Consider the following 50403-nt stretch of genomic DNA (forward strand, 5'->3'; position numbering starts at 1 on the left):
GCAGGGAGGGTTGAACTGATTAGAAAGGGCCAATCTAAATCGGCCTATCGAGACCAGGACTGAATGAGGCTTGACTGAAAGTAAATCCAAGATGTCTGCAGAGATCAAAAGACAGACAAGATATCAATGCTGATCACTCAAAACCCCGGAAGAGTCGAACTCATGGAAGAGCGTGTTAGAAACAAGTCTGCTGGCTCTAAATTATCAGGACGAAAGCAATCTAGAACTCGACATTCAATCATTTGTTAAATGCCATTGCATCATTAGAGCAAATTATTCGGCAGAGAGGAGCTAAAGTTAACTATGAAGAGTCTCGTTGGCCTCGATCTCTTCTACCCAATGGTTAGATCTCTAGCCTTTGGGCGCTTATGACTGAATGATTCCTCTCTTAACCCATGGGGAGTTTGAACAGTTGGATCTCACCGGTGAGGAACTGACTCTCATTCAAATGATGGGGTCAGGCTTCTCTTATCTCACCGGTGGGGAACAGCGCACTGAGTTTCAGGAAACCCCAAGATGAGTGTGGTCAACAAGGGAGTCTTGTGATAAACCTACGCTTGGGAAATTTCTTTTACTACGCCGCCAGCAAAAACGCGAATATTCTGTCATTCGGTTGTTGTTCGGATACCTCCATCACAGCGAGAACCGAACGTAGCGAGATTAGTGGTGTCAATGATTCTCAAAAAGATGACAACTGAAATTCACAACTGGGCTGTTATCGCAGCAGCTATGGAAGCAACAGGAGCAACGAACAGCGAAATGTATCGCAGAGCCAAAGCGCTTGCTGAAGGCAATGCTGATCCCATGCCTACAAGTTATCCCGCAGCACCTTTCAGCATCTCAGCTGCCTGATCAATCAACTCTTTTCAAGGCCTCAGCTCGTTCTGGGGCTTCATACCCATTTCTTCTGATGACAAATCATCATCTATCAGTGGAACAACGATTCCATCTTGAGGCAGCGTTCCGCGAGATCGATGCCTGTGAGGATATTGAGAAACTCCGCGCTCTCACCAAGCAAATCATTACGGCGCAAGAGAATGAAAAAGCTTTTGCGCGTGAAGCGATGGCACAGGTCCGCAAGGAAATGGAAGCTTCCGCAAGAGAGCGCTTCGGCTTTCAATGGGGGCAGAAGTAAGCATTTTGATCAACTTGACAAGGTGAGTACTGAACGACATTTGTTCTGGTGGACATTGTGATTGATCCGATCTAAAAGGACTGGTTATCAACTCACAACTCTCAAACCCAAAGAGTTCTTCTGGAATAGCAGGTTAATCAATAGTTTAAAACTTATTTTAAGCATCCATTCCTGCTGAAATCAGCTCATGGAAGCTGATCTGAAGCACGTTCTTCTTCTGTGAGATACTCTTCAATCAATGGTGAGGACTCACCACGTTCAACAGCTGCGATTTCACGCTCAATATTGTCGATAAACAGCTGATTTCCATTGCGCTTCGCAATATCAAGTACGATGTACAAGCGTTTCAGCTCTGCCAGTTGATCGTCTTTCATCGCCGCATCAAGGATGACATTTGTTTGATAATACATAGCCAAAGGCCAAGCAACGGCAGTGTCATTGAAACCGCTGCACTGATTAGTCTCCGACCAACGTGATTCGTTCAGTCGAAGCACACCGCTAAAACGCATAAAAATCTGACCCTCAGAGAGGACCAGCTGATAGAACATTCATTGCCGAAATCAGAGTTCAGCAAGCTCTTGCCATTGGGATGGAAGAATCTTGGCAATGAGTTCAAATTTCCCATCACCCATTGGCTTCACGACATAAGCAACTCCCATTGGTTCTGGGTAAATCCCATTAGGAGGCTCAACGCTCATCGTCACGCCCTGGAAGGGATCATCGTGACCAACAAGGAACGTGTTGGTGCCCTGCTCCGGTGTTTCAGAAAGCAGTGGAGAAACCCGGTCAGCATATTTTTTGTAATCTTCAGGGGTACATTCAACGCACGGCAAAAAGTTTAGATCTTGATTTTTTGTATGTTTTCCAAATGCCAATTCGGCAGTATTGAATGCACGACAATATTCACTTGAAATCACCTCACCAACTGGGATCCCAGCCGTTTTAATTCCCTCACCGATCATTTTTGCATCTGCTTTACCATCAGCACTCAATTGTCGCTGAGTACTGCAATCCGTGAGATTCAGATCGGGGCTGACCTGATCGCCCCAGTCTTTGTCGGTTTTGGCATGTCTTACGTAAATCACATAGCCACCGTCACGCAAATCACCGGCCAGCTGCTCGTCTTCGAGTTTGTTGACAAAGTCTGCATTTCTCTGTTCGCCTGAAATGGTAGTTTCATTCACTTCATAATCTTCAACACCTGATGATTGAGCAGCAGGTTGTTCCTGCGTTGCAGAGTCGTTGCCAGTTTGGTCACTCACCGACTCGGAAGAACATGCAGCCATCAGCGCAAGAGCAGCAATGCATGCAGCTTTCTTAAGCATTGATTCAAAAAAATTGATTCAATTTATTAAAGCCATATCAATGAAATTCCGTTATCTACTAATACACGCACAGCCGTTACTGTTGATACAAAACCACTGTTGGTGCGTTCCGTCGACAACGGGTCTCCAGCCGTGGAGCTGCAGGAGCTCGGCAGACATCTGCAGGCATGACTACGTTGCCATTGAGAACGACACAGATGTAGGGACATGGGAACTGACGAGCTCACAGAATTTCTGATGGCCAACAGCGTTCTTCCAGAGAACTTTTCCAAGGAGGAGATCGCTGCATTTGCCGAGCAACTCAACGTGGAGGAATATCCGGCTGGTGAGACGTTGATGCGAGAGGGCACACCTGCCTGCAGCCTGATGCTGCTGATTTCTGGAGAGGTGCGTCGCATGCTTGGCGATGTGGAACTTGATCTGCTCCATGCCGGTGAGTTCATCGGCAAAAGCATGCTTACCGATGAAGGCAGCCACTACGCCAATGTTGTGGCCACGGAACCAGTAGTGGTTGGACATCTGACGATCGAGCATTACGGATTACTGGTGGAAGCGGCGCCGGTAGCTTCGCGAAAATTCAAGCAATATTTCTCAGACATTCATATCCAGGAGATGCACGAAAAACAGGGACTCAGTTTTGTCGATCAGCGCAGCTACCTCGGCCTTGTGGCACACAACGAGATGAAAGAGAGCCTGATGCTGTTCGCGCGCACCCACGCCGAGAAACTCAAACGCTTTCATCTCGTAGCCACTGGTACCACTGGAATCAAGTTGTATCAGGAAGTGGGACTGATGATCTCCAAGAAACTGGCATCTGGACCACTTGGAGGGGATCAAGCGATTGGCAAGATGATTTCGGAAAACAACATCAAAGGCCTGATCTTCTTTCGTGATCCTCTCTCCCCCCATCCCCACCATGCAGATATCGAGGCATTAGGTCGCCTCTGTGATGTCTATCAGGTGCCGATGGCCACCAACCCCGGGGGAGCAGCTGCTCTGCTCAATTTCCTGCTCATCGACCACCCGGAGGAGCCTGCCATCCCTAACCGCGTGCTGGAGAAGTACAGGAATGCTCAGAAAAAGGTGGTGGCGCAGCCGGCTCAGTGATTCAAATCGTTCGCAGTTGCTGATCTTCGTCCAAACGACTAGACAGCTGTTCCATGGGAGAGCTACCGCTAGAAGGTTCCCCAAAGAAACGAACCACCATGGGTTACAACTGGCAGCAACACGTCCCAGACGAACATCAAAAATTCATTCCTGATCAAAAATGCAAATCAAAATCCTGTAAAGGGACAGACAAGGGTGAATTCATTGTTGGCAACAGCAAAGCCAATAAAATCGATGGCCTTGGTGGCAATGATGCCATCGCTGGAGATGACGGAAACGATACCCTCATTGGAGGATCCGGCAATGATCACCTGGCCGGAGATCATGGCAAAAACATCCTGACAGGTGGCGCTGGAAAGGATAAATTCTTTTTCCAGCTCGACGACGGAAACCCCGGTCACAGCGTGATCACTGACTATGAGAAAGGCGACAAAATCGTCGTCAAAGAGAAAATCTACAAAAACCTCAAGGTGACAACCAACAATGGCGTCACCATCCTTAAATACAAAGGGAAGGAGATGGCGATCGTCGAAGGTGTTTCTCTAAGCAAAGGAGATATTGTTAACCAAGGCAAGAAAAATGTTGTTTTTCCAACCCCTCGCCTGCCAGAAGAATCCAGCAGTGAGTGGCAGAGCGAGCCACTCTCATTCCTGTCGGTCGTTGATACTTTTTAAGTCAACAAACGCTGATGCCATCATTCTGATCTCTGACGACGCTCCATGAGCTCTTCAGCGATCAGCACCTGGCCGGCATTTGTCGGCCTTTTTCTCCGCATCGGGGCCCTCGGTTTCGGAGGGCCCCAGGCGCATATTGCGCTGCTGCGCAACGAGATTGTTGATAACAGGCGATGGGTGGATCGAGAGCAGTTCGATGAAGGGCTTGGTCTTTGTGAAGCCCTTCCAGGGCCGGCATCCAGCCAGATGGCGATCTACACCGGCTGGATGCTGCATGGCTGGGTCGGCGGCATGGTTGGCGGCACCTGCTTTCTGCTGCCGGGGCTCCTGACTGTGCTGGCACTGAGTGAGCTGTGGCGCAGGGGACAAAACATCCCAAGCTTCACCACGACCCTGCAGACCCTGCAACCGGTCATCGCCGCCATCATCTGGTCGTTTGCCTGGAAAGTGCTCAGCAAACGCAGGGCTCGCTGGCAGATCGCGACGGCTGGGCTTGTGATGGCAGGAATGCTGCTGAAAGTGTTCGCTGCCGTGCCGTTGCCGGTTGGTCTGCTGCTGCTGCTCGCCGGCCTCAGTCGTTTGATCTCGAATCACCCCACGCGTACAAAAGGTTCTATCCATGGAGCCGGGTTGATCCTGCCGGCCTTGTCACAGCAACTTCCATTGCCGCTGGGACTGGCCGCTGGAGCCAGTGCCGGAGCGACCGGCCTGCTGGCCAGCCTGTTCAGTGTTTTTTTCAAAGCCGGGCTGCTGGTGTTTGGCGGCGGGCTGGTGATCATTCCGCTCCTGGAGCAGCAGGTGGTGGACCTGGGCTGGCTGGACCCCTCGGGATTTCTGGATGGGGTGGCGATTGGTCAGATTTCACCGGGACCCGTCGTGCTGACCAGCAGCTTTGTGGGATATCAAGCCGGCTGGGCAGAGGCTGGGCTGTCCACAGCGTTCCTCGGTGCAGCTGCTGCAACGCTCGGGATCTTCCTGCCGAGCTTTCTGTTCATCCTGGTTGGCACACCCATCCTCCAACGATTGCGACGGCAGCCCCAGGTTCAGACCTTCCTTTCCGGGTTAACGGCTGGCGTTCCTGGAGCAGTGGGAGGTGCTGCCCTGCCGTTAACGCTCACCGCCCTGCAGACCGGAGAAGCTCTGATTCAGGTTCCGCTCTTCTGCGCGGCGTTGAGTCTGAGTGTCAGCAACAGGATGCAACCACTACCGCTGATCGGAATCACACTGCTGATTGGCGTTCTGTTCGGATGGCTGACGTAATTGGACTTGTTTCTCGTTGTTCTGGGGGGGCGGATCAAAGGGTGCCATGTGGAGTTGCATGACGTGCGCTGGGTCGTTGGCGACAACATTGAGGACACCATCCCGGAGCTCAAGCGCCAATGGTTTGGCACCCGTCGCGGCCTGCACATCGACAGCTATCGCAGGGTCCGAGCGGTTGACGGATATCAGGTGTCGATCAGCAGGGTCAGCTCGGCATCGGCGGACCAGACCATGAAACTGTGGTTCGTCAATCTCGGTGGATACAGCCCCGGCGAGATGGCGGAGCAACACCGCTTCGGGCTTGTGGTGGCCCGATCAACCCAGGCCGCGAAAGCCAGAGCAAAAAAGCACTGGCTGGATGGAATGGAGCAGATTCACAAAGATGATCTCCACCCGCTCGAGCCGGATGCGGCGATCGACGATTTGTTGCCCATCGACGGCAACGGTGCCTGGCAGGTGGTGCTGACGCCGGACAAAGCAGAGCGTCCCAGCCCTGAGACACCGGACTGGTATGGGTACTGGGTGATCTGAGCTGCCGAGGATTGAGGCAATGTTCTGGACCCCCTATGCCGACTGGATTTACACGGTGGTGAGCCTGAGCGGCCTGGCCTTGATCTGCTGGCTGGTCCTCGGACGCAGCAAACCACGCTGACTCAATCCGCGATGGCCTCCATCTCGGGCTCCAGCAGGGCATCGCGGGCGTTATTAAACCGCGTCATCGCTTCAGGATCACCGCCTTTGTCCGGATGGTGTTTCACAGCCAGCTGCTTGTGGGCATGTTTCACCTGCTGTTCGCTCAAACGCCCGGTGAGCTGCAGGCCAAGGGCCTGACGAGCCTTGATCGCCTCAAGATCAGGATCACGGCCCATCGGGCACTGCTCACGGCGATGGTTGGACTTTCCAGTCTTGCGTTTGCCCTTGTTGCTGCGTTTTCCAGCGCCTGAAGCAGCGCTCGCGAAACCGCTGCCAGACCGGCCGAACCCTGCGTCGTTAGCCACTCATGAAACCTCGGGAGGGACCCAGAATGACTGATCGCATGGTCTGGGCTTGCAAGCCTTGAACGTCATCCGTCAGACCACAGACGGGGCATTGATCAGAGCACACTGCGGTGTTTCGATCAGGTCGTAACCACTGCGAATCCGGCTGGAGGCTGGATCCAGAAGCTTGCTGAGCCTCTGACCATCAGAGGTGGCCTCAAGCACGATCTGCTGACCGATCAGGACAATGCGAAATGTCCATGGAAAAACACCAGGCAATGTAAACGTCATACAAAGATGCGAATGGCTCAACCATGCCCTAATCGCATCGCACGTCCATCCCCCAAAAGGGTGAATTGGATTAAGAGCTTCCAATCCTTTGATGATCCCTCAGGGCTGCGCACCTGAACATCAATGCATTTCTTTCTGCCAGCATCTTTGAACGATCACAGAAGAGAATCCAATGGCACCGGAACGCGTCAGGGACTACCCGCGTCCGCCCCGCCTCGAGCCGAGTGATGAGCACATCCGCGTCGTTGCTCTTGGACAGACCCTGGTGGAAACAAACAGGAGCCTGCGAGTTCTTGAAACCTTTCATCCGCCCACCTATTACCTGCCAGCGGAAGCGATGTGCATGGAGATGTTGAAAGCGGTGAGTGGACGCCCTTCCTTTTGCGAGTGGAAAGGTGTGGCGAGCTATTTCAATGTCGTTGTCGGGGACAGGACACTGGAGCGGGCGGTGTGGACCTACCCCAGTCCGTCAGAACGCTTCCGCGATCTGGCCGGATGGTTCGCGCTCTATCCACAGAGAATGGATGGCTGCTGGGTGAACGACGAGTTGGTGGTGCCCCAGCAAGGTGGTTTCTACGGCGGCTGGATCACCAGCAGGGTTGAAGGCCCGTTCAAAGGGGATCCCAATCACCCGGAGCTGATCTGATCTGATCAACCCAGGGGTTTTCGTGCCACAACAGCAAAGAAGGGATCACCATTGCTACCCAGCAGACCCATGACCCCTGCAGCACGCGTCTGCTCCGCCACGAACTCGGGCTTCGGCCACCCCTGAGCCATCAGCACCTGGGCCACATAGGTGAGGTGCTCGCGGTCATCACCGTCGGTCCACACCTGAGGAGCTTTGGTAAAGAACATCCGATTGCTGAACGCCACAATCAAGGTGCCGTTCGCACGCGTCACACGAAGTAGCTCCGACGCCACGGTTTCCGGCTGCTGCAGGTACTGCCAGCCAGCAACGATCAACGTCGCATCAACACTGGAATCGTCGAGTGGCAGGTGTTGATCCTGGTTGAGGTTCTGCACCCAGTGGCGATCAAGGCGGGGATTGGCGGCCAGTTCCTCCTGATTCAGGCCATGGCCCAGGACGCTCTGATAATCGACATCCTCCGGCAGATGACTCACCCAGCTGCTCATCAGGTCAAGAACCACGGCGCACGGTGGGATCCGCTGTCGGTAGAGATCCGTTAATCGCTCGCGGAAACCGGCATCGAGATGATGCACAAAGCGAGGTTCGCTGTAGAAAAACGCATCGTCGCTGCCATCCAGCTTGTAACGCTGGGAGTCTTTAAGAACCCGGACGACCGCCATTGCTCAGCCGAGATCGAGATACCAGCGCACCATGCCAGCAAGCTGACCGGCGATGCCCCGTCCGCTGATCAGCTCGCCGATCAGCGCAGCGATAAACCCCACCATCGCGGCTCTGCCGTTGAGCCGTTCCACCGCTTCAAGGGCCGTGCTGTTCCAGGGGCGTGCCGTTGTCAGCGACTCACCAAAGCGCTCAGGTGCCTCGTATTTGAACTGGGGCTGCGTCATGCCTGAGCACAAATCCAGCGAACCCTACCGGCAGTTCCGGCGCGACCGGGATAGCTCGTCCAGGAATCAGAGGCATCACGGCGTTCCAGACCGCCCTGGTCACACAGGGCCCGCATCCGGATCAGACGCACGGTCCAGGTCGGCTCACCCTGACGCCGAAGCAACAGGGCAGCGAGAAAAAGCACTGTGTTGTCGCGCCGCTCGAGGTCGCGCAGATATTCCGCTGCCTCTGCTTTGGGATTGGTCATGGCATCGATGAAGATCCAGCCATTCGGTTCCAGCCGTTCTGAGGCCTCCAGGTCCTGACGAATCGATCGCCAGGCCGCAGGCTCTGCAGAGGGGGCCCATTGGGCCAGTGCTGGAGCCACCGCCAGCCAGGGAACAAGGGCAACAGCAGACAAACAACGCCGAATGGCCATCAAACCCATGAGCATGGAATCAACGGAACTGGGATGACCGTGCCACAAACCCGTGATCAGCTGGTCGAGAAGCTGCAACTCCAACCGAAGGATTCAGACATCCCTGGCCTCGTGGAAGCGCTGGAAGCCGAACAGGCAGCGGATCTCAATCAGGACATGGAGCGTCTTGCCGGGGTCTGGGAGTTGCGCTGGAGCAGCTCGACGCAACCATGGCTGAAGCAGGCACCCTGGCTGGACAACCTCCAGGTGCTCGATCCAGAACGGGGTCGCGGTTGCAACCTGCTGAGACTGCGCGGGCCACTGGCCGCCATGGCCGGCATCAGCGTTCAGGCCGATATCCGACAGCTGGACAAGCAACGGGTGGAGGTGCTTTTCCGTCGCGGCGGCTGGGTGGGACCCCAGCTGCCTGGTGGTCAACGGCTGCAACTGCTGCGAGAAGTGAAGCAAAGCTTCCCGGCCTGGTTGGACATCACCGTTCTGGATCAACAACTGCGCATCTGCCGGGGCAATGCCGGCACAACATTTGCGCTGCTGCGACGTGAGGATTTGCAACTGTCAGCGTTCTTCGAGTAACGCAACGGAGCATCAGACAAGAGGAGCAGCAATGTTGCTTGAATGACAAGCACTATGCGCCACAAGTTGGTTGCGTCGCAAGTAATTTACATCACAAATTATTGACATCACATGAACACGACAAGATTTCGAACCAGACCACTAACTTCCACACATCCTGCCAACAGGTGAAACGCTTGTACAAGCAACATGCCGCACCACTGCTAAACAATAAAGGTGTTATCGATCACTGTGAGGCCATAGAGGCATCCAGCATCATCGAGCATCACATCTTTAAGGATGGCGATTGGCTTTCCAAGCAGGCGAATTGACGCATCATTCCCCTTCATCTTCACGGACACCTTGCCGCCATCATGATTGATCTGAATAACATCCTTGCCCTGATTGAAAAAATGAATTGTGTCGACGCCTTCTCCTTCAGTAATGCTGAATCGATTTCGGCCACCAAAGCTGTAAAGAACATCACGACCGGGCCCACCATCAACGAGATCGTCACCTTCGAAGCTTGAAATCGTATCGACGCGATCAGAACCCACAATCGTGTCATTTCCCTTGCCACCAAAAATCTCACCATTCCCATCCTTGCCAGCGACTTCTTCTGGTACAGGTTTCCACTGGAGCTGCTGTTCCTCGCAAGCCTGCTTCTCTGGTGCAGGGAGACGCGTTGCAATCGGTGCACCGTTATTGACCTCCGCCCCCCATAACTCAACAAGCGCATTGAGATCGTTTCTCGTGAAGTCCTTGTAAGTAAAGTCTTGATGAAATGCTTCGTTGTACGACATAATCGTTATTGCAGTATCAAAAAGCGGACTATCAGGCTGGTCTTTTGGATGACTTAGCCCTAAGGCATGCCCCAATTCATGGGTAATCGTTGCCATTTGATCTGACTTGTTCTTAGTTTTCTTTGAAACAACATTGGCAACACCGTTTGAGCCCGGGCCACCCTTGGGATTCCAGATATTTTCACCAGTCGTTGATTTATCCCAGGGCTTACTGACCTTTTTTGCAGCGAGAAAAACCAATTCAGCATCGTCAATACTGGTGACAGGCCTGAAATCAACATCAAGGATTGGATCAAGATGACCAATCAACTTGTTAATCCAATCTGAAACCTCTGAACTATGACTTGCACCCTTGATCTTGTACGTAAACACATTGCCGTATTCAGAATCGAGAACACCATTGAAGGGTGATTGCTGGATGAAGTAATGAATCGTGCCGGACCGTCCAACCAGCCGTTCAAGATCCCGCTCCTTCGGCGGCAAAATTAACCATTTCGTCTTGAAGTTCATTTATATTTCCCGTATTGATGGGAATTATCACATCAGCGAAGGCTTGAAAGGTCCTGCTCTCAATGATGTCTTACGGCACAATTCATACCTGACAGACATGAATCATCTCTGCAAGACAAATCCAAGAGTTCAGCAACACCAATCAAGTCCTCCAGCAGCCAGGATGCGCGAATCCACCAGCACCAAGACGCAGCACTTTGAACACCCCAAGCGCCCTGCTGGACAGACTCGAAGCCATCCCAGGCATGGAAACGGGCCAGCGACGCCTGGTTCTTCTGTTCACCCAGCTCGGCGACTTTGATTCAACGGAGTACGCCCAGGCCCTCGTGCCGGCACTGCCTGCCATTCGTCGCGCCGGCATCGCCATTCAGGCTTTTGCCATCGGTGACCAGCAGGGAGCCGATCGTTTCTGCGAATTCACAGGCTTTCCCCGCGACCAGCTGCAGACGGAGTGCAATGCGGACCTGCATCGTGCCTGCGGGCTCTACGCAGGACTCAACAGCGGCGCAGGGGCATGGCCAGACCTGCTGCTGATGTGTGCGGGAATCGGCTCGCCTGGGACCCTGGCTGAAGTGTTCCGGGGGTACCGGGGTGATCGAAGCGCACCCCAAAGATTCGACAGTTCGCTGTTTCGCCTGGCTGGAGGTGATGGCTTTCAGCGCCCGTTCGAGCTCGCCACCGTGCGACTCAACAACATGGTGGAGGTGCTTGGACGCTGGAAGCAGTACGTACCCGATGATCGCTTCATCGCTCAAAGGGGTGGCACCTTTCTGATTGAGAGCGACAACTCACTTCTCTATGTTCATCGCGACAAGGGCATTCTCGGGTTCTCAGAAACGATGAACCGACCACTTAGCTTCCTGGATGCTTACCTCTGAATGAACGCAAGACACCACATCGCGAATCTGTTGTTAATCGGAGCGGGGATAGGTTTCTCCAGTTCGTCCCTCGCAATGACGGAATGCGAATTCATCAAACGGACCATGAACAAATTGGGCCGCGAGATGAGCATCAACCGAGCCTTGATTGCGTCCGGTCCAGATCAGGAAACCGAGCAGAAAGCCAGCGAACTTTTATCACAACAGAACAAGGATTACAGGCTGGCCAAGCGTCAATATCAAAAGGCGAGCTGCGAAAACGTCTGGGATCAGCGTTGATCAGAAGAGTCGTTCGGCTCCCAACCAGCCGATCAGGTGTCGCTCTGATCGACTGATGCCCGGCGCCTTTCCACCTGCACAAAGATCAACCAGGCCAGGCTGGCCAGGCCACCACCAAACCAGTCACTGCGCAACAGCTCAACGATCGCAATGGTGCTGGCTCCGATCCGCAGTCCCCTGAGCAGCAGATCGGTCAGCGGTGGTGTGCGTCGCGGTTCAGACTCCATCGACAGAACAACCGAATGGTTCGAGCTGAACAGTCTCTCAGGCTCTCAAAGCCGAGGAGTCTCAACGTGGCAACGAAAAATTCTTCGAAAGAAAGAAAATTGATCGTTTTGATACCTCCTGGCCGATTCTTACTAGCCAGAATGGATAAAAAGTTGCGTAATGGCTCCGGGGAAAGCACAACATTGCATGCTTCTCGGAGTTGCCCTCCTGTCCCTGACGGCAGGTTTCGGCTTGCACCATTACGCCGAAGGCAGCTGGCGTAATCAAACCTTTGAGAGCCAGGAAGAAGCGAGCCAAGCCGCAAAAAACTGGATCAAGGATGGCGGGATCTACACGGTTAGGTTGCGTCGATCACAACTCCTGGACGTGCCAAGGGACCCATCTGAGGTGAACGATGAAATCAACGCCATGCTCGAAATCGAAGCTGGTGAACGGGAGAAATGCTTGAAGATGCTGGAAACGATCGAAAGCGCAGATGAGCACAAGGCCTGCCTGGACAAATTCTTCACAACAAAGTCCACAGATTCCATCCCCACCACCGATGTTGAGAAGGTAAATGTGATCTTCAAGGAAGAACGTTTCCGGCGGGATTGCCGACCGCTGTTCACGAGCACGGCTGGCTACGTCTGCGGCGAACACGACATCGAAGAAGGTGCCGTCATCAACGAACGCGAAGAGCGCAACCTGCGCGCCAACCTCAGCCTCACCTACTTCTACGTTGAAAAGCAGGACGCCTGACTGCTCAACCAACGAAGATGACTGAAAACATCGGGCCATGTTCAACGCCGAGACCATCCTCGCGCTGGAGCAGACCGCCCGCAGCCAGGGCAGTGAGATTCAACCGACCTCACTTGAAGGTGTCTGGCGCCTGAAGCAAACATGGACACGCGAAGGGAATCGCCCTTCACCCGGCACCGATCCCCTGTTGCGCAGCCTTGGAGCCCAGTTCAGCCTCTCCAGCAGCAGCGATGGCTGGACGATCGTCAACCAGGTGACGCTGGGGGCACTGCGCTTGCGATTTGAAGGTCCAGCAAGGCTCAGCGGTCCCAGACCTCTGCTGCTATTCCATTTCCACACGGTGCAGCTGATGCTCGGCAGCATCACCCTGTTGAAACGCTCGATTCCAGAGCCGCCGAGCCAACGCCAGCCCTTTTTCGCCTTGATCGCCACATCAGCAGACGGTCAGTGGCTCACGGCACGCGGTCGTGGCGGCGGACTGGCGCTATGGATGAAATCAGCATTGCCTTCGCGATGACCTACGCCGTGGCCCTGGCCATGCTGCAGCGCGACGGCCAGTGGTTGCTGCAGCTGCGCGACGACATCGATACGATCATCTACCCAGGCCACTGGGGATTGTTCGGCGGACACCTCGATCCCGGCGAAACAGCAACTGAGGCGGTGATGCGGGAACTGCACGAAGAGATCGACTGGACACCCAGGAGGCCACTGGAGCTTTGGTTCAGTCACAACAACGGCACCCGAATCGCCCATGTGTTCCGTGGATCCCTGGATGTTCCTCTGGAGCAGTTGCAGCTGCTGGAAGGGCAGGATCTCAAGCTCGTCAGCCTTGAGCAGCTGCAGCGCGGGACGGTGTGGAGTGATCACTGCCGAGAGCAACGACCCATTGCACCCGGGCTGCAGATTGTGATCGAGCGTTTGATCTCAGAGCTCGATGGCTGAGATCTGGTTCGATGCCGAACAGGTGGAGGCAACGCTGAGCGGTCGTCCCGTGATCAGCAAGTTCAGCCTGCAGCTGCGGCTTGGGGAATCGACAACCGTTCTGGGGCCCAACGGGGCCGGCAAAAGCACCCTGGTGAAGCTGATCGAGCGCAGCCTCTATCCGATCGTGACGCCGCAATCCCATCTCAGGTTGTTCGGCAGCAGCACGGTGAATCTCTGGCAACTGCGCCGCCGGCTCGGCGTGGTGAACAGTGAGCTGGAAACGCGATTCCCGCCCGGGATCAGCTCCCTGGAGGTGGTGCTCAGCGGCCTGTTCGGATCGATGCGGCTTGGACGTGATCAATCACCTGAGGCCTGGCAGATCGCCGCAACCAGGGCGTTGCTGGAACGGCTGGATCTCATCGCGATCGCTGATCAACCCTTCGGACAGCTCTCCGATGGCCAGCGCCGCCGCTTGATGATTGCTCGCGCCCTCGTCCATGCTCCCGAGGTGTTGGTGCTCGACGAGCCGAGTCGAGCGCTCGATCTGAAAGCTTGCCATCAATTGCTCAGAACACTCGGGGAGCTATGCCGCAGCGGCACAACAGTGGTGCAGGTAACCCATCGCATCGACACCATCATTCCGGAGATGCAACGCGTGCTGTGCTTAAACGGCGGAACCGTCGTCGGAGACGGCACGCCGGCTGAGATATTGACGACCAAACGATTGAGCGCCCTGTTCGGTAGCGATCTCTGCGTGGTGGAAGCCAATGGCTACCGGCAGGTTCTGCCGGCCTGATCCACGCGACGCAATGCCTCTCAGGCCAGCCAACGTGTGATCACGGTGCCGTCATAGACGTGTCCTGACGCTTCGACGACGGGCTTGGTCTGCGGATTGATGAACACGTTGCAGAGAACGTTTTCGGGGCCCTGGAACATCACCGTGGCGCGCTTGGGATCGCTCTGGCAGACACCGATGTAGAAGGTCGTCACGCCCATCTCGGCAAACATCGCCTGCTGCTCCGGTGCGTTCATGTAATCGCGATACTCCTCAAAGCTGTTGCTCAGCCTGAAATCCAGAACAGTGGTTTCGGTCACGTTTTGTTCGGTGAGGGTGTTTTCAGTCATCAATCAGGGGCAGTGAATCCATTGAAACTCAACTCACAGGGTCTTGAAGGCATTCACCGCCTGCCAATGGGGCGACGGCCGCCGCCAGGATTGCGCAACTCGCAGCATCGGGGTTCACCATCAACTGCGGCGACGTTCCGAAGAGCGCACAAACCAGCAGGGTCCAATGCTGGCGTACAGACCCACTGCAGGACTCAGCCCCGCCAATTCGGCATAGGCAATCGAGACCGGGAGTGCGACCGCTGCCACCGACAAACCGGCAAATAGGTCGTGACTGAAATCGCTTCGAAAGCGATAGCGACGCAGAGCCGCCAATCCCGGCATCAGGTCAGTGAAGCTGGCCAATCAAGGAACATCCTCCTCCCGTCAGGATGGTCATGGCGTGTCGCTCGCGCAGCCTTGGGTTGTGCTTCAAGTGCTGAGATTGCTGTGACGTCGTAACACCCCATGACGCGGGGCAAGCAGGAAAGCCAGCAGGAACTGGGCGGTTTGCACAAGAACAATGCAACCGGCGGGATCGCTGTCTGTCCAATAACAAATGAACAAGCCAAGAACACTCGACAACATCCCACTGAACACAGCCAGAAGCGTCATCCGATCAAAACGATCGGTGAGCAGATAGGCCGTGGCCCCAGGGGTCACCAGCATGGCCACCACCAGAATGATTCCCACGGTTTGCAGGCAGGCCACAGCCGCCAGGGACAGCAGACCAAGCAAGGTGTAGTGCAACTGACCGGTGTTGATCCCAATCGATCGCGCGTGGGTGGGATCAAAACAGAACAGCATCAGATCCCGACGCCGCAGCAACAGCACAACCAACACGAACAGGCAAATCCCCAGGGTTTGCCACAGGTCATTCAGAGGGATTCCGAGCACATGGCCGAAAAGAATGTGATCGAGATCGATGTGGCTGACGGTTTTTGATCGCAGCACCAGTCCAAGGGCAAAGAAGCCTGTGAACACAAGACCGATCACCGTGTCTTCCCTGACCCGTGATTTCTGCTCAACGAATCCAATCGCGGCCACCGAGCCGATTCCGAACACCAGAGCACCCAGCGAGAGAGGAAAACCAAGGGCATAGGCCAGCACCACTCCAGGCAGAACGGCATGGGAGACGGCGTCCCCCATCAGAGCCCAGCCCTTGAGGGTCATGTAGCAGGACAACAACCCGCAGACACCGCCAACGACAGCACTGACGAGGAAAGCTCTTAGCATCCAGGGTTGACTGAGGGGTTCCAACAGCCAGGACATCAGCAGAACGGTGAAGCCGGAGTCAATGCTGACAGCTGAGCGGCTTGATCAACGAGGCCTGCGGAAGGCCATGGCCCCCTGAGGCAGCTGAATCCGGACATCCCGTTCCGCATCGACCTCCCAGAAGCCCTCGTAACGCTGACCGCGGAGAAAAACCTCGGCCGAAGAGTCGTCCCAGAGAACAATCGCGCGTTTCACGCCATTGGGTTCAATCACGTCGTACACCGTGTTCCCGTTGGCATTCACTCTCGACACAACGGTGCACTGAAAGCCCGTGAACTCCTCGCCACTGCGCCGCATCTGGAACCAGCAGGTGGAGAGATCCGGAGGCATAGCGTTCACACCCAGAGTTAGCCCCGGCTCCCGTTGATCCGCGGCATTCGCCAAAGCGATGTCAGCGGTTTCAATCTCAGCGGTTTCGGGGGTTTCAAAAGAGGGATCCTCAAATTCGTCCTGACCTTCCGGGCGTGGTCGAACCGCCAGATCATCTGAAGCGACGGACTCATCCTCAAGAGCCAGTGCTTGCAGCTGTTGATAGTCAGGCAGGATCAAACCTGCGATTTTCCAATCGCCCAGCCCCTGGCGCGCCATCTCAAATCCGATCTTGACGCCGGGCTCAAGACGTCCTGAAACCAGAAATTGATTCATACCCACATAGGCCATCTCAACATTTGCCATCTGATCAATCTGCTTCTCAACTTGCTGCTTACCCTTGGCAATTTCCGCCTGGATATCCGGAACTGAAAAGGGATTGGCTGATGTCTTCTGGGCCCTTGGCAGATCGCCTTCCGAAGCCTCGATCAGACCCTTCACAACCTCTGATGTGAGGTAGGAATCGATCAGGGTGTTGGCAATCGGTATCACCAGTGCTGTTCCCAAAGCCGCCAGCCCCTCTTCAGCATCGTCCAATGATTCTTCAGTGGCTGCCTGGGTCAGGCTGGTAACGACGTATGCCTTCAGATCTTCACGCAACTGCGGATAATCAACATACTGATTGAATCGTGACCCATCCTTTTGCTGGATCGCTTCACGAATCGAATTAACGGCTAAATATGGACTGGCATACCAATAAGAACCTGTTGCCAAAACACCGCCCGAGATCAGTCCCGAGGCAACAATCGCAACTGTCTTCAAATTCATTACGCGGCCAAATCTGGCGTGACCGCTGACATTACTCTGAACAAGCACTTCGTGGTTAAGCCAACGGACTGGATGCATCCTTAAGGGCTCAATCGTCGATTGGAACAGGATCAGCGACCATGCCGCGCGCCTCGATCCAGACCGCCCGTCCCGCCTTGCGGCGGCTGCCCACCCGGCAAAGCCGCGTCGTGCAGGCGGTACTGCAGCAGCTCCTACCAATGGTCTTTGTCGGACAGCGGTTACAGCTGCGCAACAGCAAAGCGGCCGAACGACTGGCCGAGGAGTTTCTTGCACAGCAGAACGGTGAACGCAATCTGCTGATTGCCTTTCGCCATCCCAGCCCCCGCGATCCACTGGTGCTCGCGGATCTGTTCTGGAGTTGCGTTCCCAGGATGGCCCGAAGGCTGGGGAATCCCTTGCCACGTGCGGTGTCGCTTCGGTTTCTCTACGACCGTGGAATCCCCCTGTGGGCGGGACCGGTGATCGGCTGGTTACTTCAGCGCAGCGGCGGCATCGCCATCCACCGAGGTCGATTGGACCGACCAGCCCTGAACCAAGCCCGGCAAGCCCTGACGCTGGGACGCCAGGCCCTTGTGGTGGCACCGGAAGGAGCCACCAACAACCTGTCAGGGGAGATGGCACCCCTCGAGCCTGGTGTGGCCCAGCTCGCCTTCTGGGCAGCTGAGGACATGGCCAAGAACAAGGACCAGCGAACTCTGCATGTCATCCCCATAGGGATTCGTTACAGCTGGCGTCGACCGAACTGGACGGTTCTCGATGCACGCCTCGAAGCGCTCGAGCAACACCTCGGGGTTCAGGCCATCGTTCTGGAGGACCGCCGCGAACGGCTTCTCCGCATCGGTGCAGCGTTGGTGACGGCGCTTGAACAGCTTGAACGCCTCAAAGCCAATCCAGAACAGCCCTTAGCAGTTCGAATTGAGAACTATCGACGGCATGGATTGGAAAAGGCGGAGAGCCATTTCGGGCTCCGCGCCAGCGGGACCCTGCAGGAACGCTGCCGCCGAATTGAACAGGCGGCCTGGGATCGGATCTACAGGGAGAATCTCGAGCAATTGCCTCCGCTTGAACGCAGCTTGGTGGATTGGGAAGCGCGTGAAGCCGATCTTCAGCTCACTCGCATGCGACTGGTGGAGCATTTCACCAGCGTGAGCGGTCAATACATCACTGATCAACCGGAGTTCGACCGCTTTGCCGAGATGGTGCAGCTCGTGGAGGAGGCAATCGGCTGGATCGAAGACCGGCCCTGGAGCGGATCACCCTGCTTCGGACCACAGCGGGTGGAACTCAGCGTCGGTGAAGCGATTCCCGTCGATCAACGCCGCGATGACTACCGACGTGATCGTCGCCGGGCTGTTCAGATGCTGACGTCGGAACTGGATGCTGAACTGGAGCGTCTGATGCGTTCCGCCGGGAACGACTTCAGACATCGGGGAACTGACCCGATCCAGTGATCTTCGAGATGCAAACAATTCAGGAGCAGCAGGTTCTGAACGGCTCAGAGCAATGAGTTGCTGAAAATTGAACCGAAGAAAACTGAAGTGCGCATCGGACCAATTCATTAGATCAATATCGACCGACGCTCGTCTTAATCCTGCATAAAGGAGCTAAAAATTTTGCATCAAGAGACTCATCTCAATCTCGAAAGCGCGGCGTTGTATACAGAAAATTCCAGACAACCAGCGCAATCTTGGCTTCATTGGGTGACTCAACAAGGTCCGCATCAAGAGCAAACCATGAAAAACGACACCATCACAACAGACCAGTTGATTTGGGGAGCCTTGTTTATGGGATGGATCTTTGGAGTCGCAACGATGCTGCTACTCGGTTACAACCCAGACAACTGCTTTGTAGGGACTCAATAAGCCAACCGTCAGTTCCTTCCACGAGTGCCTCAGGACGCTTGCTTAGCCCCCTGGATTCAGCAGATCTCAGCAAAAGACATCACCGAGCTGGATCTCGTCATCGTCATGAACCAACTCATTCAAAGCCTCCCCTTATGGACATGACCAACCTCATACGATTGATACTTGAGCTTCCCAAGGAGAACCGGGAGTCTGTGCTTAGGGCTCTTCAGACTGCTCGTACGACGACACGCAACGAGGCAGAACAGCAGCAGCTGCTCGATTCACCGATGGAGGTGCAGTCAAGCATTCCTATAACGATAAAGATTGTGACAGGCGATTGGACATAAGACTATCATCGTTGTTGCCGATACCCTTGAGTTATGAGTACTTCACGGCCTGCTCTATAGAAGCTATTCTTCGCCACAAGTTATCAACCAAAATCCAGCATGACAGACAAGAAAAAACTGACCCCAGAGAGACTGATGCAAGCCAAAGCGTTTCTGGAAAACGGTGTGATATCGAAAGATCAATTCATAGAAATGACGCATGGACAATCCGACTACGAGACAAACGATGATTCACAACAATTGCTTAAAATCCTTGACAAGATCAACACGGTCGAGCTGCACTTGCTGAAACTTGAATCTTTGATACTAAAGCTCGACGAGAAAGTAAACAGTCAACAGCAGTTGCCTTAATAGTTTGGCCATAGATCTACAGCCACAGTTCCATACCTATTTTGCGAGATGCCAACCAGACTCAGAAATAAGTCAAAACTAGGAATTCATAGTTTTTATCAAATCAATTGCCTCCATGGCAATCACTTTCTTGTTCCTATCGAACAACTCTTGAACACAATTAGCGGCTATAGCTGAACTTGCGAAAGGAAGGAATAAGTCAAGATCAGGACAGTATGCAAAACATGCGTCGACCACCCTATATCCATTTTTTTTAGAAATATGTTCCGCCAGAATGTGAACAAGGTGAATTTTGGGCATAGGAAAGCCAATGCTCACTGCGACGGTAACTTTTCCGCCCGACCAAGTGCCATCTAACAGACCTACAGCAAACCAGTTTGCGCCTGGAATATCAGAATCAAGTTTGTTGATATTCATCATCCAGTCGACCTGTCATTTTAGAGTTGTTTCTCTATTTTACAGACAAGTATAGTGTGATGAAAGACATCTACATATTAAAGCACGAACCAATGCCTTCAGCAGCCTGCATTGGCCAGCATGAGATGGGAAGAACACTCATTTCTTAAATTATCAGCAAAATTTGACTCTACAAAGAAAGATCTTGCCACGACTATTTAGATGTCATTGGTTTTACACCCTGTCATCCAAAAAATCGCGATATAAAGATCAATGTCCACTCCGGCTCTGCAATGCCAGAAGGTTGAATCCATTGACTTCGTCGGGTGAGCGCATCTCTTTGCGCGTTGCTGCATCTCCGCCAAAGCCAGCACTCAACTTCTATGGCAAGATTCCTTTCTAAGGAAAAGATAAGACATCGCCAATCAACCAACATGCGAAATAGTATTTTGATCAGGTGAAATGATTGAAGAACAATCTTCAAGTGCTAAGTTTCAAGAGTTGCTAGTTATTCGATGCTTGAAGCGCCAGGGAGAGATTCTGAGCAATCCCGAGAGAATTTTGAAAAGGCAGTCGTGATGATGGCGGCATCAATCATCGAGTGGGTTGATCAGCACAATCTTGAACGTCAAGAGTCAGCCAAGGTTGACGATTCCAACAACAAGGCAAAGTTACTTTCGCTTGCAATAGACCACTTGTGCCTGTATGGAATCATGGGTGCAAGAACCACAGGATTCGTAGCATTAACAGTTGCAAATTTATGGTCCCAGAGTCAATACAGAGTTGGAACGTACAAAGAGGAAAACCTGAAGGAGCAGATGTTATTGGTGATGCAGTCACCCCCTGTGGAGACTGCGATTCTGGAGACTTTCAAACCACTAGATGAAGAGGGCAAAAAAGATGCTAAGAATTTCGCAAGAGGTTCAGAAGCAATTATTACTATATTTGTGAAATGCGCATTGGAAAAGTACTCCTCCCGCTTCAGCGATGAAGGCAACAGCTTTGTTGAGAACCATCGATCAGAGCTGGAAAAACTTAAAGAATTCTTTCGAGCAATTGACGAGGGCGGGTTAAGCTACTTGGCCAAAGTACTTGAGCTTACGTTAATAACATCGATGAGCAGCGCTTTATTCAATTGCGAGCTTTCTGCAGAGAACTCCTTTTATTACGAATCAACCATTGAATTGCTAGATGAAATATTTGAGATCGAAGATTCCGGCGAATAGGATCTTATTTTTCTGATACTTCTCGCGATTATGTGAACAACAAAGCCGGCTCACTCGTTTGAAAAGTTTTGTGAGGCTTTTCTGCAATACAATTGAATACTGGCTGCTCATCTGTTGTAGTGGAACTTATATGAGAATCTGCCATGGGAAGACACATCGAAACCAAGCAATTGCTCGCGAGACGCCAAACAGAAGCTGCTGTCCTGTCAAGACTCGTGAAGCTCATCTACTTCAGACAAAGCATTGCGGCTGAGTATTTGATGACCATCGGCCTTGGGATCACTGATGTGCAGGCTTATTGTTTATCATTTTACGAAACCAAAGCAGAATCCGGACGACAGTAAAAAGCCAAGGGCATCAGGAAGCAGATCCATTTTTTACCCGAGTCAAGCTTACATTGATAAAAAATAGACCATTGAAAACATATTAAAAGCAAATACCCGAATAGCAAGTCAACGTCTCAATGACCAATTTCTGAACATCTCGCGGGGAAGCCAATCTGTATTTGCAAGAAGCTTTTTCAGAAATGATAAATCGAACATGCTATCAACTTTTTCTGATCGCTTTGCGATCGAGTCATCCACTAGAAGGTGTCAACAAGAACTAACAGAACCCTGTCTGGCACTTGTATTCTGCAGGCGATATCTGATCATCACCACCCAAATCAATTCCAATTCGTTCATTATCTAACGTTGATACTCCCTATGCAATAAACCACATACACAATTTTAAATTCAACAACTCTTTGAGACGTGATGAACTTTGGCGGATTGGAAGGACGTCCGTTTCAAGGGAGCCTGTGCGCATCAATGGTCGGACTGACCTGACTCACGACTTGCCCATTGTTAGCAACAAGTCGGCAACTGACACCGCGACCCATGGATTTGCTGCGAGCAATGGCGTAAGCAGGGAACTCGTTTTCGATCTCAGCTTCCGTGCACCAGATTGAATCTGATGGCCCTTGGCATTGCACTTTAAACAACATGGATCTTGGTACAGAACTACTTCTGGTTTGGCACAACGTCTTTTCCAGCTGACGTACCAACAGTGACACTTTTCGGATATGGCTTGAAGCTGTTGTTTGGCGCTGGTTGGCGTCATAACCGGTCATTCCTGTGACATGGCTCCTGAGCCCTTTCATCGTTCTGACCCGTTCGGGGTTCCTCCACGATGAACATCCAAACAACGAGTCAACCGCTGGATTGATTCCTCTGTGCGACCGTCAGACATGAGCTGGCGGACCCGCTGCTTGCAGGTTGCGAGCTCCTCATCGCGCTTGCTGCGGCTCGTTTGCTCTGAATCGATGATCTGAACGAACGACATAACCCCGAGAAATGTTCCAGCGGCAAATATCAGCACCCCTGCTCGAGGCAACGTCGTGATGCCAAATCCTTTGATACGAGGCATCAGCCATCTCTAGGCGCGTGGACCAATCTGCCTTTCGAGCCTTGTTGGAGCTGGAATTGCCCAGTCAATGCAGAGATCCACGCGATTCGAAATGTTGATCCCAACCGTCGTATCACCACACCCGAACGTTCAAAGGACTTGTTGGTGATCAAGGACTGCCATTGCGAAGGTGCAACACCCTGCCAGCACGACATCAAAGACAAACCAGTTGCCATCAGATCCGTGACTAACGTTGGTCCTAACAGCGTCTCGGAAAGAGCTTCCTGACTGATTTTTTACCAGAGACGTCCAAACCACCATGAATAAACACACGTCTTAAATGCTGATCACTTATGTGTTGTGCCTCATCGCCGGGGGCGTGCTGATTGCCCTGGCGCTCGATGGCGAGGGCGACCTCAGTGGAGACGGAAGCGGCGGCAACCTCACGATCCTATTCAACACGCCGTTCTGGTCATTCGGGCTGTTCGGCTTCGGCTTCAGCGGCCTGCTGCTCACATTTCTTGCCCCTGCCAGCAGCTGGCTGCCGTCAAGCCTGATCGCCTTGGCGATGGGGCTGGTGATGGGCTGGGTTGCCGCCTATCTGCTCCGGCTGATGGCTCGCAGAGAAGCGGACAGTCTCGTGCGCAGTGAAGATCTCATCGGCCTGGAAGGGCTCGTGACGCTCGATCTCTCATCTCAGGAGCGCGGTTTTGTTGAACTGCAGGCACGGGGAAGTTTGATCCGACGACCAGCACACAGCGTCAGCGGCCCGATTGCCAAGGGAACCGCTGTGGTGGTGGTGGCCAGCGACGGACACACCCTCAGCGTCGAGCCGATGTGATGGCAGACAAGCTCGATCTTGCTAGGGGAAGAGGACAACGTTCACCCTCCATTTATGTCGGGCCCAACGCTGCGGACGCAGCCCTCCACTCCGGCCTTCCTCCCCAGTAACCGCAATCAATCCGAGGCGATTGCCGCCGGAGCCATGGCGGTTTTCGTCAGCATCGCGGTGCTCACCTTCATCTGTCGCTGGATGATTCGCATCTGCCGGCCCCACGAGATGCTGGTGGTGACCGGTTCGAAATCAAACCAGGGCGATCAAGGCATGAAGGGCTACCGCGTCGTTGCCAATGGTGGTTGGACCTTCGTCAAACCGGTGCTGGAAACGGCGCGTCGCATGGACGCGACCCTGCTCCCGGTCCTGGTGGAGGTGAGCAATGCTTACTCCAATGGCGGGACGCCTCTCAACATCCAGGCGATCGCCAACGTGAAAGTGAGCACTGACCCGGCAGTGCGCAACAACGCCATCGAACGGTTTCTGGGTCGCGACCCTGCCGAGATCGTGCAGGTGGCCAAGGAAAACCTGGAGGGCAACCTCCGCAGTGTTCTGGCCCAGCTCACTCCCGAGCAGGTGAACGAAGACCGTCTTCGTTTCGCTGAGCAGATCGCTGATGAAGTGGGTCAGGATCTTCGACGTCTCGGCCTGCAACTCGACACCCTCAAGATTCAGAGCGTCTCCGATGACGTGGATTACCTGAACTCAATCAGTCGCCGCCGCGTTGCCCAGATTGTGCGGGACGCCGAAATCGCCGAATCCGAGGCGATCGGGCAAGCCGAACGGATCGAAGCGGAAATGGAAGAGGTGTCGCAGGTGGTCCGCACAGAAGCCGAAACAGTGGTGCTGGAGAAAGAGAACGAGGTGCGCACCAGCGTTGCCGTGATGGAGAAAGAAGCCCGCTCGGAAGAAGAGCGCACCGAAGCCGCAGAACTGGAAGCCCGCGCCAAGGCAGAACAAAAACTGCAACTGGTGAGGGCCGAGCTGGAACGCCTCCGCCTCCGCGCTGAAGAAGTTCTTCCAGCGCAGGCCAGTCAGAAAGCCAAGGAGCTTCGGGCGCGAGGCATGGCCGCTGCCACCGCAGAAGACGTCAAGGCCAGTGCCCAGGTCAACGACCTGCTGACTCAGGTGTGGGAAAGCGCCGGCAGCACGGCGGAGCTCGTGTTTCTGCTGCAGCAGATCGAGATGGTGCTGGCCCAGGCAACCCGCTTACCAAGCCAGCTGCACCTGAAGAAGGTCACAGCGCTAGATGGCAACGATGCCTCCTCACTGGCTCACCTGATCGCCCTCAACCACGTGGTAGTGCGCCAGTTCTTTGAACAGGTGAACGAGATCCTCGGGATCGATCTGCTCGGAACCCTCACCAACAAAAGCTAAGGAGATCTCTCAATGTTCGTCGCAATCGGACTAACTGGAGCCGCAGGGGTCTGGGCCTTCGTGGTGCTCCTGCGTCAGCTGTATTACATCTGTCAGCCCAGTGAAGTACTGATCTTCGCTGGCTTGAAGCGCACAACCGGATCCGGCCAACGCGTGGGGTATCGCACCGTCCGCGGCGGCAGTGCCCTGCGGATCCCGCTTCTGGAAGAGGTCATGCGCCTCGACCTCAGCAACATGATCATCGATCTGCGCGTCGATAATGCCTACTCCAAGGGAGGGGTTCCGCTCAACGTCTCAGGGGTGGCCAACATCAAGATCTCCGGAGAGGAACCTGGCATTCACAACGCCATCGAACGGCTGATCGGGAAGTCCCAGGACGACATCCGACACATCGCCAAGGAAACCCTTGAAGGCAACCTCAGGGGTGTGATGGCCAGCCTCACGCCTGAACAGCTCAACGAAGACAAGCTCACCTTCGCGCGCACCCTGCTGGACGAGGCGGAGGACGACCTGCAGAAACTCGGTTTGGTGCTCGACACCCTGCAGATTCAGAACATCTCCGATGACGTCCGCTATCTGGACTCCATCGGCCGCAAACAGCTGGTGGAACTGAAACGGGACTCGCGCATCGCCGAAGCCGAGGCTTCCTCCCAGTCCGCTGTGAAGCAGGCCGAAAACGAACGAATCACCGCCCTGCGACGCCTCGATAAAGAACTCGCCATCGCCACGGCCAACGCCGAAAAACGCACAAAGGATGCTCTGACCCGCCGGGAAGCACTGGTGGCAGAGGTGCAGGCCGAGGTGGGAGCGGAGCTGGCTCGCGCGGAAGCTGAACTGCCGGTTCAGCAGGAGCGGATCAAACAAGTCACGCAGCAGCTGGAGGCGGACGTGATAGCCCCGGCGGAATCCGAATGCGAAACGATGATGGCGGACGCCAAAGGTGAAGCGGCCACCATCATTGAGCAGGGGCGGTCCCAAGCGGAAGGTCTCCAGGAGCTCGTGGAGTCGCTCAAGCGCTCGGGGGATGACGCCAAACGCTTGTTCCTGCTTCAAAAACTGAAGCCGTTGCTCACCATGCTCAGTGAAACGGTGCAACCGATCGAAGTGGAGGAAGTCACCCTGATCGGGGAACGGGAGGGACAGGTGAACCTCTCACTGGCCACACTGTTGCGCCAGTTGCAGGACAGCACCGGGATCCGCCTGCTGAACAACGACTCAGACGCACCCACGAACTAGCGAACCAACCCCTTCTCTGCCGTCAACACCATGTCGCGCGCGACCAAATTGATCAGCCGTCTTGATCGAGCCCTGAGCCGTCATCAAAGCTTCGGAGACAACCCTGATGCCTTTGTCGACGAACTCTTTACAGACGTGGAAGAGCTCATCCAAGGACTGGAGCAGAAATCAAAGCCTGAGCACTGGGCTGAGATCTACGTGGAACGCGATCGGGCACGTATCAAACAGAGCGTGCTCAACCGCGTGATGGCACGCAGCTCAGAGTGATTCCTCAGGCGTACTGCTGCCGGTGAGCAGATCAGGGGGCAGGCCTCCGAAGGTCATCGCCAGATTTTCAGGCGTGAACACTTCGGAGGTCTCGCCATAGGCGAGCACGGTTTTGTTGATCAGAACCACGAGATCGCAGAACTCCCTCACATGGCTGAGGTCATGGGTGGAGATCAAAATCGTGCGGCCTTCATCCCGAAACTGCAGAAACAACTGGGCCATGAGCTTCTCAGTGCGGACATCCACGCCGTTGAAGGGCTCATCCAGCAACAGAACATCGGCCCGCTGAGCGATCGCCCGGGCCAGGAATGCACGTTTGCGCTGTCCACCCGACAGGGTGGCGATCGGACGATCACGCAGATCGGACAACTCCACACGGGCCAGGGCATCACGCACGGCCACCCGATCGGAACTCCGGGGCAGACGCAACAGATTCATGGAGCCATAACGCCCCATCATCACCACATCCCACACCGAAACCGGGAACTGACTGTTGATGCTTTCGCTCTGCGGGACGTAGGCCACTGCCTGCTGACGCTGGGCTTCCTGCACCTGGCAGCCGTTGATCCGAATACGACCACGGGAGGGCCTGACGAAGCCGGTGAGAGCTTTGAACAGGGTGGATTTACCGGCACCGTTCATGCCCACAAGGCCACAAATGCAACCTGGTGGAAGATTCAGCGTGGCGTCATAAAGCGCCACGGTGCCCGTGTAATCAACGCATAGTCCTTCCGCCTCGATCCGATTGGTCAGCGTCTGCGCAGAGCTTGTGGGAGCGCCGGTACGCAAAAGGCCCTTGTGATGGTTTGACTTGATCCTTTCATAACCGCCACGGCCGCCCAAATGCGATCAGCCAACAGGGATGACCAGCATCACAGCCGGGTGTGAGCTGGATCAACAAGCTGCCGATCCATCTCGAAGAAGGTTTGGTCACGGGCCAAAGCGGCCTTCAGAGATCACCTGATTCGTTCTTCCCATGGCATTCCATCCGATGAGGCCCCACCAGAACAGCGGCCACCGAATCCCCCACGAGGGCGATCCTTCCGTACTGGATCCTCGAGACCATCGACACAGCCATGGCGGTGAGGAAACCAGTCATGAAGAGGGCGAGTGCTGTCCAGAGGGAAGCCGTTTCATGGTGATGTCAGCTGTTGATGAAATCTCACGAAGCACCCCTGTTCACTCCATCGGTCGCGCGGACTACCAAAACGCTGCAGATGCGGAAACATTTTTCACCCAGCTCCGTTCTTCAGGGGAGTTCGAGGAAGAGCTGATCAGCTTCGAAATCGACAACGGTTGGTTGGATGTCGACGGGGCAGACCCATCGGCGAACTACCAGCCATTGTCCAGCCTGGCCTCGCCCTACGCCTGGATGAGTCCTGCTGGAATTGGAGCCGATGGCAGAACAACAGGGATTCCAAGCAGCTTCAGTGGTGTTCACAACCCGGACGCCACAGCAGAAGGAACCGTCCGCTTCATGACAGCAGGCAGTGATTTCAAGGTTGATTTCAGCCTGAGTCAGATCGGTCATTACGGCGGACCCGATGAACCAGGTCTCGCCCGCGAGACGTCAAGCGGAAATATCGACCGTGGCATCAATGTCACCCATGGTGTCGATGCTGTCAGCGGAACGGCTTACGACCAGTTTCTGGAAGTCATTCCAAGCGAATCAGCGGAAGGACATCTCGAAGTCCAGTTCTCTGGAACCGACTTTTCAGGTGGAAGCTGGGAAAACCCTGTCTATGGCTTTGGCTTCTACCTCATGGGCCGAGAGGACAAACGCAATGTGATCCTCGATGTCTACGACGTGAACGACAATCTGATTACGAGCGAGTCAACCCATGGATCGGGGGTGTCCTCGAGTGACGCAGCTGTGGAATATATCGCTTTCCACGTCTGCGAACACGAGGAGGATGTAGGTCGCTTCGTCTTACGCGAAGACTTTGATGGAAGTGGCGATCGAGGAGCAGACCGCGACATCTTCTCGATCGACAACTTGACACTGTTCACTCGGGCTGAGGAATCCAGCCGTCCATTTGAAGAGATCATCGGACCAGCTTTGATCGGAGACGAGCTGACGCACCACCATCTCTCCGGCAGCCGTTCCAGTTGGAACGGCACCTCTGGGCCTGACTCCTTCAACATTGCTCACAGGATGGAGCTTGTCAAAAAGCAAGCTGACAAGATCCTCGATTTCAGAGGAGACGATGGGGATGTGATTCAACTGAGTTCTGAGCTGTTCGATGGGCGAAAGGATCTAGAGATCACCCGCGTCAGCAACCGCCGCGACATGAAGGCCATGAGCCTCACCGATGTCGATCTTGTGATCTGGGATCACGAACACAAACCGATGTCGATGCTGTTGGTCAACCAAAACGGAGATAAAAAGGGATTTGGGACTGGTCATGGCCTGGCAGCAAAGCTGGTCGACCCAACTGGCCTTGATGTGGAGTCTTTCGTGATCGTATGAACCATCCCAATCACACCTGATCCACTATGAAGTTGATTCGTCAGGGCAGAGTCCCTGGCGGATCAGCTCGACGTTGTGACGCAGTAGATCCAGCAGCGTGGGTGCCGGTCCATCAGGAGCCGAGAGGGAATCGACATAAAAGGTTCCACCGAAACGCGCCCCAGACGCCGCTGCGACCTCCCTTTGCGGTTGATCGTTCACGGTGCTCTCGCAAAAGACAGCAGGCACCTGACGATCCTTCACGGTGCTGATCAGGCGCGCCATCCGCTTGGGCGTCACCTGACTTTCAGCATTCACCGGCCAGAGATAGGCCTCATCCAGTCCGTAGTCCGAAGCCAGATAGCTGAGGGCGCCTTCGCAACTCACGAGAAGTCGCCGTTGATCTGGGATCGTCTCCAGGATCTCTCTCAACTCGTCGTCGAGCTGCCTCAATTGCTTCTTATACGCCTGGGCATTGGCCTCAAACGTGGAGGCTCCCTCGGGGTCCAGCCGCGTAAATGCCTCCACCAATCTGTCCACATAGGTCATCGCCCGCTGAGGCGACATCCAGGCATGGGGATTGGGTTTGCCTGAGTAGACATCTTCGGAGATCAGCAGTGGTTCAATCCCATCCGTCAGCGTGACGCTGGGAACATCACCTGCCGCCGCCGTGAACCGTCTGGCCCACAGTTCCAGGCCAAGGCCGTTCTCCACGATCAGATCCGCCCCGCTGGCTCGTTCGATGTCGCTGGGAGTTGGCTGGTACCCATGGATCTCGGCTCCGGGACGAACAATTGAATCCACCTGCAAACGATCTCCAGCAACAGTGCCAGCGAGATCCCCGAGGACCGTAAAAGTTGTCAGAACCCTTGGCCTGGCATCAGCTTCGCTTGTCGTTGACGAACGCTGACAGCCCGACAACGGACCGATCAGGACCAGCGTGATGGCGGCCAGCCTTAGGACACATCTTTGCGTTAACAACGTGAACCGTTCCAATCCAAAAGGGGAGATCCAAATGCACATCATCGGAGGTGGTGCTGACAAGCGTCTGACGACCGGGCCCGAGCGGCGGTGGGAAACTCATTAACCTCAGGCAAATTTCAGCAGACGTGCGAAAGCAGCAACGGGCGGAGACCATCCTCCAGCGCCTTGAGGAGCAATATCCGGAAACTCCCGTCCCTCTCGACCACAGCGATGCCTTCACTTTGTTGATCGCTGTCTTGCTGAGTGCTCAGTGCACCGACAAGAAAGTGAATGAGGTGACGCCTGCTCTGTTTACTGCCGGTCCGACGCCGCAGGCCATGGCAGCCCTCGAGCAGAAGGAGATTCATGGATTCATCCGTCAGCTGGGGTTGGCCAACACCAAAGCCAAGAACGTGAAGCGGCTGGCGCAACTGCTGATCGAGCGTCACGGCGGAGACGTACCCAAAAGCTTCAAGGCCCTGGAATCACTGCCAGGAGTGGGGCACAAAACCGCCAGCGTGGTGATGTCTCAAGCGTTTGGTGTGCCGGCGTTTCCAGTGGACACCCATATCCATCGACTTGCCCAACGCTGGGGGCTCAGCAGCGGCGAGAACGTGGCAACAACTGAACGCGATCTGAAAGCTCTTTTTCCCAAAGAAGCCTGGAACCGCCTGCATTTACAGATTATTTTTTACGGCCGCGAATTCTGCACAGCAAGGGGATGCGACGGTCGCGTCTGTCCCCTCTGTCAGGAGCTCTACCCGAACCGCCGCAAGCCAGTGATAACAAGGAAATCTTAAGCAATCAGAGCAGTGCCTCCTCAGCATTGGCCTGAATGGTGCAATCAGATGTCGGATAACTGACACAAAGCAGAGCGAAACCCTGTTCGATTTGATCGTCGTCCAGAAAACTTTGATCAGTTTGGTCGACAGCACCCTCTATCAACTTGCCTGCACAAGTGGAGCAGGCTCCGGCACGGCAGGAATAGGGCAGATCAACCCCTGCTTCCTCGGCTGCATCGAGGATGTAGGCGTCATCCGCACACTCGAAAGAGGATCCTCCCTCAATCGTGATCTTGTAGGTAGCCATTGTGTTCGTGAAAGTGTTTATGTCTTAGCCAGAGTCTGGTTTGAACGCACGGTCCATTTGCACAAGCAGATCTTCAAGGCCACGGACCTGATCTCGCACCACCAGATCGGCTTGCTTCCGCAATGGATGAATGAAAGCCCGCTCACCCGGGAGCATCTCGCGCAACATCTGGCGAATCACATAACGCGGCGGCCGGCTGCGCTGGCTCACATCACGACGCAAGCGGCGATAAAGGCGTAACAGCAACGACTCATCGAGATAGACAAGGCTGGCTAGCGGACAAGTCCCTACCAACATCTGAGGTCCATAGGAACCCTCCAGAACGATCAGGTCATAGGGCTCCGTAACAGGACGACGATCAACACGTCGGGTTCGCATGTCGTATCGCCTCAACGACGTGGCCTGACCACGCACTGCCTTAAGCAGATCCTCAACCAGCGCTTCGCTGTCAACAGCATCAACGGTGTCGTAACCAAATAAGGGATGAGGTGTCCAATCCGATCGGTAATAGTCATCGCAGGCGATGCGAAGCGCAGCGATCCCCCTTGCAGAAAGGCGTACGTCCAGGGCAGCCGCAAAGCTTGTCTTCCCAGCCGCTGAAGGGCCACAGATACAAAAGACCGGCGCATCAGCGCTCATCTGGCCGGGGGAGAGTCAACCGACTGGATCAGATCCGAGCGGCAAAAAAGGTAGCAACTGATACCAAATGGTCTATGATGCACGGACGTTGGGTCCCCAAAGGGGCCGCAGTCAGTCCCAAGCCATGCAACGGGGGCCTGGGCATCAGACGGAGTGAACGATGAACACCCTGAACCTGATCAAATCCCGGACCGTACGCAACAAGGCCCTGGAGCAAGCCCGCAAGCAAATGGCCAAAGCCTTCAGAGCCGTGGCCCATACCGATCAAACCCATTCCCAGCTGGGGCAAGCAGGCAGCCAGCGGTCACTGACATATCGGGGCGCGAGCTACGTGAACCAGAACTGCAATCAGGTGGCCACCAGAGGCCGGGATCTTCGCTATCGCGGCGTGAGCTACGGCCTGTATTGAGGGGCTGCCTCACCACATCCCCTGAACAGATAATTCTCTGACAAACGGATTCATCACCTGATCGGTTGATGAGTCCGTTTTTGCTTTATCTGGGGCGAATTGCACAGATAAATCCGTTGCTGCGAGCGATGTTCCGGTTGAAATCACCAAGCACGGGAATCGACTGACCAGCCCGAAAAACACGAAAAGGCCAATACGGATTGGTGTCACAGCTCATGCGATCACATGAGCAGATGAACATGTCTCCATTAAGACCTTTTCCCTCCCATTCAGAAAAAATTTCAGACAGAGGAATATCCCGTTCAGCAAACACTTTTGTAGGCGGCATTTGCCCCCAGGCAATCGACGAAGAGAGCAGCGTCAATCCAGCGATCAAGGGGGTGGTACATCCAAATGAAATCCTCAAAACCAGCTTGACAGCTCAATCAACGGTATCTGAACAGTCAAACCAAACAACGGCTCATCAGCGACGCCACCTTGGATTAACTGAACCATGCAGGGAAAGCGTGCTCAACCGTTCTCGGTCAGATCTGGAGGATCATCCCCTCTGTAGACAACTGCCCTGACCCGATCATCAAAACGGCGCCGAGCCAACTCCCAGGCTTGTCGATGCCCGCCCGCCTCAATACTGAGGGTGTGCAGATCACCATCCACGAGCAGGACTAAGTCGTAAGGATCAAGCATCTGGTTGGTCAATACCAACCATCTCTAATGGATTTTCAGGGTTCCACCATCCCCAAAATGGGGGATTTTTCCGCGGGAGAAGCGGAAACGGTGGAGAGAGGGACGAGCGCTTGGAGTACAGCGGCCGCCAAGACGAGTTGAATAATTAAAGAGACCTTCATCATGGATTCTGCATCGCTCCATTCACCGTATGAACGGGTCAGCGATGACACGTGAGCAGAGGCTGAGGAAGGACTAGGCCGGACGTGAAAAAAGATCGAGGAAACAACACTCAATCGTTGGCGTCGCTCTTGGGGACAAACGCCTGAGACGCCGCAACCAGCAAACCAGTAATCAGCAGTGCCGGAAGAATGACTGCAGGACCACCGGGAGCCGTCTGAGAAGCAAACAACAGCATGGAACAACCTGAGATGCCAAATCAGATTGCCAGAAACTGGGCACCCATGGGCTCAAAGGCCAACGATCACAGGAAACAGAAACAGCTCGCCCTGAACAATCGATGGCCGCCTGTTCGGAGCACCTGAAACAGGAACACTCGCAGAGCGCCGATCAGCGTCTGACGTCGAGGTGCAGGCAGGAGTGAAAACCTTGCGGGGACGGATCATCGAAGCGCGCATCCACTCCTCAGCACGGAAGGCGGCATAGGGGGAACTGGACGTCATGGCGGCCGAACTAGTACGACTGTTCTAGTGCAGATGTACTAGAGCGTCAACAACAGCTCAAATCCCGCATCCATCCTCAAAAACATCGCCATCGGTCGATTTCAGCTCAGTGATCCGCCGAAGAAGTTCGGGGTCGCCAACGATCACCCTGCGGCGACCGTCTGAACCCGTATAGGTCAGACGACCCTCCTGGTCCACAACAAGAGCCGTATTTGGTGTGACCGGTTCGTCGGCGTCCATGCCGAGATCAATGGCTTCAGAAAGGATGACAGCTTGCAGGAACGAAATGGTGTCGATTAAGTCAAATCACTCATGCCAGCCGACATCTGGCGCGGTCCACTGGGACAAGGAGCCGCAGCAACATGACCTCGTGCCCTTGGCCACGCCGCAATGGCTGGATGGATCGCCTCAGAGACTGGTGGACACCGCCAACAAGACAGCTGATCAAACGAGCAGCCTCTGAGCCGAATGTTGATGAAACAGGATTTCTCGAAACCGTGATGCATGGAGGCTTTTGGATGTCCTGAGCCGCTCAGGGGCAGCGGCAGAGCCTTTTTCACAGCTTTTCCACAGCGCTTCTCGGCCCAGATCGACCTCCTGCAGACGACTGTGATGTCCCTCGTGGAAAACCAGCCGACCTCGAAGACGCACCCAAAACGAACCATCCTCAGCCAATCAGCTGGATACAGGAAAAGCCCTGCGGTAACTGAAGATACCGAGAAAACAAACAAATAACTGTCACCCCTCGGGATGACGCTCATCTCGCGTGATCGACAGCAAGCCACATTTGATTCTTGACATCAAAGGAACGAGTTACACGAGACGCCTGCTGCGACGGTTTACACCGAGCGTGTGGAAAACTCAGTCATGGCTCAGCAACACAAAATTCAGCTCGAAGCAAGTGTGCGGAAGGCTTTCTGCAGGTGTTTTGTTTGACCAGACGCTTGGGAAGCAGGGCATCTTTTGGATACTGCAAGCCCCCTTAGACCGATCCGTGGAGGCATCTGCGAACCCACTGAGAAATGGATGAGAGTGCCGTGGGGCCAGGATTGAAATCAGCTGAGCGCAGCTAGATTTCTTGAAAGAAACCGGTTGAAACGCAATATTCATTCATGGCTTTAACACCAGAACTAATTATAGACGGCAAAATTAAATACATAATAACTAAATACGCCGAGCTTCAAAACAACACACTATCCGTTTTTATCGACACTGAGGGAAGCTCGACCAGCTTTGGCAAGAACAGCGCTGATGCACTACCGATCAGCCGCGAGGGGCAAGACTACTTAACGAGATTCATCAACAATCTCAATGAAAAGCTCAATCTGAATTTACAAGTCGTGAGCGACGAATTGAGTGCTGATATTCGCATTATGAATCATAGTTCAAGCCAGGAAGAGAATACCGCAGGGACAAATGCCAAGGCATGGAGATATCGCGGCACTCAATCAGAACCGAGTTTTGTAGATTTTGATTACAACGATGTTTCCATCAATATTAGTTATGGGGGCGAGAGCACAAACAACTGGAAAAGCACTGCCATTCATGAACTAGGCCACGCACTAGGACTCGAACATCCCTTTGACGGAGATGACGGAGACCAATACGGAACAACCACAAGCACGTCGGTTGATCAAACCCTGATGGCCTATGGCCTACCGGCCAGCGGAATCCAACCAACGACTTACACAGTTCTCGACATTGCCGCTCTTCAGTCAATCTGGGGGGAGGAAATCAACGATCCTCCGGTACTAATAGGCAGCAAGGCACTCCTTCCAGAAGGCAAGGAAGACATCACCTATCAAATCAACGTCAGCGATTTACTTCAGGGATGGAGCGATCCAGAAGGGGATTCATTGCAAGTGAGCAACATCACTGCTTCTTCTGGGACGTTGACCAGCAATACAGATCAACAAGGCTACACATTCATACCAGAAACAGATTATCGCGGACCTGTGACGCTGATGTACAACGTCAGCGATGGTTTTGGCGGCAACACATCCACCAACAACAGTTTTTCAATGGTGGATGTGAATGATGCGCCAGTGCTCATCGGAGCCAAGGCGTCTCTTCCAGCGGGAATCGAAGATACTGCCTTCATCATCAGTCGAGCACAACTGCTCCAGGGATTCAGTGATGTAGACGGAGACCTCCTCTCCGCTGACGGATTAATCAGCTCTGTTGGTCAAAGCCAAGAAAATGCCGATGGAAGTTACACCATCACTGCTCCTGAGAACTTCCATGGGCCTATCAATCTGAATTACAACGTCATCGATGGACGTGGTGAACTCCTTTCGGCCAGCAATGGTTTCGAGATTCTTCCTCGCAACGACAGACCAATTCCATCTGGCGACCCAGCCGAGCTGGCCTCTGGTAGTCAGGGCAAAACCTATCGACTTCGAAACCGTGATCTTGTTCAAGGGTATGTCGACCCAGATGATGATCCCCTGGTCGCTACCAATCTGAAGTCCCGACAAGGCACATTCTCGAAGAAAGGCGCTCGGTCTTGGACGTTCAAAGCCAAGCCGGTATTCCATGGTGACGTGGTCATTCGATATGTGCTCGACGACGGACAGGGAGCAACCCGAAAGATCCGACAACAGTTCACGCTTGAACCAAAAACCACTGCGCCGATTCGCGGAACGAATGGAGACGACCGTCTGAAAGGAACACGTTGGAACGACCGACTGGACGGCAGAAATGGCCGAGATGTTCTCATCGGCGGCAAAGGCGACGATGAACTAGCAGCTGGCAGGAGCAATGGCCGCAAGCCTGATCAAGTCACTGGGGGACCAGGCGCAGATACGTTCAAGTTGCATCCACAGGGTTGGGTTCGCATCAAGGACTTTCAACTCCAGAAGGACACATTGGATGTCAGCGCAATCCCAGGTTTGACCTGGAGCAGCGACGAAGATCTGAGCACCATTTTCAGCAAAAGTGGAGCTGTTCTGGCAATCTTCAACAAGGCACCGGATCTCTCAAGCGCCAACTTGGTTTGAGCAGGCAGGCTGTTTGATTAAGCAAGGGGTTCGCAGCGATAAGACGTCACCTCGCCTCGCCGCTCCTTGAACTCAGGCTGTTCAGGATCTTCGGCACGCCACCACCAACGTCCATCGGTGTAGCTGGGGGTGCCGGCATTGTTCGTACGTGGCAGCTGCAACGTGACTCCACGCCAGCTGATCAGGATGCCGTCACCAGGCAATGTCCCAGCTGCTGAATTCGGGATCCCATCAGGAAGACCACTGGTATCCACTGCACCAGGAATCAATTTGATGCTGAGCGGGTCACCATCACAGAGCCAATCGGCCCGAGCAGGAACAACCAGGACCAGAAGCAGAAGGGCAGCGAACACCACGTTGGCGATGCAAATCACGTCAAACTTGTGCAATGAGTCTCACCCTCGTCTACGACGGCGGCTGCCCGTTCTGCCGTCATTTCGCACTCCGCAGTGAACTCACCGGCGGAATCCCCGAACTTGAAATCCGTGATGGACGCGCCGAGCAGGCCTTGCGTCAGGAACTGCGTCGCAGGGGCATGAATTTGGCTGATGGCGCTGTCTTGCTTGAGGGCGAGCAGGCGTGGCATGGCAGCGCTGCCATTGCAGAGCTGACACGTCGTATGCGGCCTGGCGACCCGTTGCTGCAACTGTTGCGGAGCCTGTTCCGAGACGATGCCCGTTCCTTGCTGTTGTACCCAGGATTGCTGTTGGCAAGGCGACTTTCGCTCAGCGCTCGAGGCCTACCGGAAGACCCCGATGAGGAGCGGATCTGAGAACGAGTGGCGCTGAGGGACCGTCCGGGCCTACGGTTGGATCAAGAACTACAGATTTGCTTAAGTATCGACTCCGATCCTGCTTTTCCTGACGCCCTGAGCCAGCACCAGCTCAACGCACTGCTCAAGGCTGCCACCGAAGGTTCACTGGCTCGCGAAGGCCGAGTCGACGAAGACGATCTGTTGAGGGCAGCCCTGTCTGCCTGGGCAGATCAGACAAAGGAGCTTCTGATGTGGCTGGAAAGCCAGGGGGATGAAGTCTCTCGCACCCGAACGCCAAAGCAGGTCATGGCTCTCGGCAGCCTGCGAACGCACATGGTGATGAGCCTGAAAGCCCTCAAATATGCCGAAAGCTGAGTCATTCCTGACGACGCGCGTCACATCTCTCCCTGAGAACCTGAAGAAACTGATCAGGATCTGGCTGCTGGTCGATATCAAAACGGCTGGAAGTATGCACCGTGAAGGCAATCCAGGCCTCCGATTCGGGACCACCCTCGGCCATCACGATGTCGTAACAGGCTTCGAAATCAGAATCCGGCGCCAGATCCCTCGCAGCGTTGATTGCGTCGTAAAGACCCTCTAGATCTGCAACCTGAGGATCAGCAAAGACAGCCCTGATCTTCTCCAGCATCAACGAACAGCTTCAAGTTCAGAGCGATCTGCACCTTGTAACTGATCCAGGCTGTCGATTTGAAAACAAAACTCCTCAAGTTCAGCATTAAATTCGAGGAGCATTACAGCCAGAGAAGAGGCCAGCTCACAACAAAAGTCGTCGGACACAAAAAGGTGTCTCACAGGACTCAGTAGTTGTAGGAAGCTCTGGGTGGTCAGCGTGGCTGGCAGCGCGTTGCATTCACAAATCGAGTTATGCCACCAATAAAGGGAATTGGTTGTCATCCAGCTCAAGCTCAATCATGCGAGCACGAATTCCTTCACAATCACTGCATCAACAGGGAAACAGGCCCTCATCAACTCGATGAAGCAAGCGTGGAAGGATTTTGTCTTCATCCTCATACAAGAGATTCACCAGAAAAGATGCATCAATCGATAACCTTCTGACGAACCATTTGAATCCAAGCCGTTATCAAAACACCAATTAGGTCCAAGGTGAGTTTGTCCTGACACGCTTCCGATTGAGCCAATCAAAATGGCAGCTCTCAGGATTCAACGACAACCCTTTGCTCGACTGACAGACCAGCGGAACGCGCGTCCTGGATCAGGGCGTTCAAGCAATCAACACCGAAGCTGGCCTCTCCATTAAGCAGGGCGTCCCATTCAGAGTCAGCAAAGTGGGTCTGAAGCCAGAGGGTTCCCAGAACGCTGGGGGCCGTCAGACGAAACAGACCTAGGACGTGTGTGGAAGTGGCAACCAGGTCCAAGACATCTGCGAAGCTGAACCTATTAGGACTCAGGCAGACGAGTTTAATTGTCCGTCTTGATACACAAAAGGAAAATCGCTTCGCGCAGTTGCTGATCAACCCTTCAGAAACATCCGTGGAACGGCATCATGAGTGCAGGTCGAAGAGGGTCGTTACTGATGTCACCCTTGTTCGCCTGCCACCGCTGCGGAATGCAAATTGAGCGGTCAATGGCGAATTACTGGCGATTAAAAGGCCGGGTGATCTGCTCAGGCTGCCTTGATCTTCAGGCTGTTGAAGATGGCCAAGACGCTGATGATCACGACGCAGGCCCTGTCGGGCAGGACAGGGCCCCTAAAACGCAGGACCGATCGCTCAGCGCAAATAGGAGACGCCGCGATAAGTAAGCCGTGGCGTTGTGAATGAAACGGCCTCACGGTTGGCCTGATAAACGCTGCGGCGATAGGTGAGCTGAACCAGGGATTTCGCCGAAACATCGTTCTGGCGCGTGTAGGTGTTGCCGAGGAAAGTGAGTTGCATCAGATGATCTCGGAATCAGCCCAAGCCCCCGTTCCATGGCCTGAGTCGTGCTGCGCCTTGTTAGGTAACAAGGTGAACGTTTTAGTAGTTGTTGCTACCAACCATGGATAAACCCTGCATGGAAGGCTGGCAAGCCCCTGCGCGATAGACATCACAAATTGTCAGCAACTGGCTTTAGAAGGCGAACATACAACAGCTCAAAACTTGAACGTCACCACTTCTGAATCCGGGAGTGTGAATACTTTGCCCTATCAATCTCACAACAAAACTGGAACATAATTGTCATCTAGATATTCGATTCGTTACTGTTTCCGATTACGTTTTTAGGCAAAAATCTCAAAAATTATTCATCACAAAGTTTGGAATTGACTGGAGCAAGAGATTTAATCTGAACGGGAATGGCTCGATGTATTCAGGCGGGCACAGGGTCCAGCATTGAACTGACCTTGAGGTTGAAACCGAGATTTTTGAGCCGAGCATTACTCACACGGGCATCGAAAATCCTTGCTCCATCACGATCATGGTTCTCCCAGATCACAGGAGCGAGCCCCTCGGCATCACACAACTCGTTCGACAGCTCTCTGCGAGACAGCTGCATGTCGTCCACCAGGTTGTAGATCCCCTGAAGGCGACGTTCATAAGCGAATGAAACACCGCGAAGGATGTCGAGGAAATGGATCCAGGCGTTGACGTTGTTGCCGTTTTTGGGGACCTGTTGTCCAGAAGCGCTGCGGATATAACCAGGGATATCCTTGCCAGGTCCATAAATTCCGCCAAGACGCAGCACACATGCCTGCGTGGATGCACTGTTCAAAGACAAAACCGTGTTTTCGGCTCGCACCAGAAGGGCATTCGTGGCGTCTGTGAGATCCGGTGGACTGAGCTCGTTGATCGTTTGACCGGCTTTGTCCCCGTATACCCCTGCACTACTGAGGTAAGTGATATGGAGAGGGGTGCGGGAACTGCGGCGCCCAATGGCCTCCACCAAAGCCTGAACGCCCTCTCCGAAGACGCTTCCATAGGAGCTTGCTTCATCTTCCGATGTGGGAGCGATTGAGATCAGAAGGCCATCCAGTTGCTCGATGAAGCTGTAGTCGGCACCGGGATCACCAGCGCGGCAGATCCGTGGGTGATCCACCAGATCGCAGAGCTGGGCAAGTTTCGTAGGGGATGTGGTGGTGCCAGTGACCACGAGCCCACGACTGCGGGCGTTGATCGCAACACCCATTCCCACGTAGCCGCAACCCACTATTCCAAAACGGCCGGCCATCTTTAGACAACGAATGTTTACGCAACGTAACGAGCTGGATTGGTGCGGCGCGTATCCAATGCAGCCATCTTGGAAACACCGGAGGAGATTGCCTGCATGATTCGTTCTGTCCTCAACGTCATTTGGGTCGTGCTCGGGGGGCTTGTGATGGCCCTGGGATGGTGGCTTGCCTCTCTGCTCTGCGCGATCACAATCATTGGATTGCCTTGGGCAAGAAGCTGCTGGGTGATTGGCAAGTTTTCCCTCTGGCCCTTCGGCTACGAAGCCGTCAACAGAGAACAGCTCACTGGCCAGAGAGACCTGGGAACCGGCACGGTTGGGCTGATCGGGAATGTTCTGTGGTTTGTCGTGGCGGGATGGTGGTTGGCGATCGGCCATCTCAGCTCAGCTCTGGCCTGCTTCGTCACCATCATTGGAATCCCCTTCGGAATTCAACATCTCAAGCTCGCTTTGATTGCTCTGGCGCCGGTGGGAATGACCATGAAACCGAGCCATCGGCCATGGCTCTGAACGCGGCCTAAAACAGCAGAGACAACAACCAGAAAGTCAACATCGCCAGGAGTCCCGTCGTGCCGATCGCGGCAACAGCCAGCAGAAGTCCTGCGGCAAGCCCGACTCGGCGCATGGTGGCCGGGAATAACAGGTAAAGCGTCAGCCCCAGGGCCAAGGGCCAGAGCGGAGGGATCAATAAACAGACGCCCGTCAGAACAAACAGACGAAAACGCAAATGATCACGATGCTCCTGGGCCTGAATCCGCTGCTCCTTTTCGTCCCGCAACGCGGCCAGTTCATCGTCGCTGAGCCAGCGACCATGCAGCTGAGCTGCCCTGAGGTCCTGCTCCAGTTGTGCCGGAGTTGTGCTGGGTGTCATCTCAACAGCATATGAATGCGGGTCAAGCGGACTTTGACTTTGTATCGCGTCTCGACAAAACTCCCAAACCCGCCAAATAAAAACGCTTCAGGACTGAGCTGGTTGCTGAAGTCGTTTGATGTAGTCGCAGATATCAAGACCAGGATCCAATTCAACATCCTTGGATTTATTGGCATCAACAATATCTTTGGCGAGGCTCAGAAGATGAGCACTGGCAAGCTTGATCTCCTTCTCGCTTTTGAAACCAGGAGACATTTCGGGTTAAGTCGTTGAAAAAACCCTAGGAAACCATCCATCGCACACAGTCCAAACCCACGACAGAGTGACGAACAATTTTTAATTCTCTACATAACAACGACGATATAAAAGTATCGGCAGATCACCATCCACATCTATACTGATACATCTGATACAAAATCTGTTCACGGGTTCGGCGACGAACTTTTTAAACGAGTGCCTCTAGCCAGGAACAGGAAGCATGAGATCAGTCGTCTCAGGACACTCCCGATTGCTCAGAAGCTCAGCCGCCAACCAGGCGCGCATGGATTCTGCAGACACGGATCGCCTGCGACGGCGGGGCCTGACACAACATGCCAAGTTCATGGTTGAGCTTGCGGAACAAGGCGATATCGGCTCCAGTAAAACCCGCCAGAACGGCAAACAAACCAGACGTCATGAAGAGAACCACGTCGAAACCCCCAGAGTCTTCTTGAAAATCGTAAACGTCTGAGTGTCTCCGCTCTAAGTGGCTCAAGCTCATGGCCCGACTGGTTCGGCAAGCAGATTGGTCAGTTATCCAGTTTGCTGACCAGGCAGAAAGAACAAACCGCTTGTGCATGGTTGCGCTGGAGGACAACTTCAAACAATGCCCTTCCAGAGCTCATCCACTGGTAAGAGTTGGTGGATGGTGGAAGGTCTTTCAAGAACTTCAGACACCAATCCAGAAATTTTAAATAGACAGCTAACTTTATCCATCCATTGTCTCTGCCATGCCCCCCCATTCGTGATAACACTGTGCATATCAGTGCACAAACCTGTTGAGATATCTCAAATTCAGAGATCTACAGCTTGTTGTCAATCCAGACCAAACAGACCTTCCGTGGAGAAATTAATCTGCACGGAATCACTAGAAAAACAAGTCTGTGCATTTCATCAGTGATTGAACAGACGTCAGACCATCGGACTAACTTCTCCGAATTCCAAATAAAGGCTTCTTGCATCCTCAGCCCGTTCCTCGTTAATCAATTCCTTCACCCGTTCCCGCCACCAGGTGCTAACAACGGAACTGATTTCCTTGTTTGGAAGGCCACCAAAGGATTGGTCCATAGCTCGATCCGGGCTTCAAACGTACCGACCCAGGAAAACGATGCCTGAATGATGTTGCATCGCTTCACCGACAAAAGCCTCAGGCCGAACACAAAGACACTGTTTCGTAGTTATTCACACCACGCCAGAACCAAACGCTGCAGACGATGGCCTGATGGAGCTCATGGAATTCCAGGCTCCCCCACGCCCCATCCATGACCAAACAATTTCGAAACCTGCTTTTCGCCGGCCTGGCCGTCCTGCTGGCCGTCGCTTGCTCGAAGGCACCCAACACGTCGGCTGTGAGCGGAACACCAATCGTGCTGGGATACAGCAACTGGGCGGGATGGTGGCCCTGGGCGATCGCCGTTGAGGAAAAAATGTTCGAGAAAAACGGAGTGAACGTCGAAATGAAGTGGTTTGATGGCTACCTGCCATCGATGGAAACGTTTGCGGCCGGCAAGATCGACGGCAATTCCCAGACCCTGAACGACACGATTTCCTTTCTGCCGGGGGAGAACGGTGGAGAGGTGGTGGTGTTGGTGAACGACAACTCCTCCGGTAACGACCAGATCATTGCCGATGCCTCAATCACCTCCGTGGCAGACCTCAAAGGCAAAACAGTGGCCGTGGAAGAAGGGATCGTGGACGACTACCTGCTCAGCCTGGCGCTTCAGGACGTTGGCCTCAGTCGCGACGATGTGGTGATCAAGGGTTTGCCCACTGACCAAGCCGCGACAGCCTTCGCGGCCGGTCAGGTGGATGCGGTTGGCGCTTTCCCTCCTTACACCGGGACGGCCATGAAGCGCGAAGGAGCCCGGGTGATCGCCACCTCGAAGGACTACCCCGGCGCCATTCCTGATCTGCTGACCGTCAGCGCAGACCTGATCAAGGAGCGTCCCGACGACGTTCAGAAGATCGTGAAAACCTGGTGGGACGTTCGCGCCTTCATGAAGGAGAACCCCGAAAAATCCGAGGAGATCATGGCCAAGCGGGCAGGCATCCCCACCGAGGAATACAAGCAGTACAAGGACGGCACGCGCTTCTTCACGCTGGACGAAAACCTTGAGGCGTTCAGCCCCGGTGAAGGCATGCAGCACATGCCCTATGCAGCCGAGTCCATGGCGGACTTCATGGTGACCGTTGGCTTCCTTGAAGCGAAACCGGACATGAGCAACCTGTTCGATTCCAGTTTCGTGAAGAAGGAAGCCGGCGCCTGATGAGCGCTACGGCCCCTGCCGCAACCATCGAGAAAAAGCCTGGTTTCCTGTCCCTGCTCGCTCTTGGGGCCAAACCTTCAAGAGCTGTTCGGGGCGGATTGCAGGTGTCATCCTTGCTGCTTCCGTTACTTATCTGGACGGCCATCGCCGCGTTGGGCGTTGTTGATGAAAAATTCCTGCCGTCCCCTGGAGCGGTGTTCCGCTCCCTTGCCTCCATGGCGGAAAGCGGAATCCTGTTTCAGGACATCGTCGCCAGCACCGGTCGGGTGTTTGCAGGATTCCTGCTCGCGACCCTTGTAGCTGTGCCCATCGGCATCTGTATGGGGGTTTATCCGGCAGTCTGCGCCCTTTGTGAGCCATTGATCGCCATGCTGCGCTATATGCCAGCGGCGGCCTTCATCCCTCTGCTGATCATCTATCTGGGCATCGGCGAAGAGCCCAAAATCGCCCTGATCTTTCTCGGCACCGTTTTTTTCAACATCCTGATGGTGATGGATTCGGTCAAGTTCGTCCCCAAGGAACTGATCGAAACAACACTCACCCTGGGCGGCCGCAGTCGCCAGGTGCTGGTGCAGGTCGTGGCTCGGTACAGCATGCCGAGCATCATCGACACCTTGCGCATCAATATCGCGACCTCCTGGAATCTGGTGGTGGTGGCGGAACTTGTGGCAGCGGAGGTGGGACTGGGAAAACGCATCCAGCTGGCTCAGCGCTTCTTCCGAACGGACCAGATCTTTGCCGAACTCATTGTGTTGGGGCTGATCGGCTTCGCGATCGACATGAGCTTCAGGTTGTTGCTGCGTCTGAGCTGCCGCTGGGCTGTGTAGGCAATGGAATTACTTGTCCAGCAGGTCGGCAAACACTTCGGGGATGGTGCGGCGCGCAAAACCGTGTTGGAAGGAATCAGCTTTCGGATGCAGTCCGGCGATTTCACAGCTCTGGTGGGGAGCTCCGGTTCAGGCAAAAGCACGATTCTGCGCTTGATTGCCGGCCTTGATCAGCCCAGCAGCGGCCGAATTGTGGTGGATGGCCAGCTGGTTGGTGGCCCAGGACCAGACAGGGGAATGGTGTTTCAGAAATACAGCCTTTATCCCTGGCTGAGTGCTGCCGAGAACGTTTCCTTCGGAATGCGTCTGCAGAACATGAAACCTGAGGAGATCCGCGAACGCACGGCCTATTTCCTTGAAGTTGTGGGCTTGCAGGACGCCGCCGCCAAACTGCCCCGCGAACTCTCCGGCGGCATGCAGCAACGTGTGGCCATCGCCCGCACCCTGGCCACTAACCCGAGTGTGCTGCTCCTCGATGAGCCCTTTGGAGCCCTGGATCTCCAGATCAGGGAATCGATGCAGGATTTCCTGCTTCAGCTCTGGCAGCGCACCGGCCTGACCGTGCTGCTGATCACCCACGACGTGGAAGAGGCCCTGGTCCTGGCCCAGAACGTCCATGTGCTGGCCCCTAACCCGGGCCGGATCATCCGCTCTCTCGACGTGGACCTCGATAAAAACGATCTTGATCAGCTGAGGCTGAGCAGTGATTTTCAGCAGCTGCGCCGCAGCCTGTCCGCCAGCCTCAGGCAGCTGGAGCCAACGTTCCTCTGATGCAGGCCCTTGAGAGCTTTCTACCGGCCTGGCTCTACACCGAACCGGACGTCCATCGCTGGGACTGCAGCGCGTACGCAGAGACCTTCTGGCATCCGGTCGCCGCGTCATCTCAGATCGCCCCGGACCAGAGCCAGGCCATCAACCTGCTGGGTCGACCTCTGCTGCTGACGCGCCCCGGAGCGGGAAAGCCGCGGGCGTTTCTGAACCGTTGTCCCCATCGAGGCGTGGCATTCCAAAAAGAGAGCGCCACAGGCTTGTCCTGCCGGCGTTTGATCTGCCCGTACCACGGCTGGACTTACAACCTTGAGGGAGAACTGCTTGCGGCGGTTAGGGAACAGGACCTTCCCCAGCCATTTCAGCGCAAGGACTGGCCTCTCACTGCTCTTCCCTGTCTTGTTGATGGACCCCTGATCTGGGTGGCGCTCAGCGAAGACGTGCGTCCTCTGGCGCTGCAGCTTGAGCAGGTGCATCAGGACGTGATGGACCTGTGGCGAAGCCCCCTGAAGCTGGTGCGTGAGATCCGACGCGGCCTGGCTTGCAACTGGAAAGTGGCGCACGACAACACCCTCGATGACTATCACGTTGCCGTCGCCCATCCAACGACCCTGCACCGTGAACAGGGACCCGTGAGGGATTACGTGCACCGGTTCACGGATCTGGGGAATGTGCTGATCACACCCCATGCGGCAGGCGGGCACTTCCACACGTTTGGGCTTCCTCCCTGGACGCACCTGATCACCTGGCCGGACGGGCGCCTGGCGCTGTTGGAGTTCCTGCCATCAAGCCCCTCCACCACAACCCTGCAGCTGAGGTTGTTCGCCGTGCAGCAGAGCCAGTCCAAAGGAGCCGAGCAGCTCGAGCAGGAAACAGACGCCTGGCTCAACAATCTGCTGGGCTTCCTGGAGGAGGACCAGCAACTGGTGGAATCAGCGCAGCTGGGATACGAAAGCGGCATCACTCCAGGCCCTGCTCACCGGCTGGAGGAGCGGATCCTGCACTGGCAACGGATTTACAGACGCCACCTTCCAGGATCTAAAGGTTCATGGTCTTCCGCAGCCAAGACGCCATGGCAACGTTGAGCGCCTCCACATCCGCAAGCGGTTCAGCACTAAAGGGCACCATCGGCATGTAGCCATCAGGCCCGAATTCCGGAGTGATCGTGCAGGGGGTGGCCTTCCCATTGCGGCGATCGAGAAACAGCTGCCAGCAGCGGCGATGGGCTTCCAGAGCTTCAGCCCATTCCGGAGCGAACGGATGGGGCACCGATGGCCCCTGGGCATGGCCAACACGGGCATGGATGTGGTCAACGCGGGTTGCCATGGCCTGGATCGGCTCCAGCTCCGGCGTCATCAGCCGTTCGCTGACCACGCACCAATGGCTGAGATCCGCAGTGAGGCGAAGGCGCGGGTGTTGCATCAGCCAGAAGGGCAGACGCCAGGGATCAAACAGGCTGCGGCTGCGATGTGTCTCCAGCATCACGGAACAGGGCAGCTGCTCGAGGCGATCCAGAACCGCCGCAAGGAAGTCGTGCTGCTTCTGATCAGGCCAGCAATCGCTGCCAGTGATCAGGTTGATCTTCAGAGGCTGCAGCGGCAGCGCGCGATTCAGAGCGCGATCGAGCTGGTCGAGATGCTGCCGAGGACTGTCGCTGAGATTGGGGGTGTAATCACCGCCAGTGACGATCTCCAGGATCAGGGCCTGATCGAACCGACGCCGTGCATCGAGGAGTCCACCCGAGCTGACGGTTTCAAGACAGGGATGGTCAAGGTTGATCTCGATGCCATCAAAACCGGTCGCAGCGGAACGCTGGAGGGCCTGATCCAAGGATCCGCACCAACCCCAAAGTGTTTTGAAAAGAAGAAGTTCAGCAGAACACAAGGCAGGCCGGATGCAACCAATCGCGATGTAGAGAATCTGGCAGTCTCAAGCGTCGAGTGCCAAGCCGCGACAATGAATTCTGTGATGAATTCGTAACGATAAAGATCATCAACCTGAACCTTTTTCTCAACACATTGCCCTTACCTTCGCTGGGAACAAGTGATCAACTCCATGATCCTTCTTCACTTCTTCGGCCTGGGAGATGTACTGCGGCGTTTTGAACTTGAGCAGCTCACCGGCTTGAATCTGATGGGGTTTCGACCCATTGCTCTTGATGAGCTGGTGATCTGGTCACAGCGCGTAGCCGACCAACAGCGCTGGGATGCCGAACGAATTCATCACGATGTTCTCAATCTCTGGATTGATCAGGCCGAAGAAATCAATGTCTGGAAGCAGCGCTTGCAGCAATCTCCAGCTGACGTTGAACTCCTGGCAGGCATCGGCGATGAACACACTTGGCAGCAACACTGGGAATGCATGTTGCGTCAGACGCCACCGGGGGGCAGAGCCTGAAAACAACTGCGATCAATTAAAAAACTAAATCAACCAAACAAAACCAACGATCAAACAAGGTGCCCCAGCGGTTCACTTATGCAACCAACATGATTCAGGGAAGTTGAGCGATCACCCTGACATTCTCTTCTGGTTGGTAACGCGCCGTCCATCGGCGCAGTTGGGATTCCTCCTCATCCGTTCGCGTACAAGCAAAGCCATAGCGAGCGCGAACGCGATCAGATGCGGCTCTCAAAGCCTTCACACCAAGGGATTCGAGCTCAGATACGCGGAATGAATCGCCAGGCTTCAGATACTCCAACATCACGGTTGAGGGTGAATACAACGTGCTGAACTGACCATCCGGCCACTGAAGTTGAAAGCGAACTTCCGGCATGAACACAACATGAGATTTCAAATCCTGCACCGGGATCGTCGGCTCCTGCTGTTTCAACTGCCACAGCCGAAACCAGTCAGGCCAAGACCCCCCTCCCAGAAACATTCAGACTCCCCGGCGCGCTCAAGCCGAACCTGACAAGACCCCTCGGCGAACCCTCCGATCCGGCAGCAGATCAGATCGGCATCTGCCTGCACCATCCGTTTGAGCCTGTCTGCATAGGACGGATCCACCGCCAGCAGGAAACCAAAGCTTGGAAAACAGGTCAGCCATGCATCCTCGGGAACCTGATCAGGCCGTTGAACCAAGTCGAGGTCAATGCTGAGTGCATGACCGCAGGCTTCAGAAAACATCACCGCCGTGCCTGTGATCCCACCCATGCTGATGTCCTTGGCCGCATGCACGACCCCAGCCGAAGCCAGGGCAGGAAGCAGGCTGAGATGGGAGCAAAGCGACGCAGGAGACGCCTCGGTCGCCGCATCCCAGAAGGGGTAGTGGCGATAGAAGGATCCGTTTTGATTCACCAGCATCCAAAGCTCATCACTAGGGCGTGCCGCCCGGGCTGAGAGCACGGGCCCTTCAGCGACACCCATCACAGCGACTGACAACGCCCGATAGGGACTGTGCTGGTTGGAGTGTCCCCCCACCATGGGAACCCCGAAGCGATCGCAGGCAAATTGCATCCCGGCCAACAACTGTTCCTGACCGTCCGGGCCTTCGCTCCAGACACTGTTCACCAGAGCTAGTGGGCGCCCCCCCATGGCAGCGATGTCGCTGAGGTTCACCAAAACCCCGCTCCAACCGGCGAACCATGGATCCTCATCCACCAGGCCGGGATGCATGCCTTCGCAGGCCAGCAGCAACTGACCGGTCTGCTGAGGCAACAGAGCAGCGTCGTCGCCCAGCATTCCAGCGGGCCCCAACTGGGGAAAAGGAAGATGGGGAAACACCTTCGCTGCTGGCTGGATGTCGCGTTTGGCGAGCAGTCCGCTCTGCTGACGCAGCGCAGCCACCAACTGCCTGAAGCTCATGCCGCCATGGGGGATGCCAACGTTGCCGATGGTCGCCGCTCCCGCGACGGAACGTAGTAATCGAGATCAGCCTGCATCAGGTGATGGCGAATGCCACGAATCTCAAGTTCCTCAATCGACGTCCAGTGCAGACGTCGAAAGAAACGCACATTCTGAATCTGAACCGTGGCCAGAAAACGATCACAGCCCCAGCCATTGGCGCTGGTGACAGCCTTCCAGATCAGACCCTTGCCGATCTGGTTGTGACGACGGAAGTCGCTGTGAACCCCCAGACGGCCGCCGTACCAAAGCCGAGGTTCAGTTTCGACAATCCGAACCACGCCGACCACCTTTGCCTCGCCATCGTCGTCGTTCTGCGGTTCGGAACTGTGGTGCATTGCCGCGATCGGACAGGCGATGCGATCGAGTTCATCGCGATCTGAGCTCTCGAACACATGCTGTTCGCTGCAGAAGATGCTGCGCCGCAACGACCAGTACCCCTGCATCAGAACTGAATCCGGGCGGAGCAAGTGAAATGTGAAGCGATCCGAATGGGCGGTGGGTGAAAGGCGAAAGTCATCGGCATCGATGCCGATGCCTCCGCGAACCGAAGGGGTGAACAGGCTGGGAGCAGAGCTGATGCTGCGGCCGATGCCTCGGCTGCTCGGATCAAGACAGAACACCATGGTCAGCTGGTGTGCTCAAACAGGGAAAGCGCCGAACAGGCTCCACACTTGGCGCAACCTGCCGACATGCGTTCAGAACGGAGATCACCCTGATGCAGTAGCTCGGCGACGCCCTGGTAGACGTCCACCATGAAGGAGGTTTCCGGTGACGGATGGTTCTCCAGAGGGGTGCCAGAGATCGGCACAAAGGGAACGACAAAGGGGTAAACGCCAAGGTCGATCAGGCGACGGCTGCAGTCGAGAAGCGCATCCCGGCTGTCGCCCAGACCCGCCAGCAGATAGGTGGACACCTCCCCACGCCCGAACACGGCAACGGCATCGGCGAAGGCCTCGTAGTAACGCTCCAGACTGAGCTCAGACTTCCCTGGCAAAACGCGACGTCTCACTTCAGGAGACACCACCTCGAGGTGCATGCCCAGGCTGTCGATCCCTGCCTGCTTCATGCGTTCGTACCAGATCGGATCATCCGGCGGTTCGCATTGGCCCTGGATCGGCAGATCCACACGCTGCTTGACCGCTGCAGCTGTCTCGGCCATCAACCGAGCCCCACGGTCATCACTGTTGGGGGTCCCTGTCGTCATCACCAGCTGGGTGACGCCATCAAGACGCACGGCGGCCTCCGCCACTTCCGCCACCTGGTCCGGCGTCTTGCGAACCACCGTGGCCCCATCCTC

74 protein-coding genes (2 of these 74 cut by a window edge) are annotated in these 50403 nt (G+C 54.9%); 38 read left to right on the forward strand and 36 right to left on the reverse strand.

Translation table 11 applies throughout. From position 1 onward, the window contains the following. From SYN9616_RS0105610 to SYN9616_RS0105625, 4 genes are all read left to right on the forward strand, one after another. Window positions 1–14, forward strand: the end of a protein-coding gene (locus SYN9616_RS0105610) for a ligase-associated DNA damage response DEXH box helicase (RefSeq protein ID WP_051410957.1). Its footprint begins 2479 nt before the window's first position; only the last 14 of its 2493 coding nucleotides appear in the window; the start codon falls outside the window, past its left edge; it ends in the stop codon at window positions 12–14. A 362-nt stretch (window positions 15–376) separates the two neighbouring features. Continuing rightward, window positions 377–520 (forward strand): hypothetical protein, encoded by a 144-nt coding sequence (locus SYN9616_RS17160; RefSeq protein ID WP_156918685.1) that lies wholly within the window; start codon window positions 377–379, stop codon window positions 518–520. A 146-nt stretch (window positions 521–666) separates the two neighbouring features. Then, a complete protein-coding gene (locus SYN9616_RS15270; RefSeq protein ID WP_156918686.1) occupies window positions 667–852 on the forward strand; it encodes a hypothetical protein in 186 nt (61 codons plus the stop codon). Window positions 853–910: 58 nt separating this feature from the next. Further along, window positions 911–1135: a hypothetical protein gene (locus SYN9616_RS0105625; protein WP_028952247.1), complete on the forward strand. Its 225-nt coding sequence runs from the start codon at window positions 911–913 to the stop codon at window positions 1133–1135. Between the two features lie 185 nt (window positions 1136–1320). Here SYN9616_RS0105625 and SYN9616_RS17885 read toward each other — a convergent pair whose 3' ends face one another. Continuing rightward, window positions 1321–1683 carry a hypothetical protein gene (locus SYN9616_RS17885; protein ID WP_232200070.1) on the reverse strand — a complete coding sequence of 121 codons (363 nt, stop codon included), beginning with the start codon at window positions 1681–1683 and terminating at the stop codon, window positions 1321–1323. A gap of 12 nt (window positions 1684–1695) precedes the next feature. Continuing rightward, window positions 1696–2460: a histidine phosphatase family protein gene (locus SYN9616_RS0105635; RefSeq protein ID WP_028952249.1), complete on the reverse strand. Its 765-nt coding sequence runs from the start codon at window positions 2458–2460 to the stop codon at window positions 1696–1698. A gap of 207 nt (window positions 2461–2667) precedes the next feature. Here SYN9616_RS0105635 and SYN9616_RS16390 point away from each other — a divergent pair, with 207 nt between their 5' ends. From SYN9616_RS16390 to SYN9616_RS0105660, 5 genes are read left to right on the forward strand one after another with little or no spacing between them, the layout of a single operon-like run. Further along, a complete protein-coding gene (locus SYN9616_RS16390; RefSeq protein WP_071991421.1) occupies window positions 2668–3567 on the forward strand; it encodes a methylglyoxal synthase in 900 nt (299 codons plus the stop codon). Window positions 3568–3620: 53 nt separating this feature from the next. Continuing rightward, window positions 3621–4241, forward strand: a complete 621-nt coding sequence (locus SYN9616_RS18150; RefSeq protein WP_051410958.1) for a hypothetical protein — start codon at window positions 3621–3623, stop codon at window positions 4239–4241. A 45-nt stretch (window positions 4242–4286) separates the two neighbouring features. After that, entirely contained in the window at window positions 4287–5501 is a 1215-nt protein-coding gene (gene chrA, locus SYN9616_RS15285) for a chromate efflux transporter (protein WP_051410959.1), read from the forward strand. After that, on the forward strand, window positions 5502–6032 hold the full coding sequence (locus SYN9616_RS0105655) for a DUF1543 domain-containing protein (RefSeq protein ID WP_028952251.1): 531 nt from the start codon (window positions 5502–5504) through the stop codon (window positions 6030–6032). 19 nt (window positions 6033–6051) lie between these two features. Beyond that, window positions 6052–6153, forward strand: coding sequence for a hypothetical protein (locus SYN9616_RS0105660; RefSeq protein ID WP_037990711.1), 102 nt, complete (start codon window positions 6052–6054; stop codon window positions 6151–6153). A gap of 1 nt (window position 6154) precedes the next feature. On the opposite strand, the gene SYN9616_RS0105665 is transcribed toward SYN9616_RS0105660, so the two are convergent. Beyond that, complete coding sequence (locus SYN9616_RS0105665; protein ID WP_028952253.1) at window positions 6155–6499, reverse strand: DnaJ domain-containing protein; 345 nt, start codon at window positions 6497–6499, stop codon at window positions 6155–6157. 72 nt (window positions 6500–6571) lie between these two features. Beyond that, window positions 6572–6769 (reverse strand): hypothetical protein, encoded by a 198-nt coding sequence (locus SYN9616_RS0105670; protein ID WP_037990712.1) that lies wholly within the window; start codon window positions 6767–6769, stop codon window positions 6572–6574. Window positions 6770–6941: 172 nt separating this feature from the next. Between SYN9616_RS0105670 and SYN9616_RS0105675 the strand changes: the two genes are divergently transcribed. Further along, window positions 6942–7415: a DUF427 domain-containing protein gene (locus tag SYN9616_RS0105675; RefSeq protein WP_028952255.1), complete on the forward strand. Its 474-nt coding sequence runs from the start codon at window positions 6942–6944 to the stop codon at window positions 7413–7415. 5 nt (window positions 7416–7420) lie between these two features. Here SYN9616_RS0105675 and SYN9616_RS0105680 read toward each other — a convergent pair whose 3' ends face one another. The 3 genes from SYN9616_RS0105680 to SYN9616_RS0105690 are packed head-to-tail and all read right to left on the reverse strand — an operon-like array spanning window position 7421 to window position 8736. After that, the gene (locus tag SYN9616_RS0105680; protein ID WP_028952256.1) at window positions 7421–8077 is read right to left on the reverse strand and encodes a methyltransferase domain-containing protein; all 657 of its coding nucleotides are present in this window, start codon (window positions 8075–8077) and stop codon (window positions 7421–7423) included. Window positions 8078–8080: 3 nt separating this feature from the next. Beyond that, window positions 8081–8302: a chlorophyll a/b-binding protein gene (locus SYN9616_RS0105685; protein WP_037990714.1), complete on the reverse strand. Its 222-nt coding sequence runs from the start codon at window positions 8300–8302 to the stop codon at window positions 8081–8083. Further along, on the reverse strand, window positions 8299–8736 hold the full coding sequence (locus SYN9616_RS0105690) for a hypothetical protein (RefSeq protein WP_156918687.1): 438 nt from the start codon (window positions 8734–8736) through the stop codon (window positions 8299–8301). Before SYN9616_RS0105690 ends, SYN9616_RS0105685 begins: the two co-directional genes overlap by 4 nt. Window positions 8737–8754: 18 nt before the next feature. On the opposite strand from SYN9616_RS0105690, the gene SYN9616_RS0105695 reads away from it, so the two are divergent. Further along, complete coding sequence (locus SYN9616_RS0105695; RefSeq protein WP_028952259.1) at window positions 8755–9294, forward strand: PAP/fibrillin family protein; 540 nt, start codon at window positions 8755–8757, stop codon at window positions 9292–9294. A 203-nt stretch (window positions 9295–9497) separates the two neighbouring features. Here SYN9616_RS0105695 and SYN9616_RS0105700 read toward each other — a convergent pair whose 3' ends face one another. Further along, on the reverse strand, window positions 9498–10586 hold the full coding sequence (locus SYN9616_RS0105700; protein ID WP_028952260.1) for a hypothetical protein: 1089 nt from the start codon (window positions 10584–10586) through the stop codon (window positions 9498–9500). A gap of 197 nt (window positions 10587–10783) precedes the next feature. On the opposite strand from SYN9616_RS0105700, the gene SYN9616_RS0105705 reads away from it, so the two are divergent. Together SYN9616_RS0105705 and SYN9616_RS0105710 are read left to right on the forward strand one after the other, a co-directional pair. Next, window positions 10784–11464: a peroxiredoxin-like family protein gene (locus tag SYN9616_RS0105705; RefSeq protein ID WP_028952261.1), complete on the forward strand. Its 681-nt coding sequence runs from the start codon at window positions 10784–10786 to the stop codon at window positions 11462–11464. Window positions 11465–11569: 105 nt separating this feature from the next. Beyond that, window positions 11570–11743, forward strand: coding sequence for a hypothetical protein (locus SYN9616_RS0105710; RefSeq protein WP_232200074.1), 174 nt, complete (start codon window positions 11570–11572; stop codon window positions 11741–11743). Window positions 11744–11775: 32 nt separating this feature from the next. Here the strand turns inward: SYN9616_RS0105710 and SYN9616_RS15290 are convergent, their stop codons facing one another. Then, complete coding sequence (locus SYN9616_RS15290) at window positions 11776–11970, reverse strand: hypothetical protein (RefSeq protein ID WP_037990716.1); 195 nt, start codon at window positions 11968–11970, stop codon at window positions 11776–11778. A 187-nt stretch (window positions 11971–12157) separates the two neighbouring features. Here SYN9616_RS15290 and SYN9616_RS0105720 point away from each other — a divergent pair, with 187 nt between their 5' ends. The 4 genes from SYN9616_RS0105720 to SYN9616_RS0105735 are packed head-to-tail and all read left to right on the forward strand — an operon-like array spanning window position 12158 to window position 14429. Beyond that, window positions 12158–12709: a hypothetical protein gene (locus SYN9616_RS0105720; protein WP_028952263.1), complete on the forward strand. Its 552-nt coding sequence runs from the start codon at window positions 12158–12160 to the stop codon at window positions 12707–12709. Between the two features lie 37 nt (window positions 12710–12746). Next, the gene (locus SYN9616_RS0105725) at window positions 12747–13226 is read left to right on the forward strand and encodes a hypothetical protein (RefSeq protein WP_028952264.1); all 480 of its coding nucleotides are present in this window, start codon (window positions 12747–12749) and stop codon (window positions 13224–13226) included. Then, window positions 13223–13651: an NUDIX hydrolase gene (locus tag SYN9616_RS0105730; RefSeq protein WP_028952265.1), complete on the forward strand. Its 429-nt coding sequence runs from the start codon at window positions 13223–13225 to the stop codon at window positions 13649–13651. Before SYN9616_RS0105725 ends, SYN9616_RS0105730 begins: the two co-directional genes overlap by 4 nt. Then, complete coding sequence (locus SYN9616_RS0105735; RefSeq protein ID WP_028952266.1) at window positions 13644–14429, forward strand: ABC transporter ATP-binding protein; 786 nt, start codon at window positions 13644–13646, stop codon at window positions 14427–14429. Before SYN9616_RS0105730 ends, SYN9616_RS0105735 begins: the two co-directional genes overlap by 8 nt. Window positions 14430–14449: 20 nt before the next feature. On the opposite strand, the gene SYN9616_RS0105740 is transcribed toward SYN9616_RS0105735, so the two are convergent. The 4 genes from SYN9616_RS0105740 to SYN9616_RS0105755 all read right to left on the reverse strand — a co-directional run bounded on the left by SYN9616_RS0105740 (window position 14450) and on the right by SYN9616_RS0105755 (window position 17227). Continuing rightward, a complete protein-coding gene (locus SYN9616_RS0105740) occupies window positions 14450–14758 on the reverse strand; it encodes a DUF3764 family protein (protein WP_051410960.1) in 309 nt (102 codons plus the stop codon). Window positions 14759–14878: 120 nt separating this feature from the next. Beyond that, window positions 14879–15103 (reverse strand): SulP family inorganic anion transporter, encoded by a 225-nt coding sequence (locus SYN9616_RS0105745; RefSeq protein WP_028952268.1) that lies wholly within the window; start codon window positions 15101–15103, stop codon window positions 14879–14881. A gap of 66 nt (window positions 15104–15169) precedes the next feature. Further along, window positions 15170–16009: a metal ABC transporter permease gene (locus SYN9616_RS0105750; RefSeq protein ID WP_028952269.1), complete on the reverse strand. Its 840-nt coding sequence runs from the start codon at window positions 16007–16009 to the stop codon at window positions 15170–15172. Between the two features lie 48 nt (window positions 16010–16057). Then, entirely contained in the window at window positions 16058–17227 is a 1170-nt protein-coding gene (locus SYN9616_RS0105755) for a DUF2939 domain-containing protein (protein WP_084218311.1), read from the reverse strand. A 41-nt stretch (window positions 17228–17268) separates the two neighbouring features. Here SYN9616_RS0105755 and SYN9616_RS15295 point away from each other — a divergent pair, with 41 nt between their 5' ends. Both SYN9616_RS15295 and SYN9616_RS0105775 read left to right on the forward strand, forming a co-directional pair. Next, a complete protein-coding gene (locus tag SYN9616_RS15295) occupies window positions 17269–18621 on the forward strand; it encodes a 1-acyl-sn-glycerol-3-phosphate acyltransferase (protein ID WP_051410961.1) in 1353 nt (450 codons plus the stop codon). A gap of 839 nt (window positions 18622–19460) precedes the next feature. Continuing rightward, window positions 19461–19712, forward strand: coding sequence for a hypothetical protein (locus tag SYN9616_RS0105775; protein ID WP_028952272.1), 252 nt, complete (start codon window positions 19461–19463; stop codon window positions 19710–19712). A 78-nt stretch (window positions 19713–19790) separates the two neighbouring features. Here the strand turns inward: SYN9616_RS0105775 and SYN9616_RS0105780 are convergent, their stop codons facing one another. Then, on the reverse strand, window positions 19791–20129 hold the full coding sequence (locus SYN9616_RS0105780; protein ID WP_156918689.1) for a hypothetical protein: 339 nt from the start codon (window positions 20127–20129) through the stop codon (window positions 19791–19793). 494 nt (window positions 20130–20623) lie between these two features. Here SYN9616_RS0105780 and SYN9616_RS0105785 point away from each other — a divergent pair, with 494 nt between their 5' ends. The 5 genes from SYN9616_RS0105785 (at window position 20624) to SYN9616_RS0105815 (ending at window position 26435) form a co-directional block, all read left to right on the forward strand. Next, window positions 20624–21334 carry a hypothetical protein gene (locus tag SYN9616_RS0105785; protein WP_028952274.1) on the forward strand — a complete coding sequence of 237 codons (711 nt, stop codon included), beginning with the start codon at window positions 20624–20626 and terminating at the stop codon, window positions 21332–21334. A 1726-nt stretch (window positions 21335–23060) separates the two neighbouring features. Beyond that, a complete protein-coding gene (locus tag SYN9616_RS0105800; RefSeq protein ID WP_028952277.1) occupies window positions 23061–23561 on the forward strand; it encodes an NfeD family protein in 501 nt (166 codons plus the stop codon). Between the two features lie 54 nt (window positions 23562–23615). Continuing rightward, the gene (locus SYN9616_RS0105805) at window positions 23616–24932 is read left to right on the forward strand and encodes a flotillin family protein (protein WP_028952278.1); all 1317 of its coding nucleotides are present in this window, start codon (window positions 23616–23618) and stop codon (window positions 24930–24932) included. 12 nt (window positions 24933–24944) lie between these two features. Beyond that, window positions 24945–26168, forward strand: a complete 1224-nt coding sequence (locus tag SYN9616_RS0105810; RefSeq protein ID WP_028952279.1) for a flotillin family protein — start codon at window positions 24945–24947, stop codon at window positions 26166–26168. 30 nt (window positions 26169–26198) lie between these two features. After that, the gene (locus SYN9616_RS0105815; protein WP_028952280.1) at window positions 26199–26435 is read left to right on the forward strand and encodes a hypothetical protein; all 237 of its coding nucleotides are present in this window, start codon (window positions 26199–26201) and stop codon (window positions 26433–26435) included. Here SYN9616_RS0105815 and SYN9616_RS0105820 read toward each other — a convergent pair. After that, a complete protein-coding gene (locus SYN9616_RS0105820; protein WP_028952281.1) occupies window positions 26427–27188 on the reverse strand; it encodes a metal ABC transporter ATP-binding protein in 762 nt (253 codons plus the stop codon). The genes SYN9616_RS0105815 and SYN9616_RS0105820 overlap by 9 nt on opposite strands. A gap of 223 nt (window positions 27189–27411) precedes the next feature. Here SYN9616_RS0105820 and SYN9616_RS0105830 point away from each other — a divergent pair, with 223 nt between their 5' ends. After that, entirely contained in the window at window positions 27412–28905 is a 1494-nt protein-coding gene (locus tag SYN9616_RS0105830; protein WP_037990719.1) for a hypothetical protein, read from the forward strand. A gap of 24 nt (window positions 28906–28929) precedes the next feature. Here SYN9616_RS0105830 and SYN9616_RS0105835 read toward each other — a convergent pair whose 3' ends face one another. Next, window positions 28930–29907 carry a metal ABC transporter substrate-binding protein gene (locus tag SYN9616_RS0105835; RefSeq protein ID WP_051410962.1) on the reverse strand — a complete coding sequence of 326 codons (978 nt, stop codon included), beginning with the start codon at window positions 29905–29907 and terminating at the stop codon, window positions 28930–28932. Between the two features lie 86 nt (window positions 29908–29993). Here SYN9616_RS0105835 and nth point away from each other — a divergent pair, with 86 nt between their 5' ends. After that, window positions 29994–30647: an endonuclease III gene (gene nth, locus SYN9616_RS0105840; RefSeq protein WP_028952284.1), complete on the forward strand. Its 654-nt coding sequence runs from the start codon at window positions 29994–29996 to the stop codon at window positions 30645–30647. Between the two features lie 4 nt (window positions 30648–30651). On the opposite strand, the gene SYN9616_RS0105845 is transcribed toward nth, so the two are convergent. After that, entirely contained in the window at window positions 30652–30936 is a 285-nt protein-coding gene (locus SYN9616_RS0105845) for a 2Fe-2S iron-sulfur cluster-binding protein (RefSeq protein ID WP_028952285.1), read from the reverse strand. Window positions 30937–30960: 24 nt separating this feature from the next. Then, on the reverse strand, window positions 30961–31575 hold the full coding sequence (locus SYN9616_RS0105850) for a uridine kinase (protein WP_028952286.1): 615 nt from the start codon (window positions 31573–31575) through the stop codon (window positions 30961–30963). A gap of 160 nt (window positions 31576–31735) precedes the next feature. On the opposite strand from SYN9616_RS0105850, the gene SYN9616_RS0105855 reads away from it, so the two are divergent. Beyond that, entirely contained in the window at window positions 31736–31984 is a 249-nt protein-coding gene (locus SYN9616_RS0105855) for a hypothetical protein (RefSeq protein ID WP_028952287.1), read from the forward strand. 85 nt (window positions 31985–32069) lie between these two features. Here the strand turns inward: SYN9616_RS0105855 and SYN9616_RS17165 are convergent, their stop codons facing one another. From SYN9616_RS17165 to SYN9616_RS0105885, 5 genes are all read right to left on the reverse strand, one after another. Beyond that, the gene (locus tag SYN9616_RS17165; RefSeq protein WP_156918690.1) at window positions 32070–32348 is read right to left on the reverse strand and encodes a hypothetical protein; all 279 of its coding nucleotides are present in this window, start codon (window positions 32346–32348) and stop codon (window positions 32070–32072) included. 146 nt (window positions 32349–32494) lie between these two features. Beyond that, window positions 32495–32668, reverse strand: coding sequence for a hypothetical protein (locus tag SYN9616_RS15300; protein ID WP_156918691.1), 174 nt, complete (start codon window positions 32666–32668; stop codon window positions 32495–32497). A 271-nt stretch (window positions 32669–32939) separates the two neighbouring features. Then, complete coding sequence (locus SYN9616_RS18090) at window positions 32940–33065, reverse strand: hypothetical protein (protein ID WP_255326791.1); 126 nt, start codon at window positions 33063–33065, stop codon at window positions 32940–32942. 52 nt (window positions 33066–33117) lie between these two features. Continuing rightward, window positions 33118–33330, reverse strand: coding sequence for a hypothetical protein (locus SYN9616_RS0105880; RefSeq protein WP_028952288.1), 213 nt, complete (start codon window positions 33328–33330; stop codon window positions 33118–33120). A gap of 57 nt (window positions 33331–33387) precedes the next feature. Continuing rightward, window positions 33388–33570 carry a hypothetical protein gene (locus tag SYN9616_RS0105885; protein ID WP_028952289.1) on the reverse strand — a complete coding sequence of 61 codons (183 nt, stop codon included), beginning with the start codon at window positions 33568–33570 and terminating at the stop codon, window positions 33388–33390. Window positions 33571–33692: 122 nt separating this feature from the next. On the opposite strand from SYN9616_RS0105885, the gene SYN9616_RS17900 reads away from it, so the two are divergent. After that, window positions 33693–33857: a hypothetical protein gene (locus SYN9616_RS17900; protein WP_232200080.1), complete on the forward strand. Its 165-nt coding sequence runs from the start codon at window positions 33693–33695 to the stop codon at window positions 33855–33857. 585 nt (window positions 33858–34442) lie between these two features. Continuing rightward, a complete protein-coding gene (locus tag SYN9616_RS0105900; protein ID WP_084218312.1) occupies window positions 34443–36329 on the forward strand; it encodes a cadherin-like domain-containing protein in 1887 nt (628 codons plus the stop codon). Between the two features lie 17 nt (window positions 36330–36346). On the opposite strand, the gene SYN9616_RS0105905 is transcribed toward SYN9616_RS0105900, so the two are convergent. Then, entirely contained in the window at window positions 36347–36718 is a 372-nt protein-coding gene (locus SYN9616_RS0105905; protein ID WP_232200090.1) for a hypothetical protein, read from the reverse strand. Here SYN9616_RS0105905 and SYN9616_RS0105910 point away from each other — a divergent pair. Continuing rightward, window positions 36718–37101, forward strand: a complete 384-nt coding sequence (locus SYN9616_RS0105910; RefSeq protein ID WP_028952293.1) for a DCC1-like thiol-disulfide oxidoreductase family protein — start codon at window positions 36718–36720, stop codon at window positions 37099–37101. The two genes, SYN9616_RS0105905 and SYN9616_RS0105910, sit on opposite strands and share 1 nt — an antisense overlap. A gap of 36 nt (window positions 37102–37137) precedes the next feature. Beyond that, entirely contained in the window at window positions 37138–37458 is a 321-nt protein-coding gene (locus SYN9616_RS0105915; protein ID WP_232200094.1) for a hypothetical protein, read from the forward strand. A 1-nt stretch (window position 37459) separates the two neighbouring features. Here the strand turns inward: SYN9616_RS0105915 and SYN9616_RS0105920 are convergent, their stop codons facing one another. The 5 genes from SYN9616_RS0105920 to SYN9616_RS0105945 form a co-directional block, all read right to left on the reverse strand. Beyond that, window positions 37460–37732: a hypothetical protein gene (locus tag SYN9616_RS0105920; RefSeq protein ID WP_028952295.1), complete on the reverse strand. Its 273-nt coding sequence runs from the start codon at window positions 37730–37732 to the stop codon at window positions 37460–37462. Then, a complete protein-coding gene (locus tag SYN9616_RS17170) occupies window positions 37732–37998 on the reverse strand; it encodes a hypothetical protein (RefSeq protein ID WP_156918692.1) in 267 nt (88 codons plus the stop codon). Before SYN9616_RS17170 ends, SYN9616_RS0105920 begins: the two co-directional genes overlap by 1 nt. 260 nt (window positions 37999–38258) lie before the next feature. After that, window positions 38259–38480, reverse strand: a complete 222-nt coding sequence (locus SYN9616_RS0105935; protein ID WP_028952296.1) for a hypothetical protein — start codon at window positions 38478–38480, stop codon at window positions 38259–38261. 354 nt (window positions 38481–38834) lie between these two features. Next, the gene (locus SYN9616_RS16395; RefSeq protein WP_071991422.1) at window positions 38835–38999 is read right to left on the reverse strand and encodes a DUF4278 domain-containing protein; all 165 of its coding nucleotides are present in this window, start codon (window positions 38997–38999) and stop codon (window positions 38835–38837) included. 412 nt (window positions 39000–39411) lie between these two features. Beyond that, entirely contained in the window at window positions 39412–40269 is an 858-nt protein-coding gene (locus tag SYN9616_RS0105945; RefSeq protein WP_028952297.1) for an NAD-dependent epimerase/dehydratase family protein, read from the reverse strand. 96 nt (window positions 40270–40365) lie between these two features. Between SYN9616_RS0105945 and SYN9616_RS0105950 the strand changes: the two genes are divergently transcribed. Further along, window positions 40366–40779 carry a YccF domain-containing protein gene (locus tag SYN9616_RS0105950; protein WP_028952298.1) on the forward strand — a complete coding sequence of 138 codons (414 nt, stop codon included), beginning with the start codon at window positions 40366–40368 and terminating at the stop codon, window positions 40777–40779. 7 nt (window positions 40780–40786) lie between these two features. On the opposite strand, the gene SYN9616_RS0105955 is transcribed toward SYN9616_RS0105950, so the two are convergent. Then, on the reverse strand, window positions 40787–41140 hold the full coding sequence (locus SYN9616_RS0105955; RefSeq protein ID WP_028952299.1) for a hypothetical protein: 354 nt from the start codon (window positions 41138–41140) through the stop codon (window positions 40787–40789). 15 nt (window positions 41141–41155) lie between these two features. Here SYN9616_RS0105955 and SYN9616_RS17175 point away from each other — a divergent pair, with 15 nt between their 5' ends. After that, entirely contained in the window at window positions 41156–41413 is a 258-nt protein-coding gene (locus SYN9616_RS17175; RefSeq protein WP_156918693.1) for a hypothetical protein, read from the forward strand. Between the two features lie 247 nt (window positions 41414–41660). Here the strand turns inward: SYN9616_RS17175 and SYN9616_RS15305 are convergent, their stop codons facing one another. Beyond that, the gene (locus tag SYN9616_RS15305; protein WP_156918694.1) at window positions 41661–41828 is read right to left on the reverse strand and encodes a hypothetical protein; all 168 of its coding nucleotides are present in this window, start codon (window positions 41826–41828) and stop codon (window positions 41661–41663) included. An 832-nt stretch (window positions 41829–42660) separates the two neighbouring features. Here SYN9616_RS15305 and SYN9616_RS0105975 point away from each other — a divergent pair. Genes SYN9616_RS0105975 through SYN9616_RS15310 form a run of 4 tightly spaced genes read left to right on the forward strand, consistent with a single transcriptional unit; the run spans window position 42661 to window position 46345 of the window. After that, entirely contained in the window at window positions 42661–43665 is a 1005-nt protein-coding gene (locus SYN9616_RS0105975) for an ABC transporter substrate-binding protein (RefSeq protein ID WP_028952300.1), read from the forward strand. Beyond that, a complete protein-coding gene (locus tag SYN9616_RS0105980) occupies window positions 43665–44492 on the forward strand; it encodes an ABC transporter permease (RefSeq protein WP_028952301.1) in 828 nt (275 codons plus the stop codon). The genes SYN9616_RS0105975 and SYN9616_RS0105980 overlap by 1 nt, the downstream gene beginning before the upstream one ends. A gap of 3 nt (window positions 44493–44495) precedes the next feature. Further along, window positions 44496–45263, forward strand: coding sequence for an ABC transporter ATP-binding protein (locus SYN9616_RS0105985; RefSeq protein ID WP_028952302.1), 768 nt, complete (start codon window positions 44496–44498; stop codon window positions 45261–45263). After that, window positions 45263–46345, forward strand: coding sequence for an aromatic ring-hydroxylating dioxygenase subunit alpha (locus tag SYN9616_RS15310; protein WP_051410963.1), 1083 nt, complete (start codon window positions 45263–45265; stop codon window positions 46343–46345). Before SYN9616_RS0105985 ends, SYN9616_RS15310 begins: the two co-directional genes overlap by 1 nt. Here the strand turns inward: SYN9616_RS15310 and SYN9616_RS0105995 are convergent. Next, window positions 46299–47090, reverse strand: a complete 792-nt coding sequence (locus SYN9616_RS0105995; RefSeq protein WP_232200100.1) for a sugar phosphate isomerase/epimerase — start codon at window positions 47088–47090, stop codon at window positions 46299–46301. The genes SYN9616_RS15310 and SYN9616_RS0105995 overlap by 47 nt on opposite strands. Before the next feature lie 225 nt (window positions 47091–47315). On the opposite strand from SYN9616_RS0105995, the gene SYN9616_RS0106000 reads away from it, so the two are divergent. Next, window positions 47316–47657, forward strand: coding sequence for a hypothetical protein (locus SYN9616_RS0106000; protein ID WP_037991340.1), 342 nt, complete (start codon window positions 47316–47318; stop codon window positions 47655–47657). A 94-nt stretch (window positions 47658–47751) separates the two neighbouring features. Here SYN9616_RS0106000 and SYN9616_RS0106005 read toward each other — a convergent pair whose 3' ends face one another. The 4 genes in view from SYN9616_RS0106005 to SYN9616_RS0106020 are tightly spaced (at most 53 nt apart) and all read right to left on the reverse strand, a layout consistent with a single transcriptional unit that may run on beyond the window. After that, a complete protein-coding gene (locus SYN9616_RS0106005) occupies window positions 47752–48033 on the reverse strand; it encodes an MSMEG_0570 family nitrogen starvation response protein (RefSeq protein WP_028952305.1) in 282 nt (93 codons plus the stop codon). A 53-nt stretch (window positions 48034–48086) separates the two neighbouring features. Continuing rightward, entirely contained in the window at window positions 48087–49064 is a 978-nt protein-coding gene (locus SYN9616_RS0106010) for a sll0787 family AIR synthase-like protein (protein ID WP_028952306.1), read from the reverse strand. After that, a complete protein-coding gene (locus SYN9616_RS15315; RefSeq protein WP_028952307.1) occupies window positions 49061–49729 on the reverse strand; it encodes an MSMEG_0567/Sll0786 family nitrogen starvation N-acetyltransferase in 669 nt (222 codons plus the stop codon). Before SYN9616_RS15315 ends, SYN9616_RS0106010 begins: the two co-directional genes overlap by 4 nt. 2 nt (window positions 49730–49731) lie before the next feature. Next, window positions 49732–50403, reverse strand: partial view of an MSMEG_0568 family radical SAM protein gene (locus SYN9616_RS0106020; RefSeq protein WP_028952308.1) — the 3' portion only. It continues 420 nt past the right edge of the window; 672 of the gene's 1092 nt are visible here — the last part of the coding sequence; its start codon lies beyond the right edge, outside the window — the gene reads right to left on this strand; it ends in the stop codon at window positions 49732–49734.

The organism is Synechococcus sp. CC9616, assembly GCF_000515235.1.
Classification (GTDB): Bacteria; Cyanobacteriota; Cyanobacteriia; order PCC-6307; family Cyanobiaceae; genus Parasynechococcus.

What these genes read in the sequence shown, in the direction of transcription:
- SYN9616_RS17160 (WP_156918685.1), top strand. Translation starts at nt 377, where the DNA reads ATGATTCCTCTCTTAACCCATGGGGAGTTTGAACAGTTGGATCTCACC.
- SYN9616_RS0105625 (WP_028952247.1), top strand. Translation starts at nt 911, where the DNA reads ATGACAAATCATCATCTATCAGTGGAACAACGATTCCATCTTGAGGCA.
- SYN9616_RS17885 (WP_232200070.1), bottom strand. Translation starts at nt 1,683, where the DNA reads ATGTTCTATCAGCTGGTCCTCTCTGAGGGTCAGATTTTTATGCGTTTT.
- SYN9616_RS0105635 (WP_028952249.1), bottom strand. Translation starts at nt 2,460, where the DNA reads ATGCTTAAGAAAGCTGCATGCATTGCTGCTCTTGCGCTGATGGCTGCA.
- SYN9616_RS16390 (WP_071991421.1), top strand. Translation starts at nt 2,668, where the DNA reads ATGGGAACTGACGAGCTCACAGAATTTCTGATGGCCAACAGCGTTCTT.
- SYN9616_RS18150 (WP_051410958.1), top strand. Translation starts at nt 3,621, where the DNA reads ATGGGAGAGCTACCGCTAGAAGGTTCCCCAAAGAAACGAACCACCATG.
- chrA (WP_051410959.1), top strand. Translation starts at nt 4,287, where the DNA reads ATGAGCTCTTCAGCGATCAGCACCTGGCCGGCATTTGTCGGCCTTTTT.
- SYN9616_RS0105660 (WP_037990711.1), top strand. Translation starts at nt 6,052, where the DNA reads ATGTTCTGGACCCCCTATGCCGACTGGATTTACACGGTGGTGAGCCTG.
- SYN9616_RS0105670 (WP_037990712.1), bottom strand. Translation starts at nt 6,769, where the DNA reads ATGACGTTTACATTGCCTGGTGTTTTTCCATGGACATTTCGCATTGTC.
- SYN9616_RS0105675 (WP_028952255.1), top strand. Translation starts at nt 6,942, where the DNA reads ATGGCACCGGAACGCGTCAGGGACTACCCGCGTCCGCCCCGCCTCGAG.
- SYN9616_RS0105680 (WP_028952256.1), bottom strand. Translation starts at nt 8,077, where the DNA reads ATGGCGGTCGTCCGGGTTCTTAAAGACTCCCAGCGTTACAAGCTGGAT.
- SYN9616_RS0105685 (WP_037990714.1), bottom strand. Translation starts at nt 8,302, where the DNA reads ATGACGCAGCCCCAGTTCAAATACGAGGCACCTGAGCGCTTTGGTGAG.
- SYN9616_RS0105690 (WP_156918687.1), bottom strand. Translation starts at nt 8,736, where the DNA reads ATGCTCATGGGTTTGATGGCCATTCGGCGTTGTTTGTCTGCTGTTGCC.
- SYN9616_RS0105695 (WP_028952259.1), top strand. Translation starts at nt 8,755, where the DNA reads ATGACCGTGCCACAAACCCGTGATCAGCTGGTCGAGAAGCTGCAACTC.
- SYN9616_RS0105700 (WP_028952260.1), bottom strand. Translation starts at nt 10,586, where the DNA reads ATGAACTTCAAGACGAAATGGTTAATTTTGCCGCCGAAGGAGCGGGAT.
- SYN9616_RS0105710 (WP_232200074.1), top strand. Translation starts at nt 11,570, where the DNA reads ATGAACAAATTGGGCCGCGAGATGAGCATCAACCGAGCCTTGATTGCG.
- SYN9616_RS15290 (WP_037990716.1), bottom strand. Translation starts at nt 11,970, where the DNA reads ATGGAGTCTGAACCGCGACGCACACCACCGCTGACCGATCTGCTGCTC.
- SYN9616_RS0105720 (WP_028952263.1), top strand. Translation starts at nt 12,158, where the DNA reads ATGCTTCTCGGAGTTGCCCTCCTGTCCCTGACGGCAGGTTTCGGCTTG.
- SYN9616_RS0105725 (WP_028952264.1), top strand. Translation starts at nt 12,747, where the DNA reads ATGTTCAACGCCGAGACCATCCTCGCGCTGGAGCAGACCGCCCGCAGC.
- SYN9616_RS0105730 (WP_028952265.1), top strand. Translation starts at nt 13,223, where the DNA reads ATGACCTACGCCGTGGCCCTGGCCATGCTGCAGCGCGACGGCCAGTGG.
- SYN9616_RS0105735 (WP_028952266.1), top strand. Translation starts at nt 13,644, where the DNA reads ATGGCTGAGATCTGGTTCGATGCCGAACAGGTGGAGGCAACGCTGAGC.
- SYN9616_RS0105740 (WP_051410960.1), bottom strand. Translation starts at nt 14,758, where the DNA reads ATGACTGAAAACACCCTCACCGAACAAAACGTGACCGAAACCACTGTT.
- SYN9616_RS0105750 (WP_028952269.1), bottom strand. Translation starts at nt 16,009, where the DNA reads ATGTCCTGGCTGTTGGAACCCCTCAGTCAACCCTGGATGCTAAGAGCT.
- SYN9616_RS0105755 (WP_084218311.1), bottom strand. Translation starts at nt 17,227, where the DNA reads ATGCATCCAGTCCGTTGGCTTAACCACGAAGTGCTTGTTCAGAGTAAT.
- SYN9616_RS15295 (WP_051410961.1), top strand. Translation starts at nt 17,269, where the DNA reads ATGCCGCGCGCCTCGATCCAGACCGCCCGTCCCGCCTTGCGGCGGCTG.
- SYN9616_RS0105775 (WP_028952272.1), top strand. Translation starts at nt 19,461, where the DNA reads ATGACAGACAAGAAAAAACTGACCCCAGAGAGACTGATGCAAGCCAAA.
- SYN9616_RS0105780 (WP_156918689.1), bottom strand. Translation starts at nt 20,129, where the DNA reads ATGAATATCAACAAACTTGATTCTGATATTCCAGGCGCAAACTGGTTT.
- SYN9616_RS0105785 (WP_028952274.1), top strand. Translation starts at nt 20,624, where the DNA reads ATGCTTGAAGCGCCAGGGAGAGATTCTGAGCAATCCCGAGAGAATTTT.
- SYN9616_RS0105800 (WP_028952277.1), top strand. Translation starts at nt 23,061, where the DNA reads ATGCTGATCACTTATGTGTTGTGCCTCATCGCCGGGGGCGTGCTGATT.
- SYN9616_RS0105805 (WP_028952278.1), top strand. Translation starts at nt 23,616, where the DNA reads ATGTCGGGCCCAACGCTGCGGACGCAGCCCTCCACTCCGGCCTTCCTC.
- SYN9616_RS0105810 (WP_028952279.1), top strand. Translation starts at nt 24,945, where the DNA reads ATGTTCGTCGCAATCGGACTAACTGGAGCCGCAGGGGTCTGGGCCTTC.
- SYN9616_RS0105815 (WP_028952280.1), top strand. Translation starts at nt 26,199, where the DNA reads ATGTCGCGCGCGACCAAATTGATCAGCCGTCTTGATCGAGCCCTGAGC.
- SYN9616_RS0105830 (WP_037990719.1), top strand. Translation starts at nt 27,412, where the DNA reads ATGGCATTCCATCCGATGAGGCCCCACCAGAACAGCGGCCACCGAATC.
- SYN9616_RS0105835 (WP_051410962.1), bottom strand. Translation starts at nt 29,907, where the DNA reads ATGTGCATTTGGATCTCCCCTTTTGGATTGGAACGGTTCACGTTGTTA.
- SYN9616_RS0105845 (WP_028952285.1), bottom strand. Translation starts at nt 30,936, where the DNA reads ATGGCTACCTACAAGATCACGATTGAGGGAGGATCCTCTTTCGAGTGT.
- SYN9616_RS0105850 (WP_028952286.1), bottom strand. Translation starts at nt 31,575, where the DNA reads ATGAGCGCTGATGCGCCGGTCTTTTGTATCTGTGGCCCTTCAGCGGCT.
- SYN9616_RS0105855 (WP_028952287.1), top strand. Translation starts at nt 31,736, where the DNA reads ATGAACACCCTGAACCTGATCAAATCCCGGACCGTACGCAACAAGGCC.
- SYN9616_RS15300 (WP_156918691.1), bottom strand. Translation starts at nt 32,668, where the DNA reads ATGCTTGATCCTTACGACTTAGTCCTGCTCGTGGATGGTGATCTGCAC.
- SYN9616_RS18090 (WP_255326791.1), bottom strand. Translation starts at nt 33,065, where the DNA reads ATGCTGTTGTTTGCTTCTCAGACGGCTCCCGGTGGTCCTGCAGTCATT.
- SYN9616_RS0105880 (WP_028952288.1), bottom strand. Translation starts at nt 33,330, where the DNA reads ATGACGTCCAGTTCCCCCTATGCCGCCTTCCGTGCTGAGGAGTGGATG.
- SYN9616_RS0105885 (WP_028952289.1), bottom strand. Translation starts at nt 33,570, where the DNA reads ATGGACGCCGACGAACCGGTCACACCAAATACGGCTCTTGTTGTGGAC.
- SYN9616_RS17900 (WP_232200080.1), top strand. Translation starts at nt 33,693, where the DNA reads ATGACCTCGTGCCCTTGGCCACGCCGCAATGGCTGGATGGATCGCCTC.
- SYN9616_RS0105900 (WP_084218312.1), top strand. Translation starts at nt 34,443, where the DNA reads ATGGCTTTAACACCAGAACTAATTATAGACGGCAAAATTAAATACATA.
- SYN9616_RS0105910 (WP_028952293.1), top strand. Translation starts at nt 36,718, where the DNA reads ATGAGTCTCACCCTCGTCTACGACGGCGGCTGCCCGTTCTGCCGTCAT.
- SYN9616_RS0105920 (WP_028952295.1), bottom strand. Translation starts at nt 37,732, where the DNA reads ATGCTGGAGAAGATCAGGGCTGTCTTTGCTGATCCTCAGGTTGCAGAT.
- SYN9616_RS17170 (WP_156918692.1), bottom strand. Translation starts at nt 37,998, where the DNA reads ATGACAACCAATTCCCTTTATTGGTGGCATAACTCGATTTGTGAATGC.
- SYN9616_RS16395 (WP_071991422.1), bottom strand. Translation starts at nt 38,999, where the DNA reads ATGCAACTCACTTTCCTCGGCAACACCTACACGCGCCAGAACGATGTT.
- SYN9616_RS0105945 (WP_028952297.1), bottom strand. Translation starts at nt 40,269, where the DNA reads ATGGCCGGCCGTTTTGGAATAGTGGGTTGCGGCTACGTGGGAATGGGT.
- SYN9616_RS0105950 (WP_028952298.1), top strand. Translation starts at nt 40,366, where the DNA reads ATGATTCGTTCTGTCCTCAACGTCATTTGGGTCGTGCTCGGGGGGCTT.
- SYN9616_RS0105955 (WP_028952299.1), bottom strand. Translation starts at nt 41,140, where the DNA reads ATGACACCCAGCACAACTCCGGCACAACTGGAGCAGGACCTCAGGGCA.
- SYN9616_RS17175 (WP_156918693.1), top strand. Translation starts at nt 41,156, where the DNA reads ATGCGGGTCAAGCGGACTTTGACTTTGTATCGCGTCTCGACAAAACTC.
- SYN9616_RS0105975 (WP_028952300.1), top strand. Translation starts at nt 42,661, where the DNA reads ATGACCAAACAATTTCGAAACCTGCTTTTCGCCGGCCTGGCCGTCCTG.
- SYN9616_RS0105980 (WP_028952301.1), top strand. Translation starts at nt 43,665, where the DNA reads ATGAGCGCTACGGCCCCTGCCGCAACCATCGAGAAAAAGCCTGGTTTC.
- SYN9616_RS0105985 (WP_028952302.1), top strand. Translation starts at nt 44,496, where the DNA reads ATGGAATTACTTGTCCAGCAGGTCGGCAAACACTTCGGGGATGGTGCG.
- SYN9616_RS15310 (WP_051410963.1), top strand. Translation starts at nt 45,263, where the DNA reads ATGCAGGCCCTTGAGAGCTTTCTACCGGCCTGGCTCTACACCGAACCG.
- SYN9616_RS0106000 (WP_037991340.1), top strand. Translation starts at nt 47,316, where the DNA reads ATGATCCTTCTTCACTTCTTCGGCCTGGGAGATGTACTGCGGCGTTTT.
- SYN9616_RS0106005 (WP_028952305.1), bottom strand. Translation starts at nt 48,033, where the DNA reads ATGCCGGAAGTTCGCTTTCAACTTCAGTGGCCGGATGGTCAGTTCAGC.
- SYN9616_RS0106010 (WP_028952306.1), bottom strand. Translation starts at nt 49,064, where the DNA reads ATGAGCTTCAGGCAGTTGGTGGCTGCGCTGCGTCAGCAGAGCGGACTG.
- SYN9616_RS15315 (WP_028952307.1), bottom strand. Translation starts at nt 49,729, where the DNA reads ATGGTGTTCTGTCTTGATCCGAGCAGCCGAGGCATCGGCCGCAGCATC.